The 57671-nt window shown below is 60.8% G+C and carries 47 protein-coding genes and 1 pseudogene (1 of these 48 only partly in view); 25 read left to right on the top strand and 23 right to left on the bottom strand.

The window, feature by feature from the left end; all coding sequences use genetic code 11:
* Positions 1-697: the 5' portion of an AI-2E family transporter gene (locus JQ641_RS10410; RefSeq protein ID WP_211995882.1), read on the bottom strand. The gene continues 404 nt to the left of window position 1, outside the view; the window shows 697 of its 1101 coding nt (coding positions 1-697); the start codon lies at positions 695-697; the stop codon falls past the left edge of the window.
* A gap of 243 nt (positions 698-940) precedes the next feature.
* Here JQ641_RS10410 and JQ641_RS10415 point away from each other — a divergent pair, with 243 nt between their 5' ends.
* On the top strand, positions 941-1369 hold the full coding sequence (locus tag JQ641_RS10415; protein WP_349628537.1) for a GNAT family N-acetyltransferase: 429 nt from the start codon (positions 941-943) through the stop codon (positions 1367-1369).
* A gap of 360 nt (positions 1370-1729) precedes the next feature.
* On the opposite strand, the gene JQ641_RS10420 is transcribed toward JQ641_RS10415, so the two are convergent.
* Complete coding sequence (locus JQ641_RS10420; RefSeq protein ID WP_211995884.1) at positions 1730-2242, bottom strand: DUF1269 domain-containing protein; 513 nt, start codon at positions 2240-2242, stop codon at positions 1730-1732.
* Positions 2243-2471: 229 nt separating this feature from the next.
* On the opposite strand from JQ641_RS10420, the gene JQ641_RS10425 reads away from it, so the two are divergent.
* Positions 2472-2654, top strand: coding sequence for a hypothetical protein (locus tag JQ641_RS10425; RefSeq protein ID WP_211995885.1), 183 nt, complete (start codon positions 2472-2474; stop codon positions 2652-2654).
* 833 nt (positions 2655-3487) lie between these two features.
* On the opposite strand, the gene JQ641_RS10430 is transcribed toward JQ641_RS10425, so the two are convergent.
* Both JQ641_RS10430 and JQ641_RS10435 read right to left on the bottom strand, forming a co-directional pair.
* Positions 3488-4693: an FAD-dependent monooxygenase gene (locus JQ641_RS10430; RefSeq protein ID WP_211995886.1), complete on the bottom strand. Its 1206-nt coding sequence runs from the start codon at positions 4691-4693 to the stop codon at positions 3488-3490.
* A gap of 108 nt (positions 4694-4801) precedes the next feature.
* The gene (locus JQ641_RS10435; protein WP_211995887.1) at positions 4802-5788 is read right to left on the bottom strand and encodes a Bug family tripartite tricarboxylate transporter substrate binding protein; all 987 of its coding nucleotides are present in this window, start codon (positions 5786-5788) and stop codon (positions 4802-4804) included.
* A gap of 188 nt (positions 5789-5976) precedes the next feature.
* Between JQ641_RS10435 and JQ641_RS10440 the strand changes: the two genes are divergently transcribed.
* From JQ641_RS10440 to JQ641_RS10460, 5 genes are all read left to right on the top strand, one after another.
* Positions 5977-6741 (top strand): IclR family transcriptional regulator, encoded by a 765-nt coding sequence (locus JQ641_RS10440; RefSeq protein WP_211995888.1) that lies wholly within the window; start codon positions 5977-5979, stop codon positions 6739-6741.
* Between the two features lie 115 nt (positions 6742-6856).
* Positions 6857-8458: an FAD-dependent monooxygenase gene (locus JQ641_RS10445; RefSeq protein ID WP_211995889.1), complete on the top strand. Its 1602-nt coding sequence runs from the start codon at positions 6857-6859 to the stop codon at positions 8456-8458.
* Positions 8459-8534: 76 nt separating this feature from the next.
* Entirely contained in the window at positions 8535-10268 is a 1734-nt protein-coding gene (locus JQ641_RS10450) for a thiamine pyrophosphate-requiring protein (RefSeq protein WP_211995890.1), read from the top strand.
* 72 nt (positions 10269-10340) lie between these two features.
* Complete coding sequence (locus tag JQ641_RS10455) at positions 10341-11312, top strand: Bug family tripartite tricarboxylate transporter substrate binding protein (protein WP_211995891.1); 972 nt, start codon at positions 10341-10343, stop codon at positions 11310-11312.
* Positions 11313-11466: 154 nt separating this feature from the next.
* Positions 11467-12369: a Bug family tripartite tricarboxylate transporter substrate binding protein gene (locus JQ641_RS10460; protein WP_211995892.1), complete on the top strand. Its 903-nt coding sequence runs from the start codon at positions 11467-11469 to the stop codon at positions 12367-12369.
* Between the two features lie 114 nt (positions 12370-12483).
* On the opposite strand, the gene JQ641_RS10465 is transcribed toward JQ641_RS10460, so the two are convergent.
* Together JQ641_RS10465 and JQ641_RS10470 are read right to left on the bottom strand one after the other, a co-directional pair.
* Positions 12484-13464 carry a Bug family tripartite tricarboxylate transporter substrate binding protein gene (locus JQ641_RS10465; protein ID WP_211995893.1) on the bottom strand — a complete coding sequence of 327 codons (981 nt, stop codon included), beginning with the start codon at positions 13462-13464 and terminating at the stop codon, positions 12484-12486.
* Positions 13465-13525: 61 nt separating this feature from the next.
* A complete protein-coding gene (locus JQ641_RS10470; RefSeq protein WP_211995894.1) occupies positions 13526-15202 on the bottom strand; it encodes an FAD-dependent oxidoreductase in 1677 nt (558 codons plus the stop codon).
* 118 nt (positions 15203-15320) lie between these two features.
* On the opposite strand from JQ641_RS10470, the gene JQ641_RS10475 reads away from it, so the two are divergent.
* The gene (locus tag JQ641_RS10475) at positions 15321-16232 is read left to right on the top strand and encodes a LysR family transcriptional regulator (protein WP_211995895.1); all 912 of its coding nucleotides are present in this window, start codon (positions 15321-15323) and stop codon (positions 16230-16232) included.
* Between the two features lie 218 nt (positions 16233-16450).
* Here the strand turns inward: JQ641_RS10475 and pdxR are convergent, their stop codons facing one another.
* Positions 16451-17908: a MocR-like pyridoxine biosynthesis transcription factor PdxR gene (gene pdxR / locus JQ641_RS10480; RefSeq protein WP_211995896.1), complete on the bottom strand. Its 1458-nt coding sequence runs from the start codon at positions 17906-17908 to the stop codon at positions 16451-16453.
* Between the two features lie 90 nt (positions 17909-17998).
* Here pdxR and JQ641_RS10485 point away from each other — a divergent pair, with 90 nt between their 5' ends.
* From JQ641_RS10485 to JQ641_RS10525, 9 genes are all read left to right on the top strand, one after another.
* Entirely contained in the window at positions 17999-18439 is a 441-nt protein-coding gene (locus JQ641_RS10485; protein WP_211995897.1) for a nuclear transport factor 2 family protein, read from the top strand.
* Complete coding sequence (locus JQ641_RS10490; protein WP_211995898.1) at positions 18436-19290, top strand: NAD-dependent epimerase/dehydratase family protein; 855 nt, start codon at positions 18436-18438, stop codon at positions 19288-19290. Before JQ641_RS10485 ends, JQ641_RS10490 begins: the two co-directional genes overlap by 4 nt.
* A 28-nt stretch (positions 19291-19318) precedes the next feature.
* Complete coding sequence (locus JQ641_RS10495; RefSeq protein WP_249150330.1) at positions 19319-20563, top strand: branched-chain amino acid ABC transporter substrate-binding protein; 1245 nt, start codon at positions 19319-19321, stop codon at positions 20561-20563.
* Between the two features lie 74 nt (positions 20564-20637).
* Positions 20638-21585, top strand: a complete 948-nt coding sequence (locus JQ641_RS10500) for a branched-chain amino acid ABC transporter permease (RefSeq protein ID WP_211995899.1) — start codon at positions 20638-20640, stop codon at positions 21583-21585.
* Positions 21582-22883 (top strand): branched-chain amino acid ABC transporter permease, encoded by a 1302-nt coding sequence (locus JQ641_RS10505; RefSeq protein WP_211995900.1) that lies wholly within the window; start codon positions 21582-21584, stop codon positions 22881-22883. Before JQ641_RS10500 ends, JQ641_RS10505 begins: the two co-directional genes overlap by 4 nt.
* Positions 22880-23629 carry an ABC transporter ATP-binding protein gene (locus tag JQ641_RS10510; protein ID WP_211995901.1) on the top strand — a complete coding sequence of 250 codons (750 nt, stop codon included), beginning with the start codon at positions 22880-22882 and terminating at the stop codon, positions 23627-23629. The genes JQ641_RS10505 and JQ641_RS10510 overlap by 4 nt, the downstream gene beginning before the upstream one ends.
* Complete coding sequence (locus JQ641_RS10515) at positions 23629-24324, top strand: ABC transporter ATP-binding protein (RefSeq protein ID WP_192735040.1); 696 nt, start codon at positions 23629-23631, stop codon at positions 24322-24324. Before JQ641_RS10510 ends, JQ641_RS10515 begins: the two co-directional genes overlap by 1 nt.
* 82 nt (positions 24325-24406) lie before the next feature.
* Positions 24407-25969, top strand: coding sequence for an acyl-CoA synthetase (locus JQ641_RS10520; protein ID WP_211995902.1), 1563 nt, complete (start codon positions 24407-24409; stop codon positions 25967-25969).
* Between the two features lie 534 nt (positions 25970-26503).
* Positions 26504-26944 (top strand): hypothetical protein, encoded by a 441-nt coding sequence (locus JQ641_RS10525; RefSeq protein ID WP_211995903.1) that lies wholly within the window; start codon positions 26504-26506, stop codon positions 26942-26944.
* 9 nt (positions 26945-26953) lie between these two features.
* On the opposite strand, the gene JQ641_RS10530 is transcribed toward JQ641_RS10525, so the two are convergent.
* Both JQ641_RS10530 and JQ641_RS10535 read right to left on the bottom strand, forming a co-directional pair.
* On the bottom strand, positions 26954-27760 hold the full coding sequence (locus tag JQ641_RS10530; RefSeq protein ID WP_211995904.1) for an IclR family transcriptional regulator: 807 nt from the start codon (positions 27758-27760) through the stop codon (positions 26954-26956).
* A gap of 274 nt (positions 27761-28034) precedes the next feature.
* Entirely contained in the window at positions 28035-29237 is a 1203-nt protein-coding gene (locus tag JQ641_RS10535) for an FAD-dependent monooxygenase (protein ID WP_349628538.1), read from the bottom strand.
* 172 nt (positions 29238-29409) lie between these two features.
* On the opposite strand from JQ641_RS10535, the gene JQ641_RS10540 reads away from it, so the two are divergent.
* The gene (locus JQ641_RS10540; protein WP_211995906.1) at positions 29410-30390 is read left to right on the top strand and encodes a Bug family tripartite tricarboxylate transporter substrate binding protein; all 981 of its coding nucleotides are present in this window, start codon (positions 29410-29412) and stop codon (positions 30388-30390) included.
* Between the two features lie 50 nt (positions 30391-30440).
* On the opposite strand, the gene JQ641_RS10545 is transcribed toward JQ641_RS10540, so the two are convergent.
* The 4 genes from JQ641_RS10545 to JQ641_RS10560 form a co-directional block, all read right to left on the bottom strand.
* Complete coding sequence (locus JQ641_RS10545; protein ID WP_211995907.1) at positions 30441-31169, bottom strand: enoyl-CoA hydratase/isomerase family protein; 729 nt, start codon at positions 31167-31169, stop codon at positions 30441-30443.
* The gene (locus JQ641_RS10550) at positions 31166-33565 is read right to left on the bottom strand and encodes a xanthine dehydrogenase family protein molybdopterin-binding subunit (RefSeq protein ID WP_211995908.1); all 2400 of its coding nucleotides are present in this window, start codon (positions 33563-33565) and stop codon (positions 31166-31168) included. The genes JQ641_RS10545 and JQ641_RS10550 overlap by 4 nt, the downstream gene beginning before the upstream one ends.
* A 67-nt stretch (positions 33566-33632) precedes the next feature.
* On the bottom strand, positions 33633-35774 hold the full coding sequence (locus JQ641_RS10555) for an acetate--CoA ligase family protein (RefSeq protein WP_211995909.1): 2142 nt from the start codon (positions 35772-35774) through the stop codon (positions 33633-33635).
* A 33-nt stretch (positions 35775-35807) separates the two neighbouring features.
* A complete protein-coding gene (locus JQ641_RS10560; protein ID WP_211995910.1) occupies positions 35808-36650 on the bottom strand; it encodes a p-hydroxycinnamoyl CoA hydratase/lyase in 843 nt (280 codons plus the stop codon).
* 241 nt (positions 36651-36891) lie between these two features.
* Here JQ641_RS10560 and JQ641_RS10565 point away from each other — a divergent pair, with 241 nt between their 5' ends.
* Entirely contained in the window at positions 36892-37287 is a 396-nt protein-coding gene (locus tag JQ641_RS10565) for a MarR family winged helix-turn-helix transcriptional regulator (RefSeq protein ID WP_211995911.1), read from the top strand.
* A 990-nt stretch (positions 37288-38277) separates the two neighbouring features.
* Here JQ641_RS10565 and JQ641_RS10570 read toward each other — a convergent pair.
* From JQ641_RS10570 to urtA, 8 genes are all read right to left on the bottom strand, one after another.
* The gene (locus tag JQ641_RS10570; protein WP_211995912.1) at positions 38278-39318 is read right to left on the bottom strand and encodes an aliphatic amidase; all 1041 of its coding nucleotides are present in this window, start codon (positions 39316-39318) and stop codon (positions 38278-38280) included.
* A 44-nt stretch (positions 39319-39362) separates the two neighbouring features.
* Positions 39363-39704: an FmdB family zinc ribbon protein gene (locus tag JQ641_RS10575; protein ID WP_211995913.1), complete on the bottom strand. Its 342-nt coding sequence runs from the start codon at positions 39702-39704 to the stop codon at positions 39363-39365.
* A gap of 84 nt (positions 39705-39788) precedes the next feature.
* Positions 39789-41018, bottom strand: coding sequence for a formamidase (gene fmdA, locus JQ641_RS10580; protein WP_211995914.1), 1230 nt, complete (start codon positions 41016-41018; stop codon positions 39789-39791).
* 38 nt (positions 41019-41056) lie between these two features.
* The gene (urtE, locus tag JQ641_RS10585) at positions 41057-41746 is read right to left on the bottom strand and encodes an urea ABC transporter ATP-binding subunit UrtE (protein ID WP_211995915.1); all 690 of its coding nucleotides are present in this window, start codon (positions 41744-41746) and stop codon (positions 41057-41059) included.
* 75 nt (positions 41747-41821) lie between these two features.
* Complete coding sequence (urtD, locus tag JQ641_RS10590; RefSeq protein ID WP_192735046.1) at positions 41822-42577, bottom strand: urea ABC transporter ATP-binding protein UrtD; 756 nt, start codon at positions 42575-42577, stop codon at positions 41822-41824.
* Between the two features lie 53 nt (positions 42578-42630).
* Positions 42631-43779, bottom strand: a complete 1149-nt coding sequence (urtC, locus tag JQ641_RS10595) for an urea ABC transporter permease subunit UrtC (protein ID WP_211995916.1) — start codon at positions 43777-43779, stop codon at positions 42631-42633.
* Positions 43780-43797: 18 nt separating this feature from the next.
* Entirely contained in the window at positions 43798-44724 is a 927-nt protein-coding gene (gene urtB, locus JQ641_RS10600; protein ID WP_211995917.1) for an urea ABC transporter permease subunit UrtB, read from the bottom strand.
* A gap of 136 nt (positions 44725-44860) precedes the next feature.
* Positions 44861-46120 (bottom strand): urea ABC transporter substrate-binding protein, encoded by a 1260-nt coding sequence (gene urtA / locus JQ641_RS10605; protein ID WP_211995918.1) that lies wholly within the window; start codon positions 46118-46120, stop codon positions 44861-44863.
* Between the two features lie 214 nt (positions 46121-46334).
* Between urtA and JQ641_RS10610 the strand changes: the two genes are divergently transcribed.
* From JQ641_RS10610 to JQ641_RS10620, 3 genes are all read left to right on the top strand, one after another.
* Complete coding sequence (locus JQ641_RS10610; RefSeq protein ID WP_211995919.1) at positions 46335-49706, top strand: hybrid sensor histidine kinase/response regulator; 3372 nt, start codon at positions 46335-46337, stop codon at positions 49704-49706.
* On the top strand, positions 49696-50625 hold the full coding sequence (locus JQ641_RS10615; RefSeq protein ID WP_211995920.1) for a response regulator: 930 nt from the start codon (positions 49696-49698) through the stop codon (positions 50623-50625). The genes JQ641_RS10610 and JQ641_RS10615 overlap by 11 nt, the downstream gene beginning before the upstream one ends.
* Positions 50626-50841: 216 nt before the next feature.
* Positions 50842-51147, top strand: a complete 306-nt coding sequence (locus JQ641_RS10620) for a helix-turn-helix domain-containing protein (protein WP_349628527.1) — start codon at positions 50842-50844, stop codon at positions 51145-51147.
* Positions 51148-51209: 62 nt separating this feature from the next.
* Here JQ641_RS10620 and JQ641_RS10625 read toward each other — a convergent pair.
* A pseudogene (locus JQ641_RS10625) lies at positions 51210-51473 on the bottom strand (DUF2891 family protein); the annotation flags it as partial.
* Between JQ641_RS10625 and JQ641_RS37800 the strand changes: the two are divergent.
* The 3 genes from JQ641_RS37800 (at position 51411) to JQ641_RS10635 (ending at position 54508) form a co-directional block, all read left to right on the top strand.
* On the top strand, positions 51411-51776 hold the full coding sequence (locus tag JQ641_RS37800; RefSeq protein ID WP_249150364.1) for a hypothetical protein: 366 nt from the start codon (positions 51411-51413) through the stop codon (positions 51774-51776). The pseudogene JQ641_RS10625 and the gene JQ641_RS37800 overlap by 63 nt on opposite strands.
* A gap of 399 nt (positions 51777-52175) precedes the next feature.
* Complete coding sequence (locus tag JQ641_RS10630) at positions 52176-53054, top strand: Bug family tripartite tricarboxylate transporter substrate binding protein (RefSeq protein WP_211995922.1); 879 nt, start codon at positions 52176-52178, stop codon at positions 53052-53054.
* Between the two features lie 653 nt (positions 53055-53707).
* Positions 53708-54508 carry a transporter substrate-binding domain-containing protein gene (locus JQ641_RS10635; protein WP_211995923.1) on the top strand — a complete coding sequence of 267 codons (801 nt, stop codon included), beginning with the start codon at positions 53708-53710 and terminating at the stop codon, positions 54506-54508.
* Between the two features lie 212 nt (positions 54509-54720).
* On the opposite strand, the gene JQ641_RS10640 is transcribed toward JQ641_RS10635, so the two are convergent.
* Positions 54721-56463, bottom strand: coding sequence for an adenylate/guanylate cyclase domain-containing protein (locus JQ641_RS10640; protein ID WP_249150335.1), 1743 nt, complete (start codon positions 56461-56463; stop codon positions 54721-54723).
* Positions 56464-57671 lie beyond the last annotated feature (1208 nt).

Genomic DNA, 57671 nt, shown 5'->3' on the forward strand with positions numbered 1-57671 from the left:
CGGCCAGCAAGGACTGGACGATGGCGACGCCGATGACGCCCTGGGATACCGCGCGGATGGTCGCCCCCGCCAGTTCCAGGAAATGCTCGCTCTGCTCGGGCACGATGCGAAACAGAAATCCCCTGCCCGCCGCCACGAGCTGCGAGCCGTAGGGGAACAGAAACCCGGCCAGCAACACGGAGAGGAGGAACTGTAGCGTACCCACACCAGCATTGCCGGCGAACGCGAGCAACGTGCCGGCCACCGGCTTCAGATGGGGAGCAACCTCGCGCAGCGCTGATCGAATGTTGTTGGAAGCCTGGGCCCAGAGTTCGTAAAGCTGGGGACCGATGAGCGGCCAATCCTTGACGGCCGCCGGCGGCGTTGGAACCACCAGGTTACCAGCACCCAGACCTCCAGCGAACTCCCTCACTCCGTCGAGGGCACTCAGACCAAGCCAGGTCGCCGGCCCAATAACGATGCCGAGATTGATCAGGGTGAGAATTGTCGCCGCGAGCCTCGGGCGCCCCCCGAGAAATCTGGAAAGTGCGCCAAAGACGGGGTAGAGCGCGACGGCGAGGACAATACTCCATGTCAGGATCGGCACGAAGGGACGGATCAGAACGAAGGTCCAGTAGATCAGGAAGGCAAGCAATCCAAGCCGGATCACGAGCTGGATGACATCATCTCCGGGCAAATACTGGCGAAGGGTTTTCAAGAATGCGCCTTCATCTGGGAGCGAGCACGCGCCCTGAACCTACCGGCCACGCCTGCGCAATAGTCTTGATCCAGATCAAACCAATGTAGGCCAGTGATGGCTGCATCGTCAGACGGGACGGATACCTTGTCCGCCAGCATGCGAGGCGCCATGTCCGAAGCCATCAACTACGCCGCACGTGAGCTTCTCCGCGACGGCGGCGAAATCGAAATCCGCGCCCTTCGGCGGGAGGATGAAGCCGACATGCTCGCTGCGGTCGGAAACACCAGCGCCCAATCGCTGCAGCGTCGCTTCTTCGTGATGAAGCGCCACTTCTCGGACAAGGAGCGCGCCTTCTTCATGGACATCGATTTCAAGAATCACGTCGCAATTGTCGCGCTCGCCGAAGAAGCAGGTCGCAAGGCCGTCGTCGGGGGCGGCCGGTACATTGTCTTCGAACCGGGGTGCGCCGAGATGGCGTTTGTTGTCATTGATGCCTGGCAGGGACGCGGCGTCGGCTCGATCCTGATGCGTCATCTCGTCAAGCTCGCCAGAGATGGCGGATTGCAGGAATTGACGGCAGAAGTTCTGCCCGAAAACGCGGCGATGATAAAAGTATTCGGAAAATTCGGCTTCAAGCCGGGCTCGCGCCGAGACCCGCAGGTAATCCATCTGTCGCTGAAGTTCGCTTAGGGATCACGCACCGCGGCGCCGCGTGGAAACTGGTTTCAGGACACGTGGCGAGCTGCGGCGCAGAGCCTATCTCAATCCCAGGCGCGAACGTCGATAGCCGCTATCCCGGGCTTCATGCCGGCATACGAAGCTGCCGGTCGTTCCCGACGCGTAGCGCCTCTGGCCTTTGGAGTAATAGCGCCCTCTTCCGAAATCGAGCCAGACGATCGTCTCCCCCGGACAATGGCGCTGCGCCTGGGATTCACTTCGGAACGGCGTAAGGACCTGCGCCATCGCTCCCGGTGACGCACAAGAAACAAGAGCCAGAACCGCAACAGACCAGCCGCGGAAATTCAGTCGCATGCCACGCCTGTCATGCGCTCAGGAAGGCGCTGGCGGAGCAGCCGCCAGGACTCCGGCCAGGGCCGCCTGCAGCGCCGCTTCCTTGGTATGGTCAAGGGACGTCTTCAGTACCGTGCCACCTTCACCCTTGAGCCCCTCGAGTACTTTGTCCGCGGTGACCTTCCGCACCAGCACGAACAGCGCCGCCGTCCCGGGCTGAATGGCAGCCGCGGTTTCCTTCATCCATTTGTCGTCGATGCCAACATCGGTCAGATATCCGCCAAGCGTGCCCGAGGCTGCGCCAAGGGCGGCACCGGCCAGCGGCATCAGAAAGATCAGGCCAATGAGGGTACCCCAAAACGTGCCGGAGACCGCGCCGGCAGCGGTGGTGTTGATCAGTTGATTGAGCTTGATGCGTCCCTGGGCATCCTTCACCGCAATCGCCGCATCGCCCAATTCGATCAGATACTCCTTCTGCATGGCCAGCAGTTTCTGCCGAACTTCCTCTGCCTTTGCTTCCGTCGGAAACGCAATCACGACGAGGTCACTCATAGGCCATTCTCCTTTTTCCAAGCAAATGGAGACATTTGACTGCGGACCTGTTGATTTACATCAAGGAATTAGGCGGAGCCGAGCCCTTCAGGCAGCGGACATTGCGCGCAAGCCGCACCAGCGGCTCCACAATTCATGTTGATCTAAATCAATCCCTGCGCTGGACTTAAGGCAGTACGCTTCGCCATCGATCGACGCGATAAACTGTCGCCCGGATATGGGGTTAGCCATGGCTGAGACACCTAAACTCTCCGTCGAGAAAGCACTCGAGAAACTGCGCAGCGCCGATGCGCAGAAATCGAAGGACGTGCGACGCACTGAGGAAATGGACGCTCTCGATGAAGAGATAAAGCGCATGAAGGCGCAACGACTTCGCCTGGACCGGCAATCGGGGCGTACGAAGCGTGATTGACGCCGCGAACGCGACCGACAGATATGAGGCGTCATGGAAGACATCCGACAATGGCCTGTTCCGCCATACCTGCGGAGCTGCCTTGCAATTTCCGATCAGATCACGAACGTGACCAGTTGATACAGCGCAAAGGCCAGCTGTACGCCCAACACGGCCAAGGCCACGATCATCAAAAAGGAGCTGAAATGCATGAGGGTTAAAACCAGAAAGCCCTCTTGAACTGATTGTTCTCGCAAGAAGACTTCGAACAAGGATCAGTACGTCACGCTGCCCTACAAATGGTTGGCAGTTCGAAAAGGAAGCTTCCGCCGCCGCGGAAGTAATGTCATTGCCACGAACCTCTTCTTGGCCGGAGGTCGCTTGTCGGACGGTAGTTCACGCCTACGTGCCGTAGAAAATCTTCATCCCCCACACCACGACAACGACGGCCGATACCAGCGTGGCCGCCGTCAAGATACTTTCTAGGGAAGCTACTCTCATACTCCTACTCCGCTTCCCAGCCCCGTTTGCGGTCTAGTTGATTCGTTCGGTTCGCCGCAATCGCGGGGGCGACTGTGTTGAGCGCTCGCACGGCAATTGTGGTTTGCGGGCCACATCATTCCCGTAGAAATACGGACGCAGCGATGGACAGCCGAGAACCGACCGGTTCCAGGGCATGCCGTCATATCTCACGAGTGCCTGCTTGGTCTGTAAGTCGTCCGGAGCGGTGTTGAGCGACATTTCCGGCAGTTGCCCGGATTGGCGCCCGTGACCGGCGGCGGGATCACCGATCTCGGCGGCATGTCCGCCCACGAGTGTCCTCGCATTTGGCTGGACCGGTTCGGTCGACGTCATCACACCACGACGGCGGTAGCGTCGTATCTGTACAACCAGTCGTATCGCTCTCGCAGACGGTCTTCTGCCCACTCGCGCTCCACATAGGCCTGTGCCGTCGCCGGATCTCCCAGCAACGGGTTGTGAAAGCGTTTCGTGTTCTCGGCCGATCCGTTGACGACGCGGGACGTGCGTTCGTACCTGGCCGATTCATAGGCGCGGAAGGCCGCGGCGACGTCCGTACCGTGCGCCTCCAGCGCGCGGGACAGGATGTAGCCGTCCTCGATCGCCATGACGGCGCCTTGCGCGAGGAATGGCAGCGTCGGGTGGCAGGCGTCGCCGAGCAGCGTGATCCGCCCCACCGACCATGACGGAAGCGGATGGCGCAGTTTCAATGCCCAGAGATACGGTTGGGGAATGGCTGCGATAACCGTCTGCACGTCTTCATGCCACCCGGCGAAGTCGGCGAGCATGTCCGCATGCGAACCCGGTGTCGTCCAGGACTCTTCGTGCCAATCCTCGCGTTCGACCACGCCGACGAAGTTCATCAGCGTTCCGCGACGCAAGGGATACTGTACGATGTGACGGCCGGGCCCGACCCAGTTCGACGAAACCGAACGTGCCAGGCGAGGCGGCAGGTTCGCCATCGGGATGGCGCCACGCCACGCAACGAGGCCCGTAAATTCGGCGTTGTCCGAACCATGCAGTCCTGCACGGATCACGGAGTGGATTCCGTCGGCGCCGATCAGCGCGTCGCCTTCGGCGGTGCTGCCGTCGTCGAACCGCAGGATGACGCGGTCTCCTGCGGTCTCGCATCCCACGGCCCTACGCCCCAGACGAAGCGCGCCGGGAGCAGCAATCGTCACCGCATTCGACAGGATACCCAGCAGGTCCGGCCGGAACATGGTGACGTAGGGGTGACCATAGTTCTGCACCGACACGGTCCCGAGATCGAAAGCGGTCCAGGCCTGGCCGGTATTCCACATCCGAATCTCACGCCGCTCCGGATGCGCGGCCTCTTCCATGACGCGGGTAGCGAGGCCGAGTTCGTGAAAGACAAGCATGCCGTTGGAGCTGATCTGCACACCGGCCCCGATCTCCTGAAGGATCGGCGCCTGCTCGTAAATCTCGACCTCGAAGCCGCGCTTGATGAGCGAAAGCGCTGCCGTCAACCCGCCTATGCCGCCGCCGGCGACGATGATCTTGGGTTTTCCGGCATTTCTCACAGCTTGCTACCTTTTTATATGGATGCCTTTGCGCCAGAGCAGTCGTTCTCCTGAGGCGACTTTGCCTCAAAGCCTACGCGAGAAAGCCTTGGTGGATCTCGTTCAAAGCTATTCCGAAGTGATCTGGGCATCCTTCACGACCTTGGCCCAGCGCAGGCGATCTTTGGCGATCAACTCTGCCAATCGTTCAGGCGGACCGCCTTGAGCGATCAAGCCTTGTCGGTCGAGCACTTCGCGTACGCCCGGTTGGGCCAGTATCTCATTGAAAACCGCATTATAGCGGTCAACGATCGCCTTCGGTGTACCGGCCGGGGCCAGCACCCCATACCACAAATCGACGTCGAAATCGGTGACGCCAAGTTCGGCAAGCGTCGGCACCTGCGCCGCACGCTGCGCCCGAGCCTGGCTGCCGACGGCGAGGATGCGAATTTGCCCCGCTTCCGCGAGAGGAAGCGCGGTATGGATCGGTATGAACATCGCCGAGACGTGTCCGCCCGCGAGGTCTTTCACGGCGCCGGCGGAGCCGGGGTACGGAATGTGTGTCAGGTTGATCTTCGCCGTCAGCTTCAACAACTCCATGGCGAGATGTTGTGGTGTGCCTCGGCCGGGGGAAGCATAATTGATTTCCCCCGGCTTGCTGCGAGCAAGTGCGATTAGTTCCGGGAACGTGGCGACGTTGAGCGAAGGATGAACAACGAGCGCAAGTACGCCGGTCGCGATCTCCGCGATCGGTTCAAAACTCTTCTCGGGGTCGTAGGGGATCGAGCGATAGAGGCTTGCATTCATCACGAAAGTATTGACGGTGACCAGAAGGGTGTGGCCGTCGGGAGCTGCGCGTGCGGCTGCATCTGTGCCAATGTTGCCACTTGCACCCGGCTTGTTCTCGACGATGACGGGTTGATTCCATCGCTGCCGCAATTCTTCACTGAGAATGCGCGCGAGCAGATCGGGACCTGTGCCTGGCGAGAACGGAACGTTGACCCGGATTGTTTGTTGCGACTGCCCATGCGCCACGTTTAGCGGGGCCAGGGCCGTGACCAGAATTCCCAGGATTGTGCGGCGTGAAGGCGTCCAGCCTGCAGAATAGATCGTCACGATGTTTCCCCATCCACGCCAACGGGCGGCCTCTGGCATAAAATCTCTTATTATGAGATTATGAACCGATAATCTGCCAGTTCAAGCTTGATTCCGCCAAACCGGAAAAAGTATCTGATGTGAGCGGAGCAAAGCGCGGCGGGCCGCTGGCCTAAATTGGAGCGATGTCAGACCATGCGGCCCGAGGCATGAAGCCAACGAACAGTCTGGAACGGGTACTGGCGGTTCTTGAGGTGTTTTCCGAGGAACGGCTGGAATGGATGCCCGAGGATCTGATGCGCGAGCTCGGCTATAGCCGGCCGACGCTGTACCGCTATCTGAAGATCCTGAAGGACGCCGGCTTCCTGATGTCGAGCCGCAACTCCGGGGTCACGCTGGGGCCCAAGGTCGTCGAGATGGACTACCTGACGCGCCGCTCCGACGCGCTGGTGCTGCACGGTGTGGCCCATCTGAAAGAACTGACTGCGGCTTATTCCTGCACCGCCATGGTTTTACGCTGGTACGGCAACAAGATTCTGTGCGTGGTCTCTGAATCTTCCGCCAAAAACCCGATCAGCTCCTATCCCCGCGGACGACCGATGCCGCTCGGGCGCGGCGCGATCGCACGCTCAATCATGGCGTTTCTGCCGCGACCGCAGCTGCTGCCGCTGGTCGAGCGCAACCTCGCCGACCTACGCTCGGTCGGCCTCGGCGACGACGCCGAGGACGTCCTGAAAAGCCTGAAGAAGGTTCGCAAAGCCGGATTTTCCGTCGCCTATGGCGAGGTCACGCCCGGCGCGGTCGGCATCGCCGCGCCGATCTTCGACGACCGCCGTTATCCGATCGCCAGCGTCTGCGTCACCATTTCCGGCAGCCTGGTGACCGGCGCCTTGATCGATCAGATCGGTGCCGAGGTCCGCCGCGTGGCGCTCCAGATCTCGGCCGATCAGGCCCCGGCACAGCCAAAAAACTAGACCATAATCTTATATTGTGAGATTATCCTTGACTTGGCGACAGTCCTGTTCTCATTTTGCACGCCCGCCTCGCGCTCGGCGGGTAAAGAATTCACGCCAATAGCAAGAAGCCAGGATGAACAAGCCCGCCGCCGTCACAACGCAAGTCGTCATTGTCGGCGGCGGGCCCGTTGGTCTTGGTCTTGCGATCGAACTCGGCCAGCGCGGCGTAAGGTGCATTCTGGTCGAGCGCTATAGCAGTCCGCAGCAGATCCCGAAGGGACAGAACCTGACCCAGCGCACGCTGGAGCACTTCTACTTCTGGGGCGCGGAGCCGGAACTTCGTGCTGCGCGGACCATACCGCGCGACTACGGCATCGGCGGCATGACCTCCTACGGCACGCTGCTGAGCGGTTACAAATATGATTGGCTGCAGCGCGAGTTGGTGCGGCCCTATTACTTCACCGACAACGAACGGCTGCCGCAATATGCCACCGAAGAGGTGTTGCGGCATCGCCTGAGCCAGCTGCAAAGCGTCGAGACACTCTTCGGCTGGAGCGCCGCCGGCATCGAGCAGGACACAGATGGCGTGCGGGTGACGATAACCGAGCGCAGCAGCGATCGTCGTCGCACGTTGCAGGCAGACTATGTGGTCGGCTGTGACGGCAGTCGCTCTTTGGTACGCGACGCGGCAGGCATCACCCAGACCCTGTCCGACCACGACCGGCTGATGGTGCTGCTGGTATTCCGTTCGACCGGCCTGCACAGGCTGCTCGAACGCTTCCCCAACAAGTCATTCTACAATGTGCTGCATCCCGATCTGAAGGGCTATTGGCAATTCTTCGGGCGCGTCGACCTTGGCACCACCTGGTTCTTCCATGCGCCGGTGCCTCTCGGCACCACCAGGGACAATTTCGATTTCCGCCGCTATCTGTATTCAGCGGTCGGTGAGGAATTCGACGTCGAGTTCGAACACACCGGCTTTTGGGATCTGCGCGTCGCAATATCAGATCAGTATCGCATCGGGCGCGTCTTTATCGCCGGCGACGCCGCGCATGGCCATCCGCCCTATGGCGGCTACGGCATTAACACCGGTTTGGAAGACGCCGCCAATCTCGGCTGGAAGCTTGCCGCAGCACTGCAGGGCTGGGCCGGAGCAGATCTGCTGGATACCTACGGCGAGGAACGGCGGCCGGTGTTCGTGTCGACCGCACGGGACTTCATCGAAAAGGCGATCCAGAGCGACAAGGATTTCCTGGCCAAGTTCGACCCCGCGATCGATAGGGATGCATTCGAAGCCGAATGGCAGGCGCGCTCATCCGGTGCGCGTTCCGAGGTCAGTTCGTTCGAGCCGAACTACGAGGGATCGTCGATCGTCGCAGGTCCGCCCGGCGCCAGCTGCAGCGCGATCGGCTCGCATGAATTCGCAGCCCGGGCCGGACATCACCTGGCGCCGCGCCAGCTCGGGTCGGGCCGCAACGTCTTCGAGGAGCTGGGCGCCGGTTTTACGCTGCTCGATTTCGGCGCGCCGGACGTCGCTGTCGCTGAAATCCAGCGCGCCGCCGAGGCCAGCGGAGTGCCGCTCAAGCTGATCAGGGACGCCAGCGCGGAAGGCCGGGAATTCTACCAGGCGACGCTGGTCCTGGTCCGGCCCGATCAATTCATTGCCTGGACATCGGACGGTGAGGTGACGGACGCCGCCAGTATTGTCCGCCGCATGATCGGCGGCCACCCCTGACGCCTGCGCCAGCTCCGTCGTCAAACAAGAAAACAAAAAGCCGAAAGCCGGCAAGGAAACACAGGGAATCAAGGGTATGAGCCGTCACAGTGCCGCGCATTATTTCCTCGAAGGACTCGTCGACCTCGGCGTTGAGTATATCTTCGCCAACCTCGGCACCGACCATGTCTCGCTGATCGAGGAGATCGCGCGATGGGACCGCGAAGGCCGCAAGCACCCCGAGATCATCCTCTGCCCGCATGAGATCGTCGCCGTTCATATGGCTGGAGGCTACGCACTGGCCACCGGCAAGGGTCAGGCGGTGTTCGTGCATGTCGATGCCGGAACTGCCAATGCCTGCATGGCCATTCAGAACCTGTTTCGTTACCGGCTGCCGGTGATGCTGTTCGCCGGGCGTGCGCCCTACACGCTGCATGGCGAATTGACCGGATCGCGCGACACCTATGTGCACTTCGTGCAGGATCCCTTCGACATCGCCAGCATCGTGCGGCCCTATGTCAAATGGGAATACTCGTTGCCGTCGGGTGTCGTCGTGAAGGAAGCGCTGGCCCGCGCCGGCGCCTTCATGCACAGCGATCCACCGGGGCCCGTCTACATGATGCTGCCGCGCGAGACGCTGGCCGAGGAATGGGACGAGGCGCAGATGCCGGCCTATCGCCCCGCGCGCTATGGCTGCGTGACGGTCGGCGGTATCGAGCAGGCCCGCGTCGAGGCCATCGCCACCCGGCTGATGGCGGCAGAAAATCCGATCGCACTGACGGCCTATCTCGGGCGTAATGCGGACGCAGTATCGGCGCTGGAACGCCTCGCGCTGGCCTGCGGCATCCGGATCGCGGAGTTCAACTCGATCGATCTCAACGTCTCGCAGGATTCGCCCTGCTTTGCCGGCTTCGATCCGATGCCTCTGCTGGAACAGGCCGACGTCGGGCTGCTGCTCGATACCGACGTGCCTTTTGTGCCGCAATACGCCAAGCGCATCGAAGCCATCGACTGGATCCAGATCGACATCGATCCGCTGAAGTCGGATTTCCCGATGTGGGGATTCCCGACCGACATCAGGATTCAAGCCGATTGCGCGACTGTTCTGCGGCAGGTGCTCGAGGTGGTCGAGGCGCGCGCCGATGACCTCTATCGCAAGCGCGTCACCGAGCGCATCGCCGGCTGGAGCGCTACCCGCGATGCAGCGGCGAGGCGCCGCGCAACTGTGGCTGAGAACAAGGGCCTGCCCGGCGCACTCAGCGCCGCCTATCTGTTCGCAACCTTGAACCGTGCGTTGTCGCAGGACGATATCGTCGTCAACGAAGCGATCCGCAATGCGCCGCTGGTGCAGGAGCAGATCCGGCGCACGCAGCCGCACAGCTATGTCGGCCTTGCCGGTGGAGGGCTCGGCTTTAGCGGCGGCATGGCGTTGGGGCTGAAGCTGGCGCAGCCGGAGCGCCGCATCGTGCAGATTATCGGCGACGGCGCGTTTCACTTCTCGTCGCCGGACTCGGTATTCGCGGTCGCCCAGCAATATCAAATTCCGATCCTGACGGTGGTGCTCGACAATGGCGGCTGGCAGGCGGTGAAATCATCGGTACAGCGCGTTTATCCGAAGGGCGTCGCCGCCCAGACCGGTTCGTTTCAATCGCAACTGCGCTCAGGCCGGCAGGGCGAGCAACGACGCTTCTCCGATATTGGCCGTGCCTTCGGCGCACATGGCGAATTCGTCAGCGAGCCGGATGAACTCGCCGCCGCGGTCGATCGCTGCCTCGCTGCCGTCGACGGTGGCATCTCCGCCGTCCTGCATGTCGAAATCACGCCGCTCTAGCGGCAATCCAGGTTTGTTCGCCATGCACCAAATTGCGCATTTCATGCACTCTGTCTTGGAAGGATTGAAATCATGAAAAACTTCCGCCGCGTAGCGCTTGCCGCCATCTGCTTAAGCTATTCCGGTTTCGCGCAAGCTGCCGACGAGGTGAAATATCCGACCCGCGCTATTCGCATCGTCGTCGGCTTCACGGCGGGCGGCGGCAACGACATCATCGCCCGCATCGTCGGACAGAAACTGTCGGAAAATCTCGGCCAGCCGGTCGTCATTGAAAACAAGCCCGGCGCGGGTGCGATCCTTGCCACCGAATACGTCGCGCGGTCTGCACCCGATGGCTATACGCTGCTGGTCGGTGCCAGCGGCGCCATGGTGATCAACCCGGCAGTCTACGAGAAGCTGAGTTACGACACGATGCGGGATTTCACCCCGGTGTCCGAGCTTGGCTCGTTTCCACTGATCCTGATCGTCAACGCGGCGTCGCCGTTCAAGTCGTTGGCCGATCTCGTCACCTACGCCAAAGCGAATCCGGACAAGGCGAATTATTCGAGTTCCTCCGCCGCCTTCCAACTCGCGACCGAGCTATTCAAGCAGAAGACCGGCGCGCCGATGCAGATGATCCCCTACAAGGGCGCCAACGATTCCGTTACCGCTGTGATCTCCGGCGAGGTGACCGCGACGATCGCCGATTCTGGACCGGTGACCAGCCAGGTCAATGGCGGCCTCGCCCGCGCGCTGGCAGTTGCCGCACCGAAGCGGATGGACGGCTTGCCCGATGTGCCAACGATGAAGGAAGCGGGCGCTGACGTCGAAGCGGTGTTGTGGAGCGGCATATTCGTGCCCGCCGCGACGCCACCCGACATTGTCAGGAAGCTGGAGGCCGAATTCGTCCGCATCGCGCGCTTGCCGGACGTAATTTCCCGCCTGCAGGCGCTCAACATCGAATCCGTCGGCAATTCGTCGGAGGAATTTTCTCGCATCATCGCGACGGATCTCGAACGCTGGAGAGCGGTCGCCCGCGCCGGCAATATCAAGATAACCCAGTAGACCGTCATGTACGGGCTGCCGGCACAAGGACGATCCAAATCGGTTGGCTGGCGTGCGGGCCTCATAACAGACATCGGGAGGGATCATGAGAAGCGTATCAAGGGGAGTGATAGCGATCGTACTCGCATGCCAGTGGGCCGCGGCTGGGAATGGCATGGCTGCGAGCGCCTACCCCGAACGTGCGATCCGCCTCGTCGTCGGGTTTCCCGCCGGCGGAAGTTCCGATGCAATCGCACGCATCGTACAGCCGACCGTCGAACAGCAATTAGGGCAGACGCTGGTGATTGAAAATCGTCCGGGTGCAGGCGGCGTGATCGCCATCGGAATGGTCGCCAAGGCGCCGCCTGACGGTTATCTGATCGGACTAGGCGGCGCGGCGGGTCTCGGCGTCAGCCTCGGCGTCCAGGAGAACACGGGCTATGACCCGCGCAAGGACCTTGCGCCCGTTACCGGTCTCGCGTCAGTGCCTTTCATCCTCGCCGCTTCCAATTCGCTGCGGGGAAAGACGCTTCGCGACATCGTCGCCATGGCAAAGCAGCCAAACCAGCTTGCAATCGGTCACGGGGGCAACGGCACGTTGATGCACCTGACAACCGAGATGTTGAATCAGATGGCCGATACCAGGCTGGAACTGGTGCCCTATCGCGGTATGGCTCCGGTAGTTACCGATCTGATCGGCGGTCATATGTCGCTCGGGGTGATCGATCCTCCATCGGCGATAGCGGCGATCGAGGGCGGTCTCATCACGCCTATCGCCGTCTCTTCGGCGCATCGATATCAACGTCTTCCAAATATTCCGACATTTGCCGAACAGGGGGTCCCGGGTTTTGAAGCTACAGGCTGGTTCGGCATCGTGGCGCCGGCCGGAACTCCAGCCGATGCAATCGCGAGAATCAACGCGGCGTTTGTGAAAGCGCTGAAGGATCCGGCAATCGTCGAGCGAATCCGCGCGCTGGGCTCTGATCCGTTGCCAATGGCGCCGGATGAATTTGCACGATTTATCGAGAACGAGGTGCAGAAATGGGGAACGGTCGTCGCAAAGGCGGGGAAGAAATAGATATGGCTTGAGGCGCCATTGCACACATTACGTTCGGGATAGCCCAGCAGACGCTGGCCAAATGATGCCTGCCGGGGACCGCGATCGAGCAGGACCTTCCTGGGCTCGTTGCTGCTAGTTGGCCTTGATTCCAGCCTCGCTGACGAGCTTGCCCCATTTTGCGCTTTCGCTTTGAATGAAGCGTGCAAATTGCTCTGGCGACGTTGGCGCGGGCTCGGCGCCAAGAGACTGGATCTTCTCGATAACCGACGGATCCTTTAACGCTTTCACGAACGCCTCGTTCAGCCTGGCCACGATGTCCGCAGGTGTGCCAGCTGGCGCGACCAGTCCGAACCAACCGACGGCTTCGAAGCCGGCAATGCCACCCTCGACAAGCGTCGGCACACCGGACAACGACGGAATACGTCGCGCGGACGAAACACCGATCGCGTTGAGCTTGCCTTCGAGGATAAGCTGCCGGGACGCCGGGATGTCGAGTACCGCAAAGGGTACGTGCCCCGCCAGCACATCGACCGTTGCCGGCGCGGTCCCGCGATACGGCACGAGTCCCATCCGAACGCCGGCCTTCTGCGCGAACAAGGCCGCGGTTAGATGCATTGCGGTCGAGTTGCCGCCGTGACCAATCGACAACTCGCCCGGCTTCGCACTGGCGAGCGCGATCGTCTCCGCCACCGTGCGCGCGGGCACCTTCTCCGAGGCCACCAGCACGAAGGGGATCTCGGCGAGCAGGGTAACAGGAACAAGGTCTTTCGGATCGAAAGGCATCGTCGGGCCAAGGTGCGGATTCACCGTCAGCGCGCCGGCCGGCGCCACGCCGAGTGTGTAGCCATCCGGCTTGGCTTGAGCGACCGCAGTCATGCCGATGTTGCCCCCGGCCCCGGCACGGTTCTCGATGACGAGGCCCTGCTTGAGGTCGGCCGAAACCAGCGGTTCGAGCGCGCGGATGACGATATCGGCGCTGCCACCGGGCGGGAACGTCACGATGATCTTGATCAGTTGCTCCGGGTAGGCCGCATGGCCGGCCTGCGACGGCAGGACTGCTAGCGCCGCGCCGGCCAGCGCGGCCAGGATACGATTCTTTCCGCTGTGAAACATGTTTCGTCCCCAAGCTGTTCTTCCAGCAGCAAACTTCCGATCGCTGCGATCGGCGCCGCAGTCAGGCCGGCAGTGCTATGTCAGCCATTCTAACGTTCGCGCCGGCCGCACCGGTGATGCGTGCAATCAACGCTTCCGGATTTTCGGGCACAACCTGACCGCGCCAGGCGATATGCTGATCCGGCCGCACCAGCATCAGCTTCTCGCCATAGGCTCCGTTCGCTTCATCAATCGACAGCTCGACCACCGCGAGCGGAACGCCTCGTTCCTCTGCGGCGGAGAGCAACCGCGTGACATCGATCGTCGGATCGAACCGCATCAAGGTGTAGCCCGGACCGAATGAATCATAGAGCGACGTTCCGTCGCGCAGAAACAGATGCGGCGCGCGCGCGCCGGGAACCGCAGACGGCGTGAAGTTGCCCATCGTATAGGGCGGCGGGGTTTCGCCGTCATAGGCGATAATCGGCGAGACATCATAGTAGTAGCCGAAATTCAACCCGGCGCAGCAATATTGCTGGACGTTGAGATCATAGGCCGCCTTGGCAAGCGTTGCACGCGCCGCCTGCCCGCGCGGCGTATCATCCTCGATCTCGTTGGATACACCGCCTCGCTGCGCCATCATGGCGACGGCGTGGTCCATCGCAAAGCGAGACACCTGTTCGGTGATCGGCTGGCGCTCCGCCCCATACGCATCGAGAATCGCGGCCGGCGCCCATCCGTTCAAATGGGCGGCCAGTTGCCAGCAGAGGTCGACGGCGTCGGCGATCCCGGCATTCATGCCATAGCCCGCATAGGGCATCCACAGATGCGCGGCGTCGCCGCAGATGAAGACTCGCCGGTCACGGAAGCGATCGGCTACCAGTCGGCGTCCGACCCAGTCCTCCTTGCTCAGGATCCTGTACGTGAAACGCTCGTCGACGCCGAGGATGCTGCGGATTGCCCAGTCGCGGTCGACTGAGTCGAACTCCGGTTCGTCGGGCCTCAGATGATTGTGGATCAGCCACCGGTCATGACCGTCGATCGCAACCGTGGTGCCCGAGCGGCGCGGGTTGAGCGAGAGCACCATCCACGCTGGCTTGTGCGCGCCCATCAGGTCCTTGAGCTGCGGGGCCTCGACATAGGTCGACTGCACACGCTGGATGACCGGTGTCCCCGACAGGTTCGCGCCGATCGACTTGCGCACGAGAGAACGGCTGCCGTCGCATCCGATGGCAAAGGATGCCGCGATACGGAACGACTTGCCGCTGTCGAGATCGAGGGCCAGCGCAACCACCTCCCGGTCATCCTGCGCGATCTCAACGATCTCGGTCCGCGCCAGGATCGTGATGCGCGGCTGGGCGGCGGCGTGGCTGAACAGGATCGGTTCGAGATAAACCTGGTTAATCCGGTGCGGCGGCTCGGGCGTCGGCCACCACGTATCGGGGCCACCGGTTGCGCTGTAGCGGGTCGAGCGGCCGGGAATTTCGATGCGGCACAGTTCGATGCCCGTGGCCGTGGTCCGATAGGCGCAGTCGTTCGGGAAGTCTGCGGGCAACCCCGCGTCGCGGAGTTTTGCGGCGACGCCAAGCCGGCGGAATACCTCCATTGAGCGCGCCGAGACGTGATTGCACTTGACGCTGGGCGGGTCGCCGGCGTGCCGGATCTCGGCCACCACGACATCGACGCCGCGCGACGCCAGATCCATGGCCGCGGTGAGTCCCACCGGTCCCGCGCCCACCACCAGTACCTGCGTCCTCATCCGCCCCCCTCGTCTCTTTTGACTGCCGCTGCCCGTCGGTGCGGACCAGGGTGCATTCTAGGATGGTTTCGTTTATGAGATAAGCCTGAAAGAATTTATCAATTCATGAGATTTCCATATGAATGTCACCTTGCGGCAATTGCGGGCTTTCACCGGCGTCTATCGCGCGCGCAGCATTACCCGGGCCGCGCGCGAGCTCGGGATCACGCAGTCGGCGACGAGCCTGCTGATACAGCAGCTCGAGGCCCAGCTCGGCGTGAAGCTGTTCGATCGCACCACACGCGCGGTGCAGCCGACCCTGGCTGCGCATGAGGCCATTCATGCCGCCGATCGCATGCTCGGCGATGCGCAGGGGCTGTCGCGGCGCATGCGCGATCTTGCCGAGGCGCGCGCCGGCCGCGTCGCGTTCCTCGCATCGGCCGGCGCCGCGTCCGCGCTGATGCCACGGGTGCTTGCCAGATTTCGCGCCGTCTATCCCGACGTCGAGATCGACATGCGCGACGTCGCAGCCGACGATCTCGTACCGCGCATGATCGCCACGGATGCGGAGTTTGCGATCGGCAGCGTCGAGGGCGAAATTGCGGAAATGAAGATCGAAGCGCTGGTCGGCGGGCGCCTCAGCGCCATCGGTCGTCACACGGCTGAGTTCGCCGCGCGGCGTTCCCTGACATGGGATGAGCTAGCGCGCCAACCAACGATCGCGATGCGACGCGAAACGCGAATTCGCATGCAGATCGATCAGGCGTTGGGACAGCAAGGCAAGCGACTGGTCCCGACCTATGAGGTAACTTTGATAAACACCGCGCTTGCGATGACTGCGCAGGGACTTGGGCTCGCCATTCTTCCGGCGACAATGCTGCCGGCCGACCAGTTTCCGATGCTGATCGCAAAGCCCCTTACGCGACCAGCCATCACGCGACAGGTGTCGCTACTGCAACGTACAGGCAGAACGCTGTCGCCAGCAGCGAAAGCCTTGGTCACGATCGCGCGATCCGTCCTCACTCAGTCCCGAGCGGGGGATCTGCCATAACCCACGGTGGTATGGCGACGATCCACTCCAATGCGCAAATGCTGCATTGACGCCGAACACCAGGTAGACCGCGAGGCAACGACAGACAGCGCGAGATAGGATCCGGCAACAGAGGTCAGGAGGTTCGATGCCGAGATTTGCAGAAAGGCTGCCAATCACCCGATCGACGTTTTTATCGACCCGGCATATGCCCGGCAGATAACCCAGGCACGGGATCATCAGCGGTCAGAGTTTTCGAGTGCCGCCGCCATACGACTGACCGCGCCCCGAATGGCAACCTCGTCGAACGCAGCCGCACCCAACAACAAACCCGGTCTTCCTCGCCGGACGCGATAGTGGGAGAGCGGCCGCGCTTCAATTCCACTCGACATCAATGTGCGGGAAACGGCAACGTCGGACGTTCCACGCGGCAACCAACCGACCACATCCAGGCCTGCCGCCGCGGTGCTGAGTTCGATTGAGCCGGACAAAAGACGGTTGCATTCGCTTCGCAGCATCGCATGCCGCGTCGCGTAAGCCTCCTGCAGGCGTCGAATATGGCGGCCAAAATGCCCGAGGCTGATAAACTCGGCGAGTACTGCCTGCTCCATCGGCGCAACGAACCGCAACGTCAGCGACATCATCGACATCAGCGGTTCCACGAGGCGATCCGGCACCACCATGTAACCCAGTCGCAGTGAAGGAAGCAGCGTTTTACTGAACGTGCCCGCATGGATCACACATCCGTCGAGGTCGATGCCCTGCAAGGCACTGAGCGGTCGCAGGCCGTATCGCAGTTCGCCATCGTAGTCGTCTTCAAAGATCCATGCCCCGGCGCGTCTTGCCTGATCAAGCAACGCGTGGCGGCGGGGCAAGGACATCGTAACGCCAAGTGGGCTTTGATGCGCCGGTGTAACGAGAACCAGCCGGGGCCGTTGCGACACAGGCACGTCCTTTGGCACGCGCATTCCCTCGTCGTCGACGGGAATGGGAACAACGGTTGCACCCCATTGCCTGACGAGCTGCCGCGCACCGACATAGCCGGGATCTTCAACCCAGACCGTGCCGTTGGGCTCGAGGACGGCGCGACATATCAGATCGAGTGCCGCCTGCGTGCCCGGGACAATGAATACGCGTCCGGCTTCGCTGCGAACGCCTCGGCTCACAGCCAAATATTCTACCAAGGCCTCGCGTAACCCGATGTGCCCCCTGGGGTCGCTGTCGCCCAGTTTTCGAGGCGAAACTTCGCGCCAATAACGCCCCGCAAGCCGCCCCCAGATCGCGCGGGGAAAGAGATCTATAGCGGGAACGTTGGCGCGAAAGGGACGCGGTTCGCTTGCCCCGACCGGAAAGGGACTGCTCTGGGGTGTTCGGATCGACGGCTTCCTGAAGCCGCCCCGGTGGTCGGCTGCAGGTTTCAGGATCTGTACCGGGGCTGCGCGCACGTAGGTCCCGTCGCCGGTCCGCGAGGTCAAGAACCCGTCTGCGCTAAGTTGCTCGAAAACAGCAATGACGGTGCCTCGGGCGACCGCTTCCTGCTTCGCCAGATCCCGTGTCGATGGCAGCCGCGCACCGGCAGGCAGACGCCCTTCGGCGATCGCTTGCCGTAACGAGGCGTACAGCGTCGCAAATCTGCCCTGCCCCTGTGCGGCGGCAGCGAGGTGGAGGGCCCGTCCACCGGATTTTACCTTCGTCATAATGGTCCAATTAAACTGAACAAAATGGCACAATAGGCTGACCCAATAAATCGCTACTGTCCAGCCTCATTCTCAAAACGGGAGCGATGGATGGACCTGAAGACTCGCGGCGAACTGGTTGCCCGGCACGTAGCGGCCGAAAGCGCGCACGACATGGCCGGCACGCTGGCGACGCTGCATCCGGAATGCGTGTTCGAAGATCTGGCGATGGGGCGGGTATGGCGTGGCCACGAAGGCGCAAGGGATCATTATCACGAATGGTGGAACGGCCTCGACACCACGGTGGAAAGTGGACGGCGCGCCTGGGCAGACGACGGATCGCTGATCGCCGAAACCGGGTTCTCGTGCCGCCATATCGGTCCATTCCTGGGGGTCCCCGCCACCCAGCGCATATTCAAACTTCGCTTCGTCGTGATCGTCTCGTTTAAAGACGGTCTCATGATGGGAGAGCGCTTCTATTACAGCCTTGATGAGTTGCTGGAACATCTGGGTCAACCAAACCGCAAGCCGTATATGGGCGAAGCCGCGTGAGTTTGGTGATCGCAGTCGTTGGCGCAAGTGGCGTCTACGGACGCCATCTCCTGCCTCGCCTCATCGCGAGGGGACATCGCGTCCGCGCGTTGATACGCAGGCCCGAGAATGCCGCATCCCTCGCACATTGCGGTGCTGAAGTGCGGGGCGCAGACGTCTTTGATCCTGACTCGCTCCGGGTGGCTTTTGCCGGCTGTGATGCCGTCATCAATCTCGCCACGTCCGTTCCGCGTCCCGGCCAGACGCCCGACTTTGCGCTGAACGATCGCATTCGTCGCGAAGGAACGCGTGCCGTGATCGACGCCTGTTGCGCTGCCGGCATAGGCCGGCTCGTTCAGCAGAGCATAGCGATGATTCACGCTGGTGCCGGAGACAGCTGGATCGACGAATCGTCAGCTGTCCGACCGACTTCAATCACGCAATCCGCCGTCGATATGGAAGCATTGGTGACCGCTTCCGATCGTCAATGGATCATCCTGCGCGGCGGCCTGTTCTATGGTCCCGGAACAGGCCGGGAGGATGACTGGTTCGCGCGAGCAACGGAAGGAACGCTGAAGATCCCTGGCGACGGCACCGAATTCGCCTCGCTCATTCATGTCGCCGACATGGCTGATGCAACAGCTGTGGCGGTCGAGCGAGCGGCCCCGCGAAGCACGTTTCTTGTAGGCGACGATCATCCGTCTTCCTGGCGCGATCTCCTGACCTACGCCGCCGCGACGGTGCAGGCCGCCGTCCCTCCCCTCGGGGGGCCAGTCACGCTGCCCTCCTTTCGGGCCAGCAATCGTCGCCTCCGCGAGACGCTCGATTGGGCGCCCCGCTATCCCAATGTTCAGGCGGGCCTGGCTCGCTGATACCCATTGAACCGAGAAAGGATACACGATGCGTCGTCAACTTGTATGCGCAGTGGTCGCCACGGTCGCAGCGATTGCCATGGGATCAACCGAAACCCACGCCCGGACCATCAAGCTTGCCTTCATCGATCCGCTCTCGGGCGGCATGGCCAGCATTACGGAAGCTGCGCTGAACCACTTCCGGTTTCTCATTGACAAGGCCAATGCGACTGCCGCGCTGGGTGAACACCGTCTCCAGTTGGATACCTATGACAACAAGCTCTCCACGCAGGACAGCGTGATCCAGGTTCAGAAAGCAATCGACGCAGGCGCCGAGATCGTCATCCAGGGAAATGGCTCCACTGTAGCCGCCGCGATAAGCGACTTCGTGAACAAGCACAACGAGCGCAACCCCGGCAAGAATGTCGTGTACCTGAACTATGCTGCAATCGATCCGGTTCTGACGAATGAGAAGTGCAGCTACTGGCACTTCCGTTTCGACGCCCATTCGAACATGAAGATGGAAGCCCTGACCAACTTCATGAAAGACCGCCCGCCGATCAAGAAACTCTATCTTATCAATCAGGATTACTCACTGGGACAGTCGGTGAGGCAAACGGCGCGAACGATGCTGCAGTCGAAGCGACCGGACATCGAGATCGTCGGCGACGAATTGCACCCACTCGCGAAGATTACTGATTTTTCTCCCTACATTGCCAAGATCCGGGCCTCCGGCGCGGACACCGTAATCACGGCCAATTGGGGTAACGATTTTGCACTCTTGCTCAAGGCAGCCGCCGACGCCGGCCTGAAGGCCGATTGGTTTACTTACTACGCCGGCAGCGCAGGCGGCCCGACAGCCGTGATGCGGACGGGATTGGACGGACGCGTCTTCAACATTGGCGAATGGCACCAGAATGTGCCCAACGCCGAGATGGAGCGTTTCGCAGCCGAATTCAAGGCGAAGTACGGACATGACTGGCGGTACCTCAACATTCGCAATGTCGTGGAGATGCTGGTTCGGGCCATCAACGAAACAAAGGAGCCCAGCGCCACGACGATCGCCGAGCGCCTCCATGCCATGAAGCATCGCTCTGCACTGGGCGCGGAAGGTCTCATGCGGCCAGCCGATCACCAGTACATGCAGGACCTCTACGTCTATTCCTTCACGCGGGTGTCGGAGGCCACCAAGTACGATGAGGAGAACACCGGCTGGGGCTGGAAAACGGTGGCCATGATCCCGGTCGCCCAAACCATGCTTCCGACCACCTGCAAGATGGAACGGCCGAATTGATCGCTCGCGTGTAGCTCGTTCGCCCCGAACCACTCCGTGGGCGGACGCGGATACCAATCTCCAGGCGGGGTGTCGTGCTTGAACTGATTGTCATCTCCACGCTCAATGGTGTGCTGTCCGGCATGCAGCTGTTCTTGATGGCGAGCGGCCTTACCGTCATCTTCAGTATGCTCGGAGTGCTGAATCTCGCGCACGCCAGCTTCTACATGCTCGGTGCATTCTTCGGATATCAGATCAGCCGATGGTTCGGCTTCTGGCCTGCCCTGCTGATCGCGCCGTTGCTGGCCGGAGCGATCGGCGCCGGCGTCGAGCGCTTTGGCCTGCGCCGTGTGCACAACAGCGGCCATGTCGCCGAACTGCTGTTCACGTTCGGCCTGGCGTTCGCAATCGAAGAACTCGTCCAGATCATCTGGGGCAAGAGCCCGGTGGACTTCCGCGTACCACCCTCGCTGGACTTTCCGGCCTTCACGATCTTCTCCACCAACTACCCCGTCTACAAGATGTTCATGTTGCTGGTCTCCGTCGCGATCTTCACCGCCTTGCTCATCACGCTCAAGAAGACGCGGATCGGCCTGATCGTGCAAGCGGCGTTGACGCACCCGCATATGGTCGGCCATCTCGGCCACAACGTCGGACGCATCTTCATGCTGGTGTTTGGCATCGGCACCGCACTTGCGGCCGTCGCTGGTGTCATCGCCGGCCCCGCGCTGGTAACGCAGTCGAACATGGCCGGATCGCTTGGACCCATTTTGTTCGTGGTGGTCGTGGTCGGCGGGCTCGGCTCTCTGCCTGGCGCCTTCGTCGCATCGTTGTTGATCGGCCTGATCCAGACGTTTGCCGTCTCGATGAACGGCTCATTGGCCGGCGCCTTCGGCCCGCTCGGTGCCGCCGATGAGCCCACGTGGCTTGCCGATATCTGGGGGGTAACCATCGCGCAGATCGCACCGGTGATACCCTACGCGCTGCTGGTGCTGATCCTGATCTTCCGCCCTATGGGCCTGCTAGGGACACGCGATACATGAGAGAGACGATCTCAAGCACAGTGCCTCTTTATCCGGCCGCCGCCGACAAGCTCAAATTCCGTGGATTGTTGTTTGCAGTCGCGATCGCGTTGCTGATCCTGCCAAAATTGTTCAGCTCCGGTGGATCGCTGACCACGTTCAGTCTGGTCGGCATCTCCATCATCTTCTCGATGTCCTACAACATGCTGCTGGGTCAAACCGGAATGCTGTCGTTCGGCCACGCGGTCTATTACGGCATCGGTGGTTTCCTGGCGATTCATGCCATCAACATCATCGGCACCAACAAGCTGCCGATCCCGCTGCCGGTGGTGCCGTTGATCGGCGGATTGACCGGATTGCTGTTTGCGGTCGTGCTCGGCTGGGTCTCAACCCGGCGTAGCGGGACCGCCTTTGCGATGATCTCGCTCGGTGTCGCCGAACTGGTCGCTTCGTCGGCGCTGATCCTGCGTACATTCTTCGGTGGCGAATCCGGCATCTCCGCCAACCGCACCAGGCTGTTCCGCGTATTCGACTGGAGTTTCGGGCCGCAGGTCCAGATCTACTATCTGGTCGCGGCGTGGATGCTGATCGCCGTCATCGCCATGTACGCCCTCACCCGCACGCCATTGGGCCGAATGTGCAACGCGGTACGCGACAATCCGGAACGGGTGCAGTTCGTCGGCTACGATCCGCACGTCGTGCGCTATCTGGCGTTCTGCTTTTCCGGTTTCTTTGCCGGTATCGCGGGCGCGCTTGCCGCGATCTGCTTCGAGATCGCCAATTCGGCCTACCTTGGCGCCGTGCAGTCGGGAACGGTGCTGTTCGCCACCTATATTGGCGGCGTCGGCTTCTTTATCGGTCCGATCGTCGGCGCGGTCTTTGTCACGCTCCTTTCGCTCGGCCTCAGCGATCTGACGGCTGTGTGGCAGCTCTATTTCGGATTGATCTTCATTGCGGTGGTGATGTTCGCGCCGGGCGGCATCACCGGACTGTTGATGATGCATCGTCCGCTGCTGGAGGCCGGCACGCTCGGCAGGGTGCTGCCCAGTTATTTCATCGCCTTTGTGCCCACGGCGGCGATGCTGACCGGCTTCATCGTCGCGATCGAGGTAACGGTGCACTACGCTGTCAACTCCGGCGACGATTCTCGCATCAAGGCATTCGGCGTCAGTTTCGACGCGGCGAGCCGGTATGTCTGGGCGATGTCGGCGGTGCTCTTGATCGGCGGCTTTCTGGTCGCGCGCAGGACCTGGACACGCGTCCGGCACGCCTGGGATGATGCGACCGGCGCAGCGCGCGAACAAGGAATCCCCGCATGAGCTCCGCGATCGAATTGCGCGCGGTCGAGAAGAGATTCGGCAACACATCGGTGATCCGCAACGTCAACCTGACGGTCGCGCCGGGCGAGCGCCATGCCTTGATCGGTCCGAACGGGGCCGGCAAATCCACCCTGTTCAATCTGATTAGCGGCTACATGAAACCGACCGCCGGCAGCATCCTGCTGCGTGACCAGGTGATCTCCGGCCTGCCGCCGTACCAGATCAACCGCCGCGGGCTGTCACGCAGTTTTCAGGTGACCAACGTCTTTGCCAGTATGAGCGTGTGGGAGAACCTCCGTTGCGCTGTGCTCTGGGCGACCGGTTACCGCTATGCGTTCTGGAAGAACATCGACAACCTGCCCGACGTGCGCCAGCGGACCACCAGGGTTCTCGAGAATATCGGCCTCACTGCCCGGCGCGGCGTTCCTGCCGGTCTACTGACCTATGCGGAGCAGCGCGCCCTTGAGATCGGCATCACCATCGCCGGCGGCGCCGATGTCATTCTGCTCGACGAGCCGACCGCCGGCATGAGCCATGCCGAAACAGAACGGGCTGTGGCGCTGATCCGCCGCCTGACGGAAGACCGCACCCTCCTCATCGTCGAGCATGACATGAGCGTGGTGTTCGGTCTCGCCGACCGAATTTCGGTGCTGGTGTACGGCCAGATCATAGCTTCCGGATCGCCGGAGGAGATTCGCGGCAATCCAAAGGTCAAGGAAGCCTATCTCGGTGAGGAGGCCGCCTGATGCTGGAGGTCAGGGATCTGCACGCCTATTACGGCAAGAGCCACATCCTGCAAGGCGTCGGTATGCGTATCGATGCGGGCGAGGTGGTCAGCCTGCTCGGCCGCAACGGCGTCGGCCGCTCGACGACCGTCAAGGCCATCATCGGCGAGGTGCAGCCGCATGGCAGCATCCTGTTCAAGGGCCACAATATCGCGGGCCTGCCCAGTCACAAGATCGCCCATCTTGGCCTCGGCTACGTACCCGAGCATCGCGACATTTTTCCCGGGCTCACTGTACGGCAAAACCTGATGCTCGGCATCAAGGATCCCCGCAAGCCGGGTAAGTGGCGGTTGGAAGACATGCTGGAGATGTTCCCCAATCTCGCTGCGCGCGCCGATACGGCGGCTGGCGTGATGTCCGGCGGTGAAAAGCAGATGCTGACGATTTGCCGCACGCTGATGGGCGACCCCGAGCTTGTCATGATCGACGAGCCGACCGAGGGGCTGGCGCCCATTATCGTGCAACAGGTCGGCGATCTCATAGCCGAAATTGCCCGCCGCGGCGTCGCGATATTGCTGGTCGAGCAGAAGCTGTCGATCGCGATGCGTATCTCGCACCGGCTCTATGTGATGGGCCACGGTCGCATCGTGTTCGAGGGCACGCCGGCCGATCTCAAGGCCAACGGCGCGATCCGCCGCGAATGGCTCGAGGTTTGACGATTTGCAGAGGACTTCAACGCCCGGACCGGTTAGGTGCCGTCGGGAAGATGCGACGTTGCGTTAACGATGGGAGAATGTCATGAGCCCCGATATCGGTCTTGCAAATTGGTTCTACCAGCGCGCGCAACGTACGCCGGAAAGAAAGGCACTTACTTTCGAAGGCGTTACGTGGACCTATCGCGAGGTGCAGCGCCGAATCGACGCTCTGGCCGGTCGCCTAAGGAAGCTCGGCGTCCACAGCGGCGATCGCGTCGCCTTTCTCGGCCTCAACCAACCCCTTTTCCTTGTCGTCATGTTCGCGGCTGCACGGCTCGGTGCGGCGTTTGTGCCATTGAATTTCCGGCTTACCGGACCCGAGCTCGTCTTCATCGCCAACGATGCGGGCGCTTGCGCAATGGTCGTAGACACACAACATCGCGGGCTCATCGATAGGATACGCGACGAGCTCACCACAGTTTCATCCTACCTCACCACGGAAGCAGCCGGTCAATGGTTATCGATCGAAGGAGCGGAACCAGCGATTGATCATGGCGTCCGAGTAGATCCCGATGCGGCGGCGCTGATCATGTACACATCCGGAACCACTGGAACGCCGAAGGGGGCGATCCTGACGCATGCGAACCTGTGGTGGAATAACATAAATGCCGTCTTCAGTCAGGACGCATCACAGGATGACGTTACGTTGGCCGTTGCGCCACTCTTTCATATCGCAGGGTTGAACGCTGTTACTCTCCTGACACTTCAGAAAGGCGGCGAAGTGGTCTTGCATCGATCGTTCGATCCCGGCGCGGCACTCGCTGCATTATCGCAACATCGCGTCTCGACGATGTTCGGTGTCCCGGCCATGTTCCAATCCATGGCACAGCATCCGAATTTCGAGAAAACCGATCTCTCCGCGGTACGGATGCTTATCTGTGGCGGCGCACCTTGTCCCATGCCCCTCCTGCAGATCTATGAAGCGCGAGGCATAGCGATCCAACAGGGTTATGGGCTGACAGAAACGGCGCCGATGTGCACGTTTCTGTCATCGGAATACAGCATCTCGAAGCTCGGCTCGTCTGGTCGCCCACCCCTGTTTACCGAGCTAAGGCTTGCCCATTCCGATGGTTCAATTGTTACGGGACCGAACATCATGGGCGAAATTCAGGTTCGAGGACCGAACGTCATGTTGGGCTACTGGAACCGTCCCGACGCGACCGCGGAGGTGATTGATCGCGAGGGTTGGTTTCGAACAGGCGATATTGGCTACACCGACGATGAAGGGTTTCTCTATGTCTGCGATCGTCTGAAGGACATGATCATCAGCGGTGGTGAGAATATTTATCCGGCAGAGGTTGAAAGCGCACTTTCCAAACATCTCTCTATCGCCGAAGTCGCTGTGATCGGAGTGCCCGACGACAAGTGGGGCGAAGCCGTCACCGCGGTCGTGACGCTTAAGCCCGGGTCAACACTGACACTCGAAGAGCTGAGAGACTTCGCGAGCAAATCGCTTGGCCGATACAAGATGCCTCGACGGCTGGAACTGATCGGGGCACTTCCCCGCAACGCGGCCGGGAAGGTGTTGAAAACAGAGTTACGGCGGCAGCTGGTCCAGGCGATAGGGGCCCCCGATGCCGCGATGAGAGATCGATACCGAAAGTGATGCTCTCAACCCGGCGCGCCAGCAGCAATTCTCGACCGAGCTTCTAAACCTGATTTCCAAACTTGGACGGAAACAGAGCGGTTTCTATAACGAACTCAGTAATTTGAGTCCTGACTGCGGCGGGAGGGTACTCAGCCAGAACCGTGCCGATCACAACCGATTGAAATAACTCACAAAACCGGAGCGACGATGCGTGTGTAGCACCTCAGTGCAGCATCCCGCAAGTTCGCCGAACTTTGTCATTTTACTCTTGTGAGCGGTCAACGACATCGGACACAGGCACGCCAACTCGTCTCACTATTTAGGTCACAGACCGCTTGCGCACTCCTAACGCGACAGTCAGGTGGGGCGGCGCGGGAAACCAGAGGACGAGCACAACGTCGCCGTCGCCGTGGCAATAGACTGCCCTTCCAGAACCGCCGTGTCAGGCCTGCCCCTGCTCTTCCTCGGCCGGCACCGCAATCGCCGCCACGTCGGCAGAGACGGCCCCTGAAACACGGAACGCTCAATATTAAATGCGGAAAGCGCACTTCATTGGCAATCGCATTTTCGAGAGCAAAGCCGATCCATATCACCGAGAACGCCGGTGTGACGCGAGAATTCGCCTATACGGACCGAACCGTCATGATGGATCCGCGGCACGACGTTCCATTCGACTACTCGCATCTGCACGATGATCTCGCTCATTTAGAAGTGCTGCTGCCGCCTAACGTCGCTGAGGAATTTCGCGACCCTGCCGTTCTGGCTCACGCGCTCGACATGACCGAGATCCGCAAGATTTGGACACCAGTATCGGAGCGCATTCGTAAGCCCCAAGGTGCCATGTCGGTTTGTCATCGCGCTGCCGCCCGAGTCCGAAGTACCCCTGGACGAAGCTATCACTATTGCGCGGAGGATCGTTCACCCCCCAACCAAGCTTTCGTTGGGTCGACCGTATTCTGTAAAATTCAATCAAATTTGATTTTACTAAATTGAATGCCGCGGCTATCCGCCTCGGTGACCTATCGACGACGAAAGCGCGTTCGCATGACTCAGCAGGAGTTTGCTAAATCGTAGTTCGGTTTCGCGATCAAAATCGTTTGCCGGACCTAGAAGGGTCAGCGCGCCTGCGAGCCTTCCTTCGTAGTCAAAGACCGGAGACGACATGGCGGCATGGCCGATATTGAGCAGGCTCTCGGTCTTGGCATAGCCTCGTGCCTTTACGGCTTTTACTATCTCGCCAAGTTCGGCGGCAGTGAACTTGAACTTGGAGGATGTTCGAGCCATTTGCCGCTCAATTTCAACGCAGCGCTTGACCCATTCCGGGTTCGCGAACGCGAGGTAGATCCGCCCTGTTGCAGACGAAGTCAGCGGCAGCGTGAAGCCAACCCTGACGACCAGTGGGACTTCCTTTAGTCCATCCACTTTCGCGACAATACACGGCCCGACATTTCCATGGATAGAGAGATACGCCGCCTCCCCCGTTACATCCCGCAAGTCGTAAAGAGTTTTTCGCGCTTGATGGACCAGGTCGATCTTGGAGAGAGCAGTGAGTCCCAACTGAAGGGCGTAGGGACCGAGGGCATAGTACCCGGTTTCGGATTCCTGGACCACGAGGCCGAGATTGCAAAAGCTCACGAGATAGAGATGGGCCTTGCTTGCCGACATCCCTGCAGCCGCCGAGAGGGACTTCAACGACATCGGACCGGGGGCCTCCTCAAGCGCTCGAATGAGCCGGAATCCCACCTCTACAGCCTGGATGTTGCGTTGGCCCCTATCGCTTTGGTCTCTATCGGTCTGATCTCGCATCATGCCACGTTCCTGCGCTGCAGATGAAATGTTTAGCCGGAATGCAGCAGCTACAACAGATCATAATGCCATCAAGGTCCGCTCTGACCGCGGCTTGACTGGCCAAGACACATTGAATGCCGCGCTGTACGACCAGATACCGGTTCGCCGATCACGAACGACCCAAAGCCGTTGGCCGCAGTCCAGAAGTAGAAGCACGTCTCATCAGTCTCCCGGCATGACGCGATGAAGTATTCTCAAGGCGAAGCCGCCTTGACGCAGCCCGTCTTTTCCGTACCTAGATCGCTGCGGATACCGCAGGCATACGCGGCATCGCATCAGCGCGCAGCGCGTCGTACTCGAATATCCAGTCGTAGCGCTGCTTGACCTTGTCTTCCCGCCACTCGTTTTCGACATATCGTTTCGCCCCGACAGCATCCGCCAAGGCCGGATTATGGAAGCGTTTCGAGTTATCGAGAGCGCCGTTCACCAATTTTGTCGTCCGACCGATCCGTAGGCTTTCATATCGGGACAACGCTTGCGGAAAATCGGCATTCTCGGACAGGCATTGGGCCAACACGGCTCCGTCCTCGATCGCCATGTTCGCACCCTGAGCGAGCGTCGGAAGCGTCGGATGGGCCGCATCTCCGAGCAAAGTCACGCGCCCGAAACTCCAGCGTGTCAGCGGCTGGCGTCCGAGCAGCGCCCACTTGTAGGGTACGTCGATGTTGCGGATGATTTCGTGGATGTCTGGGTGCCATCCCTCGAAGTCGGCCGCGCACTCGTCATGCGTACCTCGCTCGGTCCAGGATTCGACTTGCCAATCGTCACGCTCGACAATGCCAACGAAATTGAAGCTCTCCAGTCCGCGAACAGGGTATGTGACTACATGTCCGCCGCTCCCCACCCAGTTGGTGCCAACAGGGCGCGAGAATTTCGAAGGTAGCAAGCTCGCGTGGATCAACCCCCTCCATGCAACACATCCGGTGAAATGCGCTCGATCGGCACCGGCCAACTGGCTGCGGATCTGCGAGTGTACGCCATCGGCTCCAATCAGGACGTCGCCCCGGCTACGCGCGCCGTCCTGCAACGTGATCTGCACCCCGGTCTCGTCCTGCTCAAACTTCAAGTACCGAGAGTTCAGGCGCACGGCATCCGCCTTTAGGGCCGTTACCGCATCAACCAACGCTCGATGCAGGTCCGCGCGATGGATCATGAAGTATGGCGCGCCATACCGCTCGCGAGACACTACGCCGAGATCAAACAGCTTCCACGTCTCGCCGGTATTCCAGAGGCGGATCTCCTTGCCGGCCGGTTCGACCCAAAGGGGTTGCAGCGCCGGTTCAAGGCCGAGTGCGAGAAGGACTCGGGATCCGTTGGCCGAAATCTGAACGCCTGCACCGACCTCGGCGAAGGCAGGGGCCTGCTCGAACACCTCGACGTCGATACCGCGACGCAGACATGCAAGGGCGGCGGTCAACCCACCAATTCCAGCTCCCACAATGATCGCTCGCAAGGCGCACCTCAGCAATTAGGATTGAACAATTCATAATTGCTGTATTAAGTTTGTCAAATCTGATTTTATAATGTTGGATGGCCACAGCGGCGATGCCGTCGCATGCAGTTTTCGCTGCTGACGATAAGAAGTTGGTTGAATGGGAGAGGGAGCGACTATGAAACAAGCGGTAATCACCGTGGCGTTTGCGATCCTCGCGTGCCTGGGAACAGTCATCGTGAGCGGGTCTGCCTCCTGGGCATATCCCGACCGTCCCATTCGTCTTGTCGTGAGTTTCCCTGCCGGCGGCAGCTCCGATGCGATTGCCCGAATCGTACAACAAGCTGCCGAGAAGCAACTGGGGCAGCCGATCGTGATCGAAAACAAGCCCGGTGCGGGCGGCGCATTGGGAATCGACATGGTCGCAAAGGCGCCGCCGGATGGATACCTGATTGGACTGGGAGGCGCAGGCGCACTCGGCATCAATCTGGGCCTTCAGGAAAAGCCGCCTTACGACCCCCGCAAGGACCTCAGACCGGTGACAGGACTCGCCTCGGTACCCTTCATCCTGGCGGCATCGTCATCGCATAAGGGAAAATCCCTTCGCGATATTATCGCACTTGCCAAGGACTCGAAGCAGCCGCTCGCTCTCGGTCACGGCGGCAATGGCACGATGATGCATTTGACGGCCGAAATGTTAAACCAGACCGCTGCTATCAAGATTGATTTCGTGCCCTATCGCGGTATCGCGCCTGTCGTGAATGACCTGATCGGAGGACATATCGACCTCGGTATAGTTGATCCGCCATCCGCCTTGCAGGCGATCGAGAGTGGTATGATCACAACGGTCGCGGTTTCTTCCGCTCAACGATTTGCCCGCTTGCCCACAATTCCTACATTCGCCGAGTCGGGCTTGCCGGATTTCGAGTCGATCGGCTGGTTTGGCATTGTCGCCCCGGCCGGAACTCCAGCCGATCTGGTCGCCAAACTCAACAAGGCCTTCGTGACGGCATTGGCCGATCCGGGAGTCGTCGACAAGATCCGCGCGCTCGGCTCAGTACCGATGCCGATGAGTCCCGACGAATTTCAGGCTTTTATTGCCAGTGAGGCGGCCAAATGGGAGAAGGTCGTCGCAAAGTCCACTGGAAAAGCGAACTGAGGCGATGTTGCGTACGTAACCCCACCGGGGTTCCTGATGCAGCGAGAGCTTCAGCGATACTTCTCAGCCATGACCACGCAATTGATCAGCGCGGCCGCATCGCGCCTTGCTGCAAACGATGTTTCCGGGTGATGTTTCAGGAATGATTTCACCCCGCGCAACGTGGGCACCGAGTTCCGGGCCAACTTTGCCAATAACGCCGCGACATGCCCTTCGATCTGATCTGAGGGGCATGTCATGCTCACGAGGCCGATCGCCTGGGCTTCCGATGCGGCTAATGAATCGCGCGTGAAGATAAGCCGTGCCAGTGCCGCGCGCGAAAGCCGATCGGACAATGCAGCCATGACGAGGGTCGGCGCGATATCTTTGTCCATCTCCGGCACGGAAAATTTCGCATCCTCGGATGCTATGCAGACATCCGCGAGACCGGCGAGCGCGCACCCTACCCCTGCAGCCTTTCCCCGCACTGATATGATGAGCGGAACGTTGAGATCTCGCACACATTGATAGAAATCGAGAATGGGGTCCGCGATCGAGTGGCGAAGATCCAGGGCCGTCGCCCGTGTACCGGGCGGAGGTATGACCGACGTGCGACCGGTACAAAAATCCGGCCCGTCGGCGTGCAAGTAGACAGCCCGCGTCGTCGGGGACATCGCCTCGAAGGCCTGAACGATGGCATCGACCATGGAAGGACTAAGCAGATTTCCGGAGGCGGGACTTGCCAGTACGACTTCGAGAATGGCGTCTTGGCGGGGCACAATTCGTACACTATCAGTCATCGAGTATCTCCGGAGATCGCTGCTTTTCGGCCTGTATTGGCGTAATCGGGAATGCGGGGTCGGGACATCGCCATTTTAGCTTCGGAAATGGCCTGCCAAATTCTAGATGAAGTAGCCGGCATCTCGATGTGCGTGATGCCGAATTCGGAAAGCGCATGGACGATCGCGTTGATCGTCACCCCCAGTGCCGGGGTCGTCCCCCCTTCGCTGCCTGGGCGAAATCCGAGCGGATGACTAGTGGCAGGTACTTCGCTCAACGCCGTCGTCAGCGACGGCAGATCGGTCGCACGAGGAATCGCGTAGTCCATGAAGGACCCTGAAAGGTTTTGCCCGGTCTCGGGCTCGAACACGCATTGCTCCAGGAGAGCCTGCCCCACCCCCTGCGCGATCGCCCCATGGGTCTGCCCGTGCAATATCATCGGATTCAGCGCTCGCCCGACATCATCCACTGACGTGTAACGCTGGATCTCGAGTTCTCCGGTCTCGGGATCAATCTCCACTTCGCAAACGGCCGTACCGTAAGGAAAGGCGAGTCCGGAAATGACCTGATCGGATGTCGCGGCAAGAGGTCCGCCCAACTCGCTCGATACTCTGCCATCGTCCAGGGCCATTTGCGCAATCTCAAAGATGCTGTGCCCGCGATCAGTTCCTTTGATGACGAAACCTCCATTTTCAAAGGTCACATCGGTGATGTCTGCCTCAAAAAGAACTGCAGCGATCCGGCGACCTTTTTCGATGATCTCGACAGTCGCATGGTGCATTACCAGGCTTGCCATCCGCAGTGATCTTCCCGAATGGGTCCCACCGCCGGCTTTCACAAAATCGGTGTCACCCGTCCGCAAAGCGACCAAGTCGCGTGGCACGCCGAACCATCCGGCCACGAGTTCAGGAAATGCTGTCTCGTGGCCCTGCCCCGTACTCTGCGTACCCACGATGATCTCGATCTTGCCCTCTGGACGGACGAGGATCTCTGCTCGTTCGCGCGGAGCCCCACTGGTCGTCTCGATGTAATTTCCGACGGCGATTCCGCGGCAACGGCCTCGCGTACGGGAAGCGCGCCGGCGATGCAAGAACCCGGCCCAATCGGCCAGATCGATCGCGCGCTCCATGACCCCATTGTAGTCGCCGTTATCGTAGGTCACTCCCAGCGGATTTCGATAGGGCTGTTCCAGTGGCGATATCATGTTTCGGCGGCGCAACTCGAGACGATCGAAGCCACATTGTTGCGCGGCCAAATCGATAAGCCTCTCGATGACATAGATCGCCTCCGGCCGTCCGGCGCTACGATACGGAATCGTTGCCGGCGTATTGGTTACGGCTGCCCGCGCCACCACATGCGCCACCGGAATACGGTAAAGGCTCGGCATCAGCTGCGCCCCCTTGTTCAGGGGTATGAACGACGTCGTGTAGGCCCCGTTGTTGCCGGTGTTGACCGAACGCAGTGCCAGGAAATTTCCGAAGGCATCGAGAGCAAGCTCCGCGTCGACGTGTAGATCCCGCCCCTGATAATCAGACAGGAAGGCCTCGCTGCGCTCAACCTTGAAAGCTACCGACCGATGTAACCGTCGTGCAGCCCACGCCACCAGGGCGAACTCAGGGTAGGTCGCGTTGCGTGTCCCAAAATTTCCGCCGACATCTTGCGGCGCGACGACGCGAATCTGGTCAACGGCGACACCGAGCACGCTCGCGAGTTCGTTGCGCATCTGGACCACCCCGAGGCCGTGCGAGGCGTGGACAGTGTACATTGCCGAGGCTTCATCCCAGGTCGCCGCGACGGCGCGAGGCTCCATATGAACGCCAGTCACTCGTTGAATCCAGCTGTTCAGCCGCACGCAATGCGCGGCACCCGCGAATACCGCGGCCGTCGCCGTCGGGTTTCCCAAATCTGCTTCCAGCGTGCAGTTGCCGGGAATATGGTCCCAGAGCTGCGGCGCACCGTGCGCGAGCGCAGCGGTCGCATGAACCACGGCCGGCAGCGGCTCCCAATCGATCGCGACGGCCTCGGCGGCATCGCGGGCCTGCGCTAAGGTCTCGGCGACCACCAGAACGACCCCCTCGCCGACATAGCGGACGCGATCCAAGGGCAGCGCGAATTGCTGCGTGATCCTCCGTTCGGTCCCGTCGCGGTTGGCCAACCGAATGTCGGAGCCTGTCTTCGAGCTTCCGGTCGCATGAGGAATTGGTCCCAGACCGTCCGCCAATGCGTCCGCGCCGGTCAGCACGGCGATTACGCCCGGCAGCGCCATTGCCGCGGCGACGTCGATCTTTCTCATCTTCGCATGGGCGTGCGGTGAGCGGACCATGAGGGCGCGCGCCATCCCTGAAAACTCGAGGTCGTCGGCGTAACAGCCCTTGCCTCGGACGAGACGTAGATCTTCCCTACGACCGGAATTCATCGTGTGACATACCCAGGCTCGCTATTGTCGACATGCAAGCGCGTTCCGGTTGCCTCCTCGGTCCGGTTCAGCGACACGAGATCAGCGCATCGAGCGCCAAGACACCCTCGCCTTCCGCGAACACGATCAGTGGATTGACGTCAATCTCGCTGACTTCCGGATGGGCGCGGACGAAGGAGCCGAGCATGCTGACCGCCGACACGAGGGCATCGATATCCCGAACTGGCTTTCCGCGAAAAGGACCGAGCAACGCGGCTCCCTTCAACGCACGCAGGGCGGCCTTGATTTCATCTGCTGTAGCGTCTGCCGGCAGGACGCGCACATCCTTCAGCGCCTCGGCAAGAATTCCGCCGAGCCCAACCACCAGCACCGGCCCCCATTCAGGATCGGTCCGTGCCCCCAGAATCAACTCAAGTCCCGCGCCGGACATCCGTTCGACCAGCACGCCGTCGATCGGGAGTTCGGCAGCGGCACCAAGGTTGCGGTACAACCTATCCCATCCCGAGCGCAATTCCTCTTCGTTAGCGAGATTGAGAACGACCCCTCCGACCTCCGTCTTGTGCGGTAGCGCAGCGGATTGAATTTTCAGGGCCACGGGATAACCGATTGCGCGAGCAGCAGACGCAGCAGCCTCGACATCGGCGACCAGGCGTCGCGCAGGCATTGGCAATCCGGCCTGTTCGAGAATATCCTTCGCCGCGTATTCCGGAATTATGCCGACCGGCAGGCGCTTGGATACCTCGATCTCCTCGGACAAAGCCGAATTACGAACGTTCGAGTCGGCCCATCGTGCATAGCGCGCAAGCGCACGGACCGCTCTTTCAGGCGACCGAAAGAATGGAACGCCGGCCTCGCGAACGGCAGTTATGATTTCTCCCGGAATTTGAGTTTCGTCACCAAGCATTGCAAACAAGACCGCACGCCTTTTCGACCAGTGACGCAGAGCCTCCAGCACGGGCGGCATCTTGCGCGACGCCATTTGCGAACTGGAAAGAATGATCGTCACCAGCAGGCTGCCGCAGTCCGGATGCGCCATCAGATCTTCAAGAGCGCGCATATAGAGCCCGGGATCAACCAAGGCTTGCGCTGTAAGGTCGAGAGGATTGCTGGCCACAATAAAGCCCGGGGCGACCGCGTTGAGCCGAGTGGCGGCCTCGCCTGTGGGCTGGGGCAGCGGAACACCGAGCGTCTCGCAATAGTCTAGCGCGATTGCCTTGTAAGCGCCGGATTCGCCAAGAATGGCTACGCCGCCGAACGGTCGGTGTGCGCAGCGCATCACGCAGTCGGAAATGTCGATGAGCTCCTCGAGCGTCTCGACGATCATGACGCCTGCGCGCTCCACGATCGCCTGCATGACCTCGTAGTCGCCGGTCAGGGCTCCCGTGTGCGTCCGCGCCGATTCCCGCGCTGCGCCCGAGCGGCCGGGATGAAGCATAACCAACACGACGCCAAGAGCCCTCGCACGCCTGGCCAATTCGAGAAACTCGCGCGGCCTTCGAATATGCTCGACGACCATCGCAATCGCGCGGGTCTGACCGGTCTTGAGCGCATACGCGATAAAATCCTCGATGCCATTGGCTGCTTCGTTCCCGGTCGAAATCGAAACGGATACATTTAGGGCGCGACTGTCCAGGGCCGCCCGAACGACGGCCGCCATGGCGCCGCTCTGGGAAATCACAGCGATCCCAGGTCCGGTCATCGGACGCGGTTCGGCCACCGCAAAGGTCAGGGCGACGCCATCCGCATCATTGACGAAGCCGAGACAATTCGGCCCCTCAATAGCGATGTTGTTCGAACGCGCGATGGCCGCAATTTCGTCCTGAGCCGCCCTGCCTTCGGCACCAAGCTCGGCAAAACCGGCGGAAAAAATCACGATGCCGCCGACACCGCGCTCTGCACAGCCCTTGACCGCATCAAGTACCGCCGCAGCGGGGATCGCAAGAACCACGCAATCGACGCCGTAAGGCAACTCCGACGCGTGCTTTACGCAGGACCGCCCGCGAATTCTGGCCTGCTTGGGATGAAGCAGATGGATATCGCCAGAGAACGCAAAGCGCTCAAGATTGTCGAGAACAATGGCGGCCAGTGATCCGGGTGTCGCTGAAACTCCGGCGATCGCCACCGACCGAGGATTAAGCAAACGCTCTATAGGCGATCGCTGCGGTAAGTCCCGGTCGTACGAGCTCTCGGATGCAGTCGACTTGGTCACTGTCGCATTCTCCAACGAAACCGCTCTTAGCGATCAGCGTGGATAGTTATCGAGGCCGGGCTTGTACGATTTCTCGTCAAGAAACTGACCCATACCCTTCGCGCGTCCTCGCTCCGGGTCGACCATGGTGGTCTGGTCAAGCTTAGCCGTAAGATATTCTGCAGATTCTTCCCAAGTCATTTCCCGGACGAATTTGTACGAGTTTTTTGCCGCACGCAGCACCGTCGGATTCTTTGCGAGCAGTGTCTTGGCCAACTCACGGGTGCGACCCATCAGCTGGTCGGACGGTACGGACTCGTTGACGAGCCCCATCTCTACCGCGGCCTTTCCGCCGAACTGCTCGCCAGTCATGATGTAGTAAAGTGACTTGCGATCGTTCACGAGCGTCGAGAGTGCCTTCGGAACAACACCACCAGGGATGATTCCCCAATTGATCTCGGAAAGCCCGAACACAGCCTCGTCCGCGGCAATGGCGAGGTCACAGCAGACCAGTGGCGTAAATGCACCGCCAAAGCACCAACCATTGACCATAGCGATGGTAGGTTTGCCGTAGAACATCAGTTTACGCCACTGCCAATTGCGAGTTTCCCGATACGCCCGATGCCTTTCGATATCGGGCTTGTTATCGGTTGCCCGGAAAAAATCCTTCAGATCCATGCCGGCTGAAAACGCATCTCCCTCGCCGGTCAGAACAACGACGCCACAGCGATCGTCGAGTTCCAGTTCGTCAAGCACCTGATTCATCTCGGTGGCCATCGCCACACTCATCGCGTTGCGTTTGCCCGGACGATTGAGCTTCAACCACGCAATCCCGTCGTCAAACTCAACCTTCACGTTCTCTCCGCCTGGAGCCGGTCGGTGATTTTGAGCGGTCATTTCGAGCATCCTTTGATTGCGGACATTTGGATCGCGTAGAGGTGAACGATAATTCGACCAGCGCCAGCGACGCTGGACACCACCCCGCCAATGTCGTCAATGGGGACCCGCTGTGGGCCACAACTGCCGTCATAATGACAGGTTGCCTTATATAAGGTAACCTTCCATATTGGAAGCTACTCGTCAATAGGGAACGTACGTGACAAAGTCATCATCGTCGCACGCTGGAACGTTGTATCTTATGCATGTGCTGACGCATGCCACGCGCACAAGACTCGACGAAGCACTGCGCCCCCTGGAGCTATCGTCCTTTCACTACACAATTCTAAGCGTATTGGCGCATAATGCCGGACTATCGTCGGCGCGGCTTTCGCGGAGGTTCTATGTAACGCCACAGGCGATGGGAGAAATCATACAATTACTGGAACGAAAGGGCCTGATCGAACGTCGCGAGGATCCGTCGAACAAGAGGGCGATGCTCCTGAGCCTGACGAAGGTGGGAGAGGCAGCGTGCCAGCGAGGCGATATTATCGTATCGAAGCTTGAGCAAACGATTTTTGAAGGCCAATCGAAATCGAAACTCGATTTGCTGCGATCGGTCCTGACGACGGCTCTCGCCGCGCTCGGCGAAAGGTAGCGATGGCGCTGCAACCCGGAGATCCCTTGCCTTTGATGTGCAAGCGCCGTACGACCGTCGCCTCCGCACATTCATCCCAGCCTCCAGGACCGCACCCACTCCGGTTCGCAAGTATTCTGTCGATCGCGCCGCTAAGACGCCCCCGGGCCAGACCACCTGCCGGCATGAAGAGGGATATCGCGGCAATCGATTCCGCAGTTTGCACACGCCGCACGGTGCTGGGGCTTCTGGCCGCGGCCCAACGATGCCCTACGATCCCGAGGAAGGATTTCGTGCCGATCGCCGAGATCGCGACGGGAGCTCTAGCGGGTGTCGGCCGGGACTCCCGGATTGCCAATCGCTCGTTCTTGTAGATCAGCTGCGGCATCAGCGCCTGGAAGGCATTCAGGGCGCTTGGGGATGGCCACGACTTCAGGCATGACCTCACCATCCCGCCGTATATCAAACCCCAGCAGACAAGTTCGCAGCATGTGTTGCGGCGATCAGTTGAACCCGCCGCCAGTAGCGGACGTTCAGGCCATTTCCACCTTGACCCAAAGCAGACATCGGAGCCCATCCCGCGTCAATCGTACCGTTGCGACAGGTTGATAAACCAAACCCACGTTGACGCTTCAAAGTCGGTTCGTCACATTCGATCTACCAGCGCGGACGAAGGGGCAGCGATGGATGAGTGTATGGCGAAGGGAGAGTGGGCTTCGCGCCTCCTCCTACCGAACGCGCGGGTATGTGAGTTGTCTCGCCAGACGACGCGCGCTTGCTGCCCCCACAAAGTCGACTATTCGTCGACTTTGTCGATCGACCGCCTACGCCGATTGTCGGCAAAGTTGCGACCGCCTCGTACATTTCGGCCGGCTCAGCTACCCCCGTAGATACCAACGAAGACCTACGGTTTGGGAAACCTTTTTCACCTTAACAAGATCGATAGCTTAGGTTCGTCGTGTTGAAAATGTGTTGCGCGGGGCTTTCTTGACCAGCGAGCACGCGCGTCGCTTAGTAGTTGGTCCCGGATGTTTCATTCGGGATGCCGTCGATGGGGCATTCAGCAGTGCCCGCGGTCGGGCGGGTCATCGCCTCGACCATTTCGCGGGTGCCTTCGGGATCGGCGATCCATTTCGAGTAGAAGTCGTAGGGGCATGTCGCCAGGCCCTTGGCGCTTTCGCCGGAATTGATCATGCCGGTGTAGCCGCGATGCACCAGCTTGTAGAGATGGTTCTGCGACTGGTTGGTGCGGCGGGCGTCGCGGATCAGGTTCTTCGACAGCGCCGCATACTGGATGCCGTATTCCTCTTCGCCGGTCTCGCCCAGCGTGCGGCCATCGAAGCCGATGATCGCGGAGTGGCCGAAATAGGAATAGACGCCGTCAAAGCCGGCGGCATTGGCGACCGCCACATAGACATTGTTGGCCCAAGCCATCGCCTTGGAAATCAGGATCTGCTGTTCCTTGGCCGGATACATGTAGCCCTGGCAGCGCACGATCAGTTCCGCGCCCTTCATGGCGCAATCGCGCCAGATTTCCGGAAAATTGCCGTCGTCGCAGATGATCAGGCTGACCTTCATGCCCTTTGGTCCGTCGGAAACGTAAGTGCAGTTGCCGGGATACCAGCCTTCGATCGGCACCCACGGCATGATCTTACGGTACTTCTGGACAATCTCGCCCTTGTCGTTCATCAGAATCAGGGTGTTGTAGGGCGCCTTGTGCGGATGCTCCTCGTGACGCTCGCCGGTGAGCGAGAACACGCCCCACACTTTCGCCTTGCGGCAGGCTTCGGCGAAGATCGCGGTTTCCTCGCCGGGCACGACGGATGCGGTCTCGTACATCTCCTTGGAGTCGTACATGATGCCGTGGGTGGAATATTCCGGGAAGATCACCAGATCCATGCCCGGCAGGCCGAGCTTCATGCCCACCACCATGTCGGCGATCTTGCGGGCGTTGTCGAGCACCTCCGCCTTGGTGTGCAGGCGCGGCATTTTGTAGTTGACGACGGCGACGCCGACCGTGTCGTTGCTCGAGGAAATGTCACCGTGAAGCATGGGGTTCGCCCCTCCTGTTCTGGTTCAACTCTGCCGTCACTGCATCAGTGGCTGATCATCCACGGCCGCGCGGTCGGGAAACTCTTGGCGCCGCTTCTTGTCCTGGTCACCAGCCGCGCCGGTTTCTTGCTTGAACAGCAGCCGCAGCCGGGACCATGCGAGGCCTTGTACTGATCGAGGGTTTTGGGCGCGTTGGCGCTGCGCTCGTTGGTGGCATGGGCCTTGCGCTTGTCCGACGGCATGCAGAAGAACGCCGGCGCGGTCAGGATCACGCGCGGCGATTCGGTTTCGCATTGCGGGCAATCCTGCGGCGCATCGCATTCGGCCATCGGCCGCATGTCGGTGAACGGGCCGCAATCGTTGCAGAGATATTCGTAAACCGGCATTTCAATATCCTCGCGCAAATAGCACGCGACGATGGATGCGGGGCGGCAGATACACACACCGTCCCGCATCCCGTCGCGCAGGGATTACTTGTCCTGTGACAGCGGCATCTGGATGTCGCCCTTGATGTGTTTGATCGGTCCCGCCGACGACGGCATGATGTCGAAGTCGAAGATCTCGGTCGGCAGCCACAGCGTGGCGCAGGCGTTCGGCACGTCGACGACGCCGGAGATGTGGCCCTGGCACGGCGCCGTGCCCAGGATGGAATAGGCCTGTGCGCCGGAATAGCCGAACTTCTTCAGGTACTCGATCGCGTTCAGGCAGGCCTGCCGGTAAGCGATGTGTACGTCGAGGTAGTGCTGCTTACCTTGCTCGTCGACCGAGATGCCTTCGAAGATCAGGTAGTCCTTGTAGTTCGGCGTGATCGGCGACGGCTTGAACAAGGGGTTCTTGATGCCGTACTTGGCGACGCCGTCCTTGATGAGATCAACCTTGATGTGCAGCCAGCCGGCCATTTCGATCGCGCCGCAGAAGGTGATCTCGCCATCGCCTTGGCTGAAATGCAGATCGCCCATCGAGAGACCGGCACCGGGCACATAGACCGGGAAGTAGATTTTCGAGCCGCGCGACAGGTCCTTGATGTCGCAATTGCCGCCATGTTCGCGCGGCGGCACGGTGCGGGCGCCCTCCGCGGCGATCTTGGCCTTGGCGTCGCCCTTGGCCTGACCGGCATGCGTGGTCGGCGCGAATGGTGGGTTGGCCAATCCGGGTACGCGGGTCGGGTTGGTTGCGATCAGCTCGGCTTCACGCGCGTTCCAGGTCGCCAGCATCTTCGGATCGGGCAGGCAGCCGATCAGGCCGGGGTGAATGAGCCCCGCGAAATTGACGCCGGGAATGTGGCGCGACGACGTGTAAAGACCCTTGATGTCCCAGATCGATTTCTGCGCCAGCGGGAAGTGATCGGTCAGGAAGCCGCCGCCGTTCTTCTTGGAGAAGAAGCCGTTGAAACCCCACAGGCTCTCCTTCAGCGGACCGACGTCGAGCAGATCGACTACCAGCAGATCGCCGGGCTCGGCGCCCTTGACGCCGATCGGGCCGGACAGGAAGTGCACGATCGACAGATCGATATCGCGCACGTCGTCGGCCGAATCGTTGTTCTTGATGAAGCCGCCGGTCCAGTCGACGGTTTCGATGATGAAGTCGTCGCCGGGGCTGACCCATTCCACGATCGGGATCTCGGGGTGCCAGCGGTTGTGGATCTTGTCGTTTTCGTAGGCCGATTTCGAAAGATCGACCTTGATCAGTGTATCTGGCATTGCAAGCTCCCCTTTTCTACAGACTTGAAGGCTACGGTTCAAACGGACAGATATTTCGAGATCTGCGCGGCATCGACGCCGTCGCGCGGGTCATCACGGACGATCTCGCCGTTCTCGATGACAAGCACGCGGTCGGCGACATCGAGCGCAAAGCTCAGCACCTGTTCGGAAACCACGATCGACAGGCCACGCTCGTCGCGAATCCGCTTCAGGGTGCGCGCCATGTCCTTGATGATCGACGGCTGGATGCCTTCGGTCGGCTCGTCCAGCAGCAGCACTTTCGGCTTGGTGGCGAGCGCGCGCGCAATCGCGAGCTGCTGCTGCTGTCCACCGGAGAGATTGCCGCCGCGGCGGTTCTTCATTTCCAGCAACACCGGAAACAGCTCATAGATGCTGCCCGGGACATCCTTCTCACCGGACACGACGAGACCGGTCTCGATGTTCTCCTTCACCGTCATGGTGGAGAAGATCATGCGGCCCTGCGGCACGTAGGCGAGGCCCCTGGCGACGCGTTCGTAGCTCGGCAGTTGGCTCAGTTCCGTGCCTGCCATCGTCACTGAGCCGCTCTTGGCGGGCAGGATGCCCATCAGCGATTTCATCAGCGTGGTCTTGCCCATGCCGTTGCGGCCCATGATCGCCACAATCTCGTTGGGCGCGACCGACACGTTAAGGCCATGCAGCACCTCGCTCTGGCCGTAGGCGACATGAAGATCAGAAATAGCCAGCATCGACGTATCCTCTCAATCTCTTCCCTGGCGCATGAACTCGTCCGGAAACCGGACGCCACTTTCCGGGTTCATGCGCTAGTGACCCAGATAAACTTCGATGACCTTCGGATCGTTCTTGACGTGCTCCATCGTGCCTTCCGACAGGATCTGGCCCTGATGCAGCACCGTGACCTTGTGGGCGATGTCCTCGACGAACTTCATGTCGTGCTCGATCACCAGCACTGAGCGGCCCTTGATGATGCGGTTGAGCAGTTCGGCGGTCTTGGCTCGCTCGCTGACGCTCATGCCGGCCACCGGCTCGTCGAGCATCAGCAGGTCCGGGTCCTGGATCAGCAGCATGCCGATCTCGAGCCATTGCTTCTGGCCGTGGCTGAGCTCATCGGCATAGGTGTCGAGGCGATCCTTCAGGAAGATCATCTCGGCGACTTCCTCGACGCGGTCGCGCACCGCGGCGTCGCGCTGGAAAGCCAGCGAGCCGAACACGGTGCGGCCGCGCGGGTAGGAAATCTCCAAATTCTCGAACACCGTGAGATCAACGAACACCGACGGCGTCTGGAATTTGCGGCCGACGCCGGTCTGCACGATCTGGTTCTCTTTCATCCGGGTCAGCTCCTGACCGCGAAACTGGATCGAGCCCGACGTCGCCTTGGTCTTGCCGCAGATCAGATCGAGCACTGTGGTCTTGCCGGCGCCGTTGGGGCCGATGATGACCCTGATCTCGTTCTCCTCGACATAGAAGGAGAGATCGTTGACCGCCTTGAAGCCGTCAAAGGACACCGTGAGCGCCTCGACCGCGAGCAGGAATTCCTTGGGCTGGTGACCGATGAGCATGATCTAACTCCTCATTCTGCCGGTGTGGTGACCGATGAGCATGATCTAATTCCTCATTCCGCCGGGGCGCCGTCGGCGACCGAACTGTCGGTCCACGCCTTGGCGGGTTTTGGTTTGCGCCACGCCAGTAGGCGATCGATGCGAGGCTGGACGTAATCCGCCCAGATCCCGGACAAGCCGTTCGGGAACGCCAGCACCACCGCGATGAACAGCCCGCCGAGGCCAAACAGCCAGAGCTGCGGGAAGGATTCAGACAGGCCGGTCTTCGCGACGTTCACCAGCAGCGAACCCCACACCGCGCCGAAGATCGACATCCGCCCGCCGACCGCGGTGTAGATCACCATCTCGATCGACGGCACGATGCCGACAAAGGACGGCGACATGAAACCGACATTGAGCGCGAACATGGCGCCGCCGATCGCGGCGAAGATTGCGGCCATGCAGAAGGCGAAGATCTTGAAGTTGGCGACGCTGTAGCCGGAGAACCGGACGCGGTCTTCCTGTTCGCGCATCGCCACCAGGATGCGGCCGAGCTTGGTCAGGCGGATGAACTGCGCCAGCAGGATGCAGCCGAACAGCAGGAACACTTCAAAGAAGTAGAGTATGACCTTGGCGTGATCCGGCCGGATGTCCCACCCCTTCAGGGTGCGCAGGTCGGTCATGCCGTTGATGCCGCCGGTATAGCCCTGCTGCCCGACGATCAGGATGGTCAGGATGGCCGCAACGGCTTGCGTGATGATCGCAAAATAAGTGCCGCCGACGCGGCGCTTGAACATCGCGGTGCCGATGATCAGGGCGAACAGGCCGGGCACCAGGATGATGGCGAGAATGGTAAGGGTGAGACTGTGGAACGGTTGCCAGAACAGGGGCAGTGACGTGATCTGATTCCAGTCCATGAAATCAGGGATGCCGGGGGTGGACTGGATCTTGGTGTTTTCCGGGCTCGACGCCTCGAGCTTGAGGAACATCGCCATGCAGTAGCCGCCGAGGCCGAAGAACACCCCCTGCCCCAGACTGAGAATGCCGCCATAACCCCAGCACAGCACCAGCCCGATCCCGACGAAAGCGTAGGTCAGGTACTTGGCGACCAGATTGAGGCGAAACACATCCAGCGACAGCGGCAGGATCACGAACAGCAGGGCGGCCAGCGCAACGAAACCGATGAGCTCGGATCGATTGAAGAAGCGTGAGTTGATGATCATGACCGTGCCTGCTTTTTGTTATTTCCGGACCTTGAGGGCGAACAGCCCCTGCGGCCGCAGCATCAGAATTCCGACAATGGCGAGCAGCGTCAGCACCTTCGCCATAGACCCCGACATGAAGAATTCGAGCGTCGACTGCGTCTGCGAGATGCTGAAGGCCGACGCGATGGTGCCGAGCAGGCTGGCGGCGCCGCCGAACACGACCACGAGGAAGGTATCGACGATGTAGAGCTGGCCGGAGGTCGGCCCGGTCGAGCCGATCATGGTGAAGGCGCTGCCGGCGACGCCGGCGATGCCGCAGCCGAGGCCGAAGGTATAGCGATCGACCTTCTCGGTGTTGATGCCGACCGCGCCGGCCATAATGCGGTTCTGCACGACGGCACGGACCTGGCGGCCCCAGCGCGACTTGTACATGATCCAGGCCACCGCGACCGTGATCAGCACGGTCAGACACATCACGAAGATGCCATTGATCGGGACTTCGATGGTGTCGGTGATCTGCTTGGAGCCGAGCATCCATTGCGGCAGCTCGACGCCGACCTCGCGTGCTCCGAATACCGAGCGATAGGTCTGCTGCAGGATGAGGCTGAGGCCCCAGGTCGCCAGCAGCGTATCCAGCGGGCGCTTGTAGAGGTGGCGTATCAGCCCCCATTCGACCAGCATGCCGAGCGCGCCGGAGGCTATGAAAGCGAGCACCATCGCGAGAAAGAAGTAGCCGGGAAACAACGCCGGCAGGTAATGCTGAAAGGCGCTGGAGGTGAGCCAGGTGACGTAGGCGCCGAGGATCATGAACTCGCCATGCGCCATGTTAATGACGCCCATTTGGCCGAAGATGATCGCAAGACCCAGCGCCATCAGCACATAGACGGAAAACAGGATCAGGCCCGCAAAGCCCTGCATGACGAAAATCGAACCGAGATCGCCAATCGAATAGTCGCCGAGCATCGATGTTTCTCCGTGGGGGAAGTCCCGCGTCGCGAGCAAGCTCGCGACGCGGGGGTGTTGGACGCGGATTGACGGTCCACGCCAGGGAGACTCTTGAGAAGACGCTTGGGGAATTGCGGGAGTTGTCCGCGCGCCTTTATTGATATCCCTTGGGGAACGGGTCCGGCTGGATCAGGTCGGCGGTCTCGAACACCATGTCGAACTGTCCATCCAGCTTGGCCTTGCCGACGCGGGTCTTCGACCACAGATGGTGGTTTTCGTGGATCCGGACATAGCCTTCCGGCGCACCCTTGAACTCGATGCCGGGCGAAGCTGCCGCAACCTTGTCGACGTCGAAGGAGCCCGCCTTCTCGACGGTCGCTTTCCACAGCCACGGGCCGAGATAAGCTGCCTGTGTCACGTCGCCGATGACAGTCTTGTCGCCCCACATCTTCTTGAACGCAGTCACGAACTTTTCGTTGTTCTCGTTCTTCAGCGACTGGAAGTACTTCATGCAGGCGTAGGCGCCGGCGATGTTCTCGCCGCCGATGCCGTCGATCTCGTCCTCGGTCACCGAGATGGTCAGCAGGGTCTGCTTCGACAGGTCGATGCCGGCGGCCTTGAGCTGCTTGTAGAACGCGACGTTCGAACCGCCGACGACGTCGGTAAAGATCACGTCGGGCTTGGTCAGCTTCAGCTTGTTGATGACGGAGTTGAACTGGGTGTGGCCGAGCGGAAAGTATTCCTCGCCGACGACCTTCAGCTTCAGGAAATTCTCGATGTGCTTGCGCGCGATCTTGTTCGAGGTACGCGGCCAGATGTAGTCGGAGCCGATGAAGTAGAACGATTTGGCGTTCTTCTCCTTGGTGATCCAGTCGATGCCGGCGAGAATCTGCTGGGTCGCCTCCTGCCCGGTGTAGATCACGTTCTTGGACTGCTCGAGCCCTTCATAGAAGGTCGGGTAATAGAGCATGCCGTTGTACTGCTCCATGACAGGCAGCACCGCCTTGCGCGACGCCGAGGTCCAGCAGCCCATAATCGAGGCCACCTTGTCGTTGACCAGCAGCTTCTTGGCCTTCTCCGCGAAAGTCGGCCAGTCGCTGGCGCCGTCTTCCTGGATGACCTTGATCTTGCGGCCAAGCACACCGCCCATGGCGTTGATCTGCTCGATGGCGAGCTTTTCGGCCTGAATCGAACCGGTTTCGGAGATCGCCATCGTGCCGGTGGCGGAATGCAGGATGCCGACCGTCACTTCGGTGTCGGTCACGGCCAATCCCGTCGTGTTGACCGCCGCAGTCGGCGGTCCGGCGCCGAATGCCAAGCGCGGCAGCAGCGCCATCGCCGGCAAGACTGCCGCTCCCATCAGCAGTTTACGTCGCAGCGGAGACTGCAGGCCCCGTTTGATTTCGTTTGACATGAGCACCCCATTTTGTTCGAGAACGCGCTTATTGGTGAGGCAAGCATGCTCAGTTTTGTGCACTGCACAGATACGCAAGATTGCGTATACTGCACCGCAAAATAGCGACGTAGATTTTGGTACGGAGTCTGCGGTACGCGGTTTGCGGTACGCAGATTGCAGGGTGTTGGATGAGCCACGAAGGGCTCGGTCGTCAGCGGTCAGGAGCAACAAAGTGGCAGGGCGGCAGCGGATCGACCGCGTCAGGCGCCAATACAATCAATGGGTTGCAAACCAGACGCTGGAAGACTACGCGCTGCGCTTTACCGCCAAGAGCGCACGGCGATGGTCCGCCGCCCGCGTCGCCAACACCGCGCTCGGCGCCATCTCGTTCCTGGCGCTGGAAGCCATCGGCGGCACCATTACGCTGAATTACGGCGCTACCAATGCGGTCGCCGCCATTCTGGTCGTGAGCGTCATCATCTTCCTTTGCGGACTGCCGATTGCCTATCACGCCGCCAAATGCGGCATCGACATCGACCTGCTGACCCGCGGCGCGGGGTTCGGTTATATCGGTTCGACCATCACGTCGCTGATCTATGCCTCCTTCACCTTCATCTTCTTCGCGCTCGAGGCGGTCATTCTCGCCAGCGCACTGGAGATGTGCTTTGGCATCCCGCGTCCGATCGGCTATCTCATCAGCGCGGTCGTCATCATTCCGCTGGTGACGTACGGCATCACGCTGATCAGCCGCTTCCAACTGTGGACGCAGCCGATCTGGATCATCCTGCACATCCTTCCTTTTGTCGCGATCGCCTACGCCAACCCGCAATCGTTTGCGGAGTGGCGCAAATTCTCCGGCGAGCATGGCGACGTCGGCGGGAATCTCGATCTGCTATTGTTCGGCACCGCCGCCTCGGTGGTGTTTTCGCTGGTGGCGCAGATCGGCGAACAGGTCGACTTCCTGCGGTTCCTGCCGCGCGACCGCCGGACCTCACGGACGTCGTGGTGGATCGCGATGCTCAGCGCCGGCCCCGGCTGGATCATCTTTGGCGCGCTAAAACTGCTGTTGGGCTCGTTCCTCGCCTACTTCGCGCTCAGCCACGGCGTTTCCACCGAGCATGCGGCTGAGCCCGCGCACATGTATCTCGAAGCGTTCCGTTATGTGCTGTCGCAGCCCGATCTGGTGCTGGCGCTGACCGGCACCTTCGTCATTCTCTCGCAGATCAAGATCAACGTCACCAACGCCTATGCCGGCTCGATCGCCTGGTCGAACTTCTTCTCGCGGCTGACCCACAGCCATCCGGGCCGCGTGGTCTGGCTCGTCTTCAACGTGCTGGTCGCGCTGCTTTTGATGGAAATCGGCGTCTACAAGGCGCTGGAGCAGACGCTGGCGCTTTATTCCAACGTCGCCATCGCCTGGGTCGGCGCGCTGGTCGCCGATCTCGTGGTCAACAAGCCGCTCGGTCTGCGGCCGCAGCACATCGAGTTCAAGCGCGCGCATCTCTACGATATCAATCCGGTCGGCGTCGGCTCGATGACGATCGCGACCATCGTCTCGATCAGCGCGTTCTATGGCCTGTTCGGACCGACGCCGAAGGCGTTGTCGCCGTTCGTCGCGCTCGCCGTCGCCTTTGTCACCGCGCCTTTGATCGCCTGGGCCACCGACGGCAAATATTACATCGCCCGCAAGCCGAAGCGGAGCTGGCAGAATCTGGAATCGATCCAGTGCTGTATCTGCGAGCATTCGTTCGAGCCGGAGGATATGGCCTCCTGCCCGGCCTATGCCGGCCCGATCTGTTCGCTATGCTGTTCGCTGGACGCGCGCTGCCATGATCTCTGCAAGCCGCATGCGCGGATTCAGGCGCAGGTTTCGGACGCGCTGGCCAAGGCACTGCCTCAGCCGATCTATGCCCGGATCAACTCCCAGGTCGGGCACTATCTCGGCGTGTTCGTGGTGTCCGCGGGCCTGGTCGGGCTGACGCTCGCGCTGATCTATCTTCAGACGTCGGCGACGATTCCGGTCGACGATCTCCAGCTGTCGGACGTGCTGTGGAAGGTGTTCTTCGCTCTGACCATCATTATCGGCGTCGTGGCGTGGCTGTTCGTGCTGGCGCAGCAGAGCCGCCGCGCGGCGGAAGCCGAAACCCGACGCCAGACCACATTGCTGATTCAGGAAATCGACGCGCACAAGCGTACCGATGCCGAACTGCAGCGTGCCAAGGAGGTCGCCGAATCCGCTAATCTGGCCAAGAGCCGCTACGTTGTCGGGTTGAGTCACGAACTGCGTTCACCCCTCAACGCCATAAGTGGCTACGCGCAATTGCTCGAACAGGATTCCAGCCTGCAGACAAAACCGCGCGATCAGGTGCGCGTGGTCCGCCGCAGCGCAGACCATCTTTCGGGCCTGATCGACGGCATTCTGGACATCTCCAAGATCGAAGCCGGCCGGTTGTACCTGTCGCGCGACGAGGTGCGGTTGAGCGATTTCCTCGATCAGCTGGTCGGCATGTTCCGCCTGCAAGCCGCCGCCAAGGGTACCGATTTTGTCTTCAAGCGGCCGGCGGTGCTGCCGGTCGTGGTCTTTGCCGACGAGAAGCGGCTGCGCCAGATCCTGATCAACCTGTTGTCGAACGCCATCAAGTTCACCCAGGCCGGCAGCGTGCAGTTCGTGGTGCATTACCGCAGCCCGGTGGCGGAGTTCGAGGTGATCGACACCGGCCCGGGCATTCAGGCCGACGACCTCGAACGCATTTTCGCGCCGTTCGAACGCGGCGCGCTCGGCGTCTCCCAACCCCAGACCGGAACCGGTCTTGGCCTGACCATCAGCCGGCTGCTGGCCGGCGTCATGGGCGGCGACATCAAGGTCACCAGCACGGTCGGGACCGGCAGCAACTTCCGCATGAAGATCCTGCTTTCGGAAGTCACCAACCCGACGCGGATCGCGCCGGTCGGGGCGCCGATCTTCGGCTATCACGGCCCGCGCAAGACGATCCTGATCACCGACGACGATCCGACCCATCGCGATCTCCTGCGCGAGGTCTTTACGCCGCTCGGCTTCATCTTGCTCAGCGCGCCCGATGGCCCCGGCTGCCTGGAGTTGGCCCAGCATTGCCGGCCCGATCTGTTTCTGCTCGACATCTCGATGGCCGGGATGGACGGCTGGACGATCGCGGAAACCCTGCGCAAGACCGGCCACCATCAGGCGCGCATCCTGATGGTGTCGGCGAGCGCACTGGAGGCGCATGGCGCGCCGCTGGCGCAGCCCTTCCACGACGGCTACCTGATGAAGCCGATCGATATTCCGCGGCTGCTGGAAACCATTCGCCAATTACTCAAGCTCGACTGGGAATATGAGGTCGACCAGATCGCCGTTCCGAGCTGGAAGCCCGAGACCGGCTCGCGGCCGTCGGTGAAGCACGTCGAGGAACTCATCGGACTCGGGAAATTGGGTTACATCCGCGCCATCCAGCTCAAGCTCGAGGAGATCGGCAACGATCACCCCGAACATTCCGACTTCGTCACCCAAATGCGCGCCCTGATCGATCGCTTCGATCTCGATCAATACATGGCGACCCTGAAGACGTTGCACAGCTATGATCATTGAACAAAAAAAGCGCGACGTCGCCCTCGTCGTCGACGATTCCCCGGAAACCCTGCGGCTGCTCACCGACGCGCTCGATGGCGCGGGCATGACGGTCATGGTCGCTCTCGACGGCGCCTCGGCGATGCGGATCGTCGATCAGATCACGCCTGACATCGTGCTGCTCGACGCCGTGATGCCCGGCATGGACGGATTTGAGACCTGCAAACGGCTGAAACGCGATGCGGGTCTCGTCAACGTTCCCATCATCTTCATGACCGGCCTTGCAGAAACCGAACACATCGTCCGCGGGCTGGAGGCCGGCGGCGTGGATTACGTGACAAAACCGATCGCGATCGAGGAGATGCTGGCGCGGATTCGGGTGCACCTCGCCAATGCCCGGCTGACCCAGAGCGCCCGCGCCGCACTCGACGTCTCCGGCCGCTATCTGCTCGCCGTGAACGGCGTCGGCAAGATCATGTGGGCGACGCCGCAGGCGCAGAAGCTGTTATCGGATACGCTTAGCGCCGACGCCGACGACAATTTCGTGCTGCCGGATCCGATGCCGCAATGGCTGGAACAGGTGCAGAAGGGCAAGGCCGGGTCGAAGGCGTCGGTGATGGCAGCGTTCCCCGGCAACGAGCTGCTCAAGCTGCAATATATGGGCAAGCTCGGGCCGAACGAGTTCCTGCTGCGGCTCGCCAAGGATTCCGGCGCCGATACGCCGGCGGAGTTCTCCAGCGAATTGGGACTGACCACGCGCGAGGGCGAGGTTCTGTCGTGGCTGTCGAAAGGAAAGACCAATCGCGACATCGCGCAAATTCTAGGCCTCTCGCCCCGCACCGTCGACAAGCATCTCGAGCAGATCTATTCCAAGCTCGGCGTCGAGAACCGCACCGCGGCGGCTGCGATCGCGGTCAATGCGAAGAATCTGAAGAGCTGAGCTGGGAGGCCGCATAAGCGTTGCACCTTGGTCTTTCTCGAATTTCTTGCGACGGATGTTCAAAGTTTAACCCGTTCATCCCATGACCGCTCTTAAGCGAATGTCCGCTTTGCGGCGCGTCGGCTGGTCATCGCACCACATCGCGAAGGTGGCCAGGCGCAATATATTCCGCAACCGGTTCCCAAGACCGAAGGCGACGCCCTCGCGTCCGTTTTTGTGTGGGCGCAACGCCATCTGGATCGCGATCTGACGATCGCTAGTCTCGCCTCCCGAGCGCGGATGAGCCGGCGCACCTTTATCCGCCGTTTCGAGGATGCGACTGGAATGTCGCCCGGCGAATGGGTGGTGCAAGCGCGGGTCTCGAAAGCGCGCGAGTTGCTGGAGGCAACGCAAATCCCGATCGAAGGCGTCGCGACAGAGACCGGCTTCGGCTCCGCAAATGCCATGCGACATCATTTCAGGGAGCGGCTTGGCACCAGTCCGGCGCATTACCGGGCCATCTTTCGTGCGCCGGCCAGCTGACGCCTAACGACAGTGTCGGACGGCCGAGATTGGCTACTGCATCGCCTCCCGCACGGGTACGCTCAATCCTCGTGATCGAGTGCGAGAACAGCGAAGCTCGCAAGCCAATGCTCGCCCATGTAGTCGCCGGCAATATGGGGAAGACCTGCGGTCAGATGATTTTCGGCGGCCTCAAGGACAAGCGCGCGCCGATCATCGTCTACCGGCAAGGCATTGCCGAGTGAGTGCCAGCACCAGGCCCGGCTGAGATTGAGCCCGTCGAGATGAGCGATCTTGCCATCCGAGCGGTCGGTGACGGTGGCGGGCCGGAACAGCGTTGTCGGCTTCCTTTCGGAAATCGAGCATCCGGCGGAGATCGCTCTCAAAAAAAAATGCACTACCGTCCGACGATGCTGAAGTCCCGCGACATCTTCGACATCGCAGTGGCCGACTCCATCGACCACGAGGCCTTGGTTGGCAATTTGCACGAGATCTCGGACAAGCAGAACGCACTACGCAAGCGGCTGGACGCCATTGATCCCAAATTCCTGCAGGCAGAGTTGGCTGAACTCGACATTCAAGAAGGTTGGGACGACCAGAAAAAGAACTGTCTCGAGACAGTGCAGTCGCTAGTCGAACAAATTCCTTGAACGCAGGCAAACTTGCGGCACGCCGCTCCTGAGCGGTTCACCGAGTTAATCAAATTTCGCAGCATTCGCCGTCCCCTGAGCGAAGCAGCCGCATCTCTTAGCGGAACCAGAGCCCTTACATGCTCTCCGGGGCCTGAGGGAGAGCGCGTCCAGATCGCGCGCGCTGGGGATTCGCTTACTCGGGCGGTAGCCAAACTTTTTATACAACTGTATGCTTCTTACCGACATTACAACGGCCAGAAGCCTCGGGCTGACCGACTTTCTTGCTGCAATACCACTCGTCAGAGACCGGAGAACGAAATGCCGTCTCGTATTCTCGCAAGGCTTGCTGTGGTGGCCGTGACGCTCGGCTTGCTCACTGGTGCTACGACGGCGCAAGAAAAGTGGCCATCGAGGCCCGTGACGATCATCGTGCCGTTCGCCGCCGGCGGCAACACGGACGTCATGGCCCGCATTTTTGCAGACCATCTGACGAAGCGGCTCGGCCAGCAGTTCGTCGTCGAAAACAGGCCCGGTGCGGGCGGGGTCAACGGGCTGCACGCGATGACGCGCGCGGCGCCGGACGGCTACACCGTTGCGGTGGCAACCTCCGGTGGAATCGCCATCAACCCGATACTGATCAAGGACAAGATCCCCTACAACGTCGAGAAAGACTTCACCTACCTCTATGGCATGGCGGCGCAGCCGAACATCTGGATCGTCAATCCGTCCGTCCCGGCCAAAACCATGGCGGAGCTGATCGCCTGGTTGAAGGCGAACCCGGAGACGCCGTATGCGACATCCGGCCCCGGCACCACGCAACATATCTGCGGCGTGATGCTGGAGGACGCCGCGGGACTCAAGATGACGCCCGTCACCTACCGCGCATCAAACCTCAGCATCCAGGATCTGATTGGTGGTCAAATCAAGCTCGCCTGCGACAACTTCGCCGTGGCATACGAGCAGGTGAAAGCGGGCACGCTGCGTGCCGTCTCGGTCACGTCGCTTGGGCCCTATCCGCTCGCCAAGGAGATCGCGCCGACAGCCGCGACCGTACCGGGCTTCGAACTGATGCCGGCATTCGGCTGGGTCGGCCCCGCCAACATGCCGCCCGACATCGTGAAGAAGCTCATTGAAGAGCTGGTCGCGGTCGGCAAGATCCCTGAAGTCCGCACCGCACTCGAAAAGTTCGGTGTACTCCAGACCGAACTGCCCGGTCCGGCCTACGCCGAGGCGCTCGCCAAGGAGCGTGCGGGGTACGCACGTGTGATCGAGCGTGCCGGGATCAAGGTGCCCTGAGCGCCGAACAACCGCAAATTTGGTGGCGGGACAGCGATTAGAACCCCGAAGTTATCCGCTGGGCAAACGCGCCCAAAAAATTTGGCGGAAATAGCGCTGCTTGCATAACGAACTCAGCAGCTTAAGCGCTGGCTGGCGACGCAGTGCTGATCGCACCTGTCTCCGCGCAGATTCCCTGCTAACAGGGAATTTTACAAGGAATCTAGCGGTATGGGAGGCTCGGAGACATGACAAGTAGTCAGAAACCGCTGCACTACAGCCGTTTTCTGGGTCAATTCCCTACTCCAATTAGCAGGGAATTTTTCTGGCCTAACAGGGCTATCCTCGCAACGTAACAGGGAGTTTCGCTGGTCTTTCGATCTGTTGTGTGCTGCTTGCGATGGCGACTGAGGTGTTGAAGGCCCGTCGAACGGGCGTGTCACTTCTGGGAAATTTATAGTGGTCCAAGGATGTCCGATGTGCCCTCAACATCGGACATTGGCCGCCGACTCCGGGATGTCCGTTTTGTGCCACAAGGCGACATGATCACCGCGCTCTCTCACCCCTTCGACGCTGGAGCAAAAGTCTCAAAACGTGTAGGGTAAACTGGCGTCTTACTCTCGAAGGCAGAGCAGTCGGGTTTGTTCTCAACATTTGAGAGAGAGGGACCAACAATGAGACTATCTCGCAGACGTTTCCTTCATCTGGCGGTGGGCACTGCCGGGCTGCCTGCTGCATCGCAGTTCGCATGGGCTCAAGCCCCATCCGCGCCTGCCACACTATCTCCGACCGGCAAACTGCGCGTTGCTCTTATTGCCTCCAATCCTGTTCTGGTGACCCGCGGTACCGACGGCTCGCTCGGCGGTGTTTCCGTCTCCGTTGCCCGCACGCTCGCTGCACGTCTCGGCGTACCGGTCGAACTCAAGCCCTACGACAATCCCCTGCGTTACAACGAAAGTCTCGCGAGCGATGACTGGGACATCGGGCTTGCTGCACGCGATCCATCTCGCGCAGAATACCTCGCTTTTAGCGTGACATTCATGGAAGTAGACAACGGCTATGTCGCGCGCGCAGGAGCAACACCGACCACCGCAGAGGAGGTTGACCGTGCAGGCGTCAAGGTCGCCGTCGCGCAAGGAAGCGCGCCACACGCCGTTTTGACACGCCTTATCAAGAATGCAGAGATCATACAGGTGCCCGGCGGGTTCGAACCGGCTCGCGAGGCGTTGGCAACAGGCAAAGCCGACGTCTACGGTGAGAACCTGCACCTCGCCCATCGCATTGCTGAAGCCTTGCCTGGAGCACACGTGTTGCCCGGACGTTTCAACGTCGTGCAAATGGCAATCGGAGTGCGCAAGCGAGCCGCCTCGGCGCTTCCCGCCGTCGATGAACTCGTGAACGGAATGCGGTCCGATGGCACGGTAGAGAAAGCGATTGCCGAAGCCGGGCTGCGGGGCGTTCGGGTTCCGAATTAGTAGCCCAAGTCGGATAGCGGAGCTTGGGCCACGTAGTCCGTTCTTGGTCAAACCGAGAAGTCCGGGCGTGCAACCGGCAAGTCGGCTTTACCCCCAAGTCCGGACATTGCCCTGCACCGCGCAAACTGACGCTTTGTGCCAGTTTCGGACTCATGCACCGCACAAAAACCGGTCAATGTTCGATCACCGCGTCGGCGCGGGTGCGCGTAGGTTCATTCGGGCAACCCCGCCTTCCGAAGACCATCAGTCACCAACTGCGCGTTTGATTGCCCGCCCCAAGCGATCCATCCAGATATTGTAACGGCGGGATTGACCTCAAGCAGACGCGCCGCCGCCTCACGCGCCTCCGCGTCGCGTCCGAGATGGGCGAAAGCGGACGCGAGGCAGAGGTAAGCCAACGGATGGGACGGGTTGTGACGCTGAGCTTTCCTTCCTGCGACGATGGCCTCGTCAAAGCGACGAAGCTCAACAAGGGCCATCCCCATCCCAGCAAACATCGCGGGGTCTATCGGGCTCATGCGAATGCCACGTTCAAAGCTCCGAACCGCTTCCTGCGGTAGCCCCGCAGCTCTACAGACCCAGCCTCTGGCGGACCATGCGTCAAATGAATTGGAGTTGAGCGCGACCGCCCGGTCTGCCATTTCGAGCGCACTTTCACTATCGCCGACCACAAGCGCCGAGACTAGGCTAGCCCTTGCTAACGTGTTCGGATCACCATCGTCTATGCGCAATGCCAGGCGAGAAAGCCGCACTGCTTCCTCGCACTCGAATTGAGGATCGGTAGAATACCCCAAAACGACGTTGCTCAGGTGAAAGACGCTTGCCAGAGAAGCGGCTCGGCCAAACCCGGGGTCCAGCTCCAAAGCGCGACAGGCCAGCCTTATCGCCTCGGCCAACCCTTCGCGGGTCGTTAGGCTAGACTGCTGAATGGCGCGGAGCCAAAAATCATAGGCGGTGAGGTTCTCAGGTCGCCGCCGCGCAGCCATTGCGATTTCTGTTTGAATAATCTTTGGCTGAATAGCTGAGACAACGGCGACCGTCACTTCGTCCTGAAGCGCGAAAACGTCTGTCAAGTCGCGCTCGAACCGATCCGCCCAGATGAGCGCGCCGGTCACCGCGTCAATCAACTGCCCTGCGATGCGAACTTTCCCCGCTGCCTTGCGCACAGACCCCTCAAGGATATAGCGCACGCCAAGCCTGCGCCCAATCTCCTTCACATCGACGGCTTTGCCTTTGAGCGTGAAGCTCGAATTGCGAGCAATGACAATCAACCACTTGAACCGCGAAAGCGCCGTAGTGATCTCCTCAACCATCCCGTCCGCAAAATACTCCTGCTCGGGATCGCCGGACATGTTCTCAAACGGAAGTACGGCGATGGCGATGGAAAGCTTGTCGGCGAGCGGAGGGGCCGCACTTAGCCTTTCGGTCGGCGCGCTATACGCTCCCGCGCGGACGGCGTAAGCTCGGACCGGTTTGGAGATGTTCTTGAGCTGCTGCTCGCCGCGATCCTCGAAGCCAACGTCCAGCTTGCCTTCGACCTCGCTGTAGACCTTTTCAGACATCAGGATGCCGCCCGGATCGGCGATCCCCTCCAGCCGGACAGCAATGTTGATCCCGTCGCCATAGAGGTCGCCGTCCTGCCCAACGATCACGTCACCAAGGTTGAGCCCGATGCGTAGCTTGAATGGACCGCTCCCCTCGGCGAGATGATCCTGCATCTCAGTCGCGCATCTCACGGCGGCTAAGGGACTCGCGAATTCGGCGAGCGCGCCATCACCCGTTGTCTTGATCAGTCGGCCGTCGTGTCGGGAGAGGCTCGGCGCGATCAAGTCCCGCTTGAGCCGCTCGAACTCGGCGTAGGTGGCTTCCTCCGCACGTTGCATCATCGCAGAGTAGCCGACCACATCGGCCGCCAAGATTGCCGCCAATCGCCGTTGAACACGCTCTTCGGGCAAGGCCGCTCCCCATGTTCAAGATCAATTCGATGGCATCAGATCACACCAATGGGTTGTTCCGCTAGGTGCTTTCTCGGGTCGAAAAGCGGTCACGTGCCCGCACCACACGGGCCGACAAAGTAATCCCTCGGGGTGACGGCAGTAATCCAGGTGCCTATGTCCGAATCCGGTGAAAGGCGGTCTTCGAGGCAGATAGCCGGAACGTCCGCTTTGCCCCTCGACACCCGACATTGGTTACTTCCAATCGCCAATGGGTCCCCTATTCTGCGGGACCCCTATTTCGGCGTTGTCCCCCAAATCGATTTAAGATTCGCCGAGTAAAGGCGCGTTTGCTGCTTGATTTGAATGCCAGAGGTGTCCCAACGGCCCGAGGCGGCGAGTGGCACGCCATGAGTGTGAAGAACCTCCTTGACCGTTCGGCAACCGGTAACGCACCATGACCCTAGCAGTAGCTCACATGATGATGGTGGCCGGGTGCGTCTCGGTGGCGCTTGAGTGCCGGTGGCGGGGTCAGTGCTGCTTGGCGCTGCGGTGCTGATCGTACGTTACGCCATCTGAGACCCAGGCGCCCGTCCGTATGTCACTTCTAGAAACGGGTCCCCTTTTGTGCGGGACCCCTAATCTCAGAAACTCGCCAAACGAACTTCAAATTCGAGGCCCTTTAGGCGCCTCGCTGCTCGGCTACTGCAGCGCCTCAGCGCTCCCGGCAATACCTGAGCCACGCGCGTCTCAGGCTATAAGCAGAAGTTAACGCCCTTCTTGACCTTCTCTTCCCAGTCGGGTCCTAGGACCCGAGCACCAACGGCCTTTTGGGCTCTGCCTTCACGTCGGTTTGGCCATCAGCCGGTGACTTCCGGTCTACTCCGAACAACGGACATTGCCGGACCATCCCGCCATGTCGCAAAAGTGCCAATTCCGGACCTCGGCCTTTACTCAGCGCCTCATTGGAGCCTGAACACTGTCTGCAAGAGCACCTTCACCGCCTCGCGGGTCGCAATTGCAGCGGCCTCGTTGTAGCCGATATGGGGATCGGTCTTCACGCAAGGGTCCGTGTACGTAAACGGCTGGCCGGTCTCGGCATTGATGATGACACGAGGACGCCTCACATAAGGAATGGCGGCCGATCAAGGAATCTTACACACCAGGGCGGCACACACTATACCGACCGATGTTCGAACCACATCGCCGTTTCCGTGCCCGGCCGAACG

Origin of the sequence: Bradyrhizobium sp. JYMT SZCCT0180 (assembly GCF_018130165.1) — a bacterium.
In the GTDB taxonomy this organism is placed as follows: Bacteria; Pseudomonadota; Alphaproteobacteria; order Rhizobiales; family Xanthobacteraceae; genus Bradyrhizobium.

Coding starts and splice junctions, on each gene's coding strand:
- JQ641_RS10425 (WP_211995885.1), top strand. CDS start 2,472: ATGGCTGAGACACCTAAACTCTCCGTCGAGAAAGCACTCGAGAAACTG.
- JQ641_RS10440 (WP_211995888.1), top strand. CDS start 5,977: ATGAAGCCAACGAACAGTCTGGAACGGGTACTGGCGGTTCTTGAGGTG.
- JQ641_RS10615 (WP_211995920.1), top strand. CDS start 49,696: ATGATCATTGAACAAAAAAAGCGCGACGTCGCCCTCGTCGTCGACGAT.
- JQ641_RS10515 (WP_192735040.1), top strand. CDS start 23,629: ATGCTGGAGGTCAGGGATCTGCACGCCTATTACGGCAAGAGCCACATC.
- JQ641_RS10470 (WP_211995894.1), bottom strand. CDS start 15,202: ATGAGGACGCAGGTACTGGTGGTGGGCGCGGGACCGGTGGGACTCACC.
- JQ641_RS10445 (WP_211995889.1), top strand. CDS start 6,857: ATGAACAAGCCCGCCGCCGTCACAACGCAAGTCGTCATTGTCGGCGGC.
- JQ641_RS10550 (WP_211995908.1), bottom strand. CDS start 33,565: ATGAATTCCGGTCGTAGGGAAGATCTACGTCTCGTCCGAGGCAAGGGC.
- urtB (WP_211995917.1), bottom strand. CDS start 44,724: ATGCTCGGCGACTATTCGATTGGCGATCTCGGTTCGATTTTCGTCATG.
- urtD (WP_192735046.1), bottom strand. CDS start 42,577: ATGCTCATCGGTCACCAGCCCAAGGAATTCCTGCTCGCGGTCGAGGCG.
- urtC (WP_211995916.1), bottom strand. CDS start 43,779: ATGATCATCAACTCACGCTTCTTCAATCGATCCGAGCTCATCGGTTTC.
- fmdA (WP_211995914.1), bottom strand. CDS start 41,018: ATGCCAGATACACTGATCAAGGTCGATCTTTCGAAATCGGCCTACGAA.
- JQ641_RS10465 (WP_211995893.1), bottom strand. CDS start 13,464: ATGTTTCACAGCGGAAAGAATCGTATCCTGGCCGCGCTGGCCGGCGCG.
- JQ641_RS10520 (WP_211995902.1), top strand. CDS start 24,407: ATGAGCCCCGATATCGGTCTTGCAAATTGGTTCTACCAGCGCGCGCAA.
- JQ641_RS10455 (WP_211995891.1), top strand. CDS start 10,341: ATGAAAAACTTCCGCCGCGTAGCGCTTGCCGCCATCTGCTTAAGCTAT.
- urtA (WP_211995918.1), bottom strand. CDS start 46,120: ATGTCAAACGAAATCAAACGGGGCCTGCAGTCTCCGCTGCGACGTAAA.
- JQ641_RS37800 (WP_249150364.1), top strand. CDS start 51,411: ATGAGCGATCTTGCCATCCGAGCGGTCGGTGACGGTGGCGGGCCGGAA.
- urtE (WP_211995915.1), bottom strand. CDS start 41,746: ATGCTGGCTATTTCTGATCTTCATGTCGCCTACGGCCAGAGCGAGGTG.
- JQ641_RS10505 (WP_211995900.1), top strand. CDS start 21,582: ATGAGAGAGACGATCTCAAGCACAGTGCCTCTTTATCCGGCCGCCGCC.
- JQ641_RS10420 (WP_211995884.1), bottom strand. CDS start 2,242: ATGAGTGACCTCGTCGTGATTGCGTTTCCGACGGAAGCAAAGGCAGAG.
- JQ641_RS10415 (WP_349628537.1), top strand. CDS start 941: ATGCTCGCTGCGGTCGGAAACACCAGCGCCCAATCGCTGCAGCGTCGC.
- JQ641_RS10530 (WP_211995904.1), bottom strand. CDS start 27,760: ATGATGCGAGATCAGACCGATAGAGACCAAAGCGATAGGGGCCAACGC.
- JQ641_RS10635 (WP_211995923.1), top strand. CDS start 53,708: ATGAGACTATCTCGCAGACGTTTCCTTCATCTGGCGGTGGGCACTGCC.
- JQ641_RS10450 (WP_211995890.1), top strand. CDS start 8,535: ATGAGCCGTCACAGTGCCGCGCATTATTTCCTCGAAGGACTCGTCGAC.
- JQ641_RS10485 (WP_211995897.1), top strand. CDS start 17,999: ATGGACCTGAAGACTCGCGGCGAACTGGTTGCCCGGCACGTAGCGGCC.
- JQ641_RS10540 (WP_211995906.1), top strand. CDS start 29,410: ATGAAACAAGCGGTAATCACCGTGGCGTTTGCGATCCTCGCGTGCCTG.
- JQ641_RS10560 (WP_211995910.1), bottom strand. CDS start 36,650: ATGACCGCTCAAAATCACCGACCGGCTCCAGGCGGAGAGAACGTGAAG.
- JQ641_RS10460 (WP_211995892.1), top strand. CDS start 11,467: ATGGCTGCGAGCGCCTACCCCGAACGTGCGATCCGCCTCGTCGTCGGG.
- pdxR (WP_211995896.1), bottom strand. CDS start 17,908: ATGACGAAGGTAAAATCCGGTGGACGGGCCCTCCACCTCGCTGCCGCC.
- JQ641_RS10510 (WP_211995901.1), top strand. CDS start 22,880: ATGAGCTCCGCGATCGAATTGCGCGCGGTCGAGAAGAGATTCGGCAAC.
- JQ641_RS10575 (WP_211995913.1), bottom strand. CDS start 39,704: ATGCCGGTTTACGAATATCTCTGCAACGATTGCGGCCCGTTCACCGAC.
- JQ641_RS10495 (WP_249150330.1), top strand. CDS start 19,319: ATGCGTCGTCAACTTGTATGCGCAGTGGTCGCCACGGTCGCAGCGATT.
- JQ641_RS10565 (WP_211995911.1), top strand. CDS start 36,892: ATGCATGTGCTGACGCATGCCACGCGCACAAGACTCGACGAAGCACTG.
- JQ641_RS10545 (WP_211995907.1), bottom strand. CDS start 31,169: ATGACTGATAGTGTACGAATTGTGCCCCGCCAAGACGCCATTCTCGAA.
- JQ641_RS10570 (WP_211995912.1), bottom strand. CDS start 39,318: ATGCTTCACGGTGACATTTCCTCGAGCAACGACACGGTCGGCGTCGCC.
- JQ641_RS10475 (WP_211995895.1), top strand. CDS start 15,321: ATGAATGTCACCTTGCGGCAATTGCGGGCTTTCACCGGCGTCTATCGC.